Origin of the sequence: Nocardioides sp. (assembly GCF_036267815.1) — a bacterium.
In the GTDB taxonomy this organism is placed as follows: Bacteria; Actinomycetota; Actinomycetes; order Propionibacteriales; family Nocardioidaceae; genus Nocardioides.
In genome coordinates this window covers 1-49,435 of record NZ_DATAVI010000096.1, presented here as the reverse complement: position 1 = coordinate 49,435, position 49,435 = coordinate 1, and the positions used below count along the sequence as shown (strand labels likewise).

The following is a 49,435-nucleotide window of genomic DNA, read 5'->3' as shown; positions in this document are numbered from 1 at the left end:
GCCATCGCGCGGGCTGGGCACACGACCCTCGGAGGCCCTGGACACCCAGGGTCCGTCGGGGACAGGGTGGAGGGATGCGACGAACCCTCGGAACCCTCGCCCTGGCCTCCCTGGTGTCCCTCGTGCTCGCGAGCCCGATGGCCGCGCACGGGTCCTCGGCGCGTTCGAGCCAGGCGCGCAAGGCCCTGGCCTGGCACCAGACCCGCGTCGGCTCCGACCAGGAGCTGCGAGGCCTCGACGCCGTCAACGGACGGGTCGCCTGGGTGAGCGGTGACGAGGGGGGCGTGTGGCGGAGCACCGACGGCGGTCGCCACTGGAAGGACGTCGCGCCCCCGCACTCCTCCAAGCTGCTCTTCCGCGACGTGGAGGCGACCGACCGACGCCACGCGCTGCTGCTGGCCATCGGCACCCGGACCGCCAGCCGGATCTACCGCACGAGCAACGGCGGGCGCACCTGGACCACGACCTTCGTCAACCACAACAAGCTGGCGTTCTACGACTGCATGGCGATGTGGCCCGGCGGGCGCGTCGGGCTCGCCGTCAGTGACCCCGTGCACAACAAGTTCCGGGTGATCCGCACGACCGACGGCGGGCGCACGTGGAAGGTCCTTCCCCGCAGGCGGATGCCTCGGGCGAAGGGCGAGTTCGGCTTCGCGGCCTCGGGCACCTGCCTGGTGACCGCGGGCCACCGCCGGGCCTGGATCGCCTCCGGAGGTGCCGCCAGCCGCGTCTTCCGCACCACTGACCGAGGCCGCTCGTGGAGCGTCGCCGACTCCACGATCCCCCCGGCCAAGGCGGGCGGGACGTTCGGACTCTCGTTCAAGACCACGAGCCACGGTCTCGCGGTGGGTGGCGACTACACCAAGCCGCGCAAGGGAGCCCACGCCTCGGCGTACACGACGAACGGCGGACGCACCTGGCACAACGGTGGCCGCCTGGGTGGCTACCGCTCGGGTGTCGACTGGGTCCCTGGGGCGCCCGGCGTCGCGATCGCGGTCGGGACCAGCGGCAGCGACATCACCAAGGACGGCGGCCGCACCTGGCGGACGTTCGGGCAGGGCTACGACTCCGTGCAGTGCGTGCACGGCGTGTGCTGGTCCTCCGGGTCGCACGGGCGAGTCGGTCGCCTCCTGCGATAGGAGCCTGGACCCGGTCCACTGACTTCGGCAGGATCGGGCGTCTCGACCGGCCTATGTCGAACGCAGTCGATCCAGCTCAGAGACGTCGACGATGTCCAGGTCCCACTGATCGGTGGCCAAGGCCTCTTCCAGCGGCCCCTTGTGCGCATGGCCGACGAGGGCGAGGACTCGACCCCCCGGATAGCCACCCGTGATCGAGCGAAGCCGCCCCGCCATCAGCAGGTTCCGCGCCCTCCACCCCGCGAGCGCCGCGCGGGCGAGCTCGTCCGGCTGGCCGTGCGTCAGGAAGAAGCCCGACTCCAGCTCGTTGCTTGCCGAGACCATCGAAGGCGAGCTCCTGTCGCGCCACAGGGTCCACAGGTCACGCCGTTCCATCGATCTGCGCACCTCTGCGGCCTCGCCAGCCACCAGCGGATGGTCACGCGCTTTCGCGTGCAGCGCCAGGATGAACTCGTCGAAGTCCTCCTCCGCAAAGTCGTTCATGGCTGCCCCGTTGCCATGGTCGTCGAAGGGATGCAGGCGCTCGATGCCCAGCCGGGCGGCGGCCTGTGCGGCGACGCGGGAGATCTCGCCCCCGCCCGCCTCCACCGCGTCCAACGCCTCGCGAACGGTGGCGGGAAGGGCCCGCGCACGGCGCGCCAGGAGAAGTGCGGTGTACGGCTCGAAGGCGGCACACCACGCGACCACGCGCTCGGCCCGCTCTCGGGTGCGATCCTGCCCGATCCGTCGCGCCTCCCACAGATCCCATGAGTGCAGATCGCGCACCGCCTCGGCGCAGGCCGCGGCCTGTGGTACGCCACCGACACGCATGTCCGCGAACGGCCCGCCGAGCCGGAGACAGGAGTCGATCAACTCTCCCGGCAGGGCTTCGATCGCGATGGCGTCGGGACGCCAGCCACAGAAGCGATCCACGATCCCCGCTAGGGCCTTGTCGGGTTCCCGATGCTCGCCACGACCGAGATGAGTCGCGCCGACGATGAGCAGCCGTGTTGCCCGGAACACAGGCTCCAGCGTAGGGCGCGGCGAGCGCCCATCGGCTGACGGGTGCGCTTCAGCCGGCGAGGTCCACCACGACCGGCGCGTGGTCGGAGGCACCCTGCCCGGCTCGCTCGTCGCGGTCGACGAAGGCGCCGGTGACGCGGGCGGCCACGCTCGGGGAGCCGAGCAGGAAGTCGATTCGCATGCCGCGGTTGCGCTCGAACCGCTGGCGGTAGTAGTCCCAGTAGGTGTAGATGTCCGGCTCGGAGGTGTACGGGCGAGCCAGGTCGGCGTAGCCGTCGTCGAGGAACCCCTGGAACGCCGCCCGCTCAGGCGGTGTGACGTGCGTGTCCTTGGCGAACGCGGCGATGTCGAAGACGTCGTCGTCGCGGGGAGCGATGTTCCAGTCGCCGACGAGGGCCGTCTGCTCCGCGAGCCAGGGGGCCGCGGCGTCTCGCAGCCGGGCCAGCCAGTCGAGCTTGTAGACGTAGTGCGGGTCGTCCGGCTTGCGACCGTTGGGCACATACAGCGACCAGATGCGGACGCCGTCACACGTCGCGCCGATCGCCCGGGACTCGGGTGCCAGCGGCTCGCCCCATCCCGGCATCTGGTCGAAGCCGGAGGTCACGTCGTCCAGCCCGACCCGGCTGATCACCGCCACGCCGTTCCACTGGTTCACTCCCGCCGCCGCGATCTCGTAGCCCGCTGCCTGGAGGCCCATCAACGGCAGCTGGTCCTCGCGCGCCTTGGTCTCCTGGACGGCGAGAACGTCGACGTCATGGCGGCGCAGAAAGGCCTCGACCCGGTCGATCCGGGAGCGGAGGGAGTTGACGTTCCAGGTCGCGATCCGCACGGCCCCAGCCTAGAGGGCCACAGGGACCCCGGCCGGTGGTCGGTGGTCGGTGGTCGGTGGTCGCGCCAGTGTCCGATGGCGGCTCCGACCGCGACTCCTCGACCGGTGAGTCCTCCGCAGCACCCAACTCGAGGAGACAACCATGAAGCGCATCGCCATCGCCGCCGCCTGGGCTCTTGTCGTCGCACCGGCGCTCGGCGCCTGGGCGGCGTTCGCCAAAGACGGCGGCCCCTCCCCGGCCGCGGCCGAGGTTCGATCAGCAGACCGCCACCACGGCGAGCCCGAGCCGGGTGATGACCACGGTCATCACGGCCGTCACCACCGCCACGGCGGCGACGACGGTCCCGGTCGCCATTGACCGACGCTCTGCCGCCCCTGCCGCGCCTGCCGCCCCTGTTGCCCCTGCCGCCCCTGCCGCCATCGGCGGCCGGGGTGGTGGCGTCGGAGCCACGACCTGGTTTGATCGGCGCGTGCGAAGGGCCGTGATCGCGATGCTGGTGGTCGCGGTCGCCCTCGACGCGGCGTACTGGACGATCTGGTTCACCCACCGCGACTGGATCGCCAGTGAGCACACCCGGGCCTACTACGACTTCGAGAACGCCTTCCCCCTGGCCGACCTCTGGCTCGGGCTCGCCTGCATCGCGGCCCTGGTCACCCTCGTGCGACGGCAGCCCGGCGCGCTGCTCTGGCTGGTGGCGACCGGGGCCGCCGGCCTCTACCTCGGCAGCATGGACCTGCTGTACGACGTCGAGCACGGCATCTTCGCCAAGGGCGGGGGAGGGACGTTCGAGGCGCTGGTCGTCGCGATCACCTGGGTGTTCTCCGTCACCGTGCTGCGCTTCGCCTGGACCCGCCGGGTCGAGCTGCTCGCCGGCGCTCCGTAGACTGCCCGCCCGTGGCTCTCACCATCGGCATCGTCGGTCTACCCAACGCGGGCAAGTCCACGCTCTTCAACGCCCTGACCAAGAACGACGTGCTCGCGGCGAACTACCCGTTCGCCACGATCGAGCCGAACGTCGGCGTCGTCGGTGTCCCCGACGCCCGGCTGAAGCCGTTGGGCGCGTTGCTGGACTCGGCCCGACTGGTGCCGGCGACCGTCGAGTTCGTCGACATCGCCGGCATCGTGCGCGGCGCCTCCGAGGGTGAGGGGCTGGGCAACAAGTTCCTGTCCCACATCCGCGAGTCCGCCGCGATCTGCCAGGTGACCCGCGTGTTCCGCGACGACGACGTGACGCACGTCGACGGCGAGGTCAACCCCGAGTCCGATCTCACCACGATCCAGACCGAGCTGATCCTGGCCGACCTCCAGACGCTGGAGAAGGCCGTGCCGCGGCTGGAGAAGGAGGCCCGCGGCAAGAAGGAGCTCATCGCCAACGTGGACTCCGCCCGTGAGGCTCAGGCCGCCCTCGAGGGGGGTACGCCGCTCGTCGCGGCGTCGGTCGACATCTCGTTGCTCCGCGAGCTGTCGCTGCTGACCGCCAAGCCGTTCATCTACGTCTTCAACTGTGACGCGGACGAGCTGAGCGACGACGACCTCAAGAAGCGGATGCAGGCCCTCGTGGCGCCGTCCGAGGCGATCTTCCTCGACGCGAAGTTCGAGGCCGAGCTCGTCGAGCTCGACTCCGACGAGGAGGCCCACGAGATGCTCGCCGAGCTCGGCGTCGAGGAGTCGGGTCTCGACCAGCTGGCGCGCGTCGGCTTCGAGACCCTCGGACTACAGACCTACCTCACGGCCGGCCCCAAGGAGACGCGCGCCTGGACCATCCGCAAGGGCGCCACCGCCCCCGAAGCCGCGGGTGTCATCCACACCGACTTCCAGCGCGGGTTCATCAAGGCCGAGATCGTCTCCTACGACGACCTGATGACGGCGGGGTCGCTCCTCAAGGCGCGGGAAGCCGGCCGGGTCCGCATGGAGGGCAAGGACTACGTCATGCACGACGGCGACGTGGTCGAGTTCCGCTTCAATGTTTAGCGCTGTCGGGATTCGCTAGTAGGCGTTGAGGATTGTCGATTCTGGGGGCCGAGTGGTCCGCAGACAGTCCGCACGCCCGGCGACGCTCCGGCCTCTTGGTCATGCGCCGATCCGTTCACTCAGTGGCACGCTGGTGTGATGGCGCTTCCCGAGACTGACCTGCACCGCGTCCGCATCTGGGCGCGGGAGCGGGTGCCCGAGCACCTGTGGGACGAGCTGAAGGTCGAGGCCGACGTTGCCGACCGCTACGTCGACATCGTCGAGGTGCGGCCACCATGGGACGGCGTCGGCGAGCACACCCGGTTCCCGATCGCCCGGCTGCGCTACACGAAGTCGACCGGCCAATGGACGATCTACTGGCGCGACCGGCACCTGATGTTCCACGAGTACAAGCACAAGCGGCCGACCAAGAATGTCCGGGCGCTCCTCGACCACATCGAGACCAGCGGCGATCCGATCTTCTGGGGCTGACGGTCGGGACTCTCGAGCACCCCAACGATGGGAAATGGTGCTACGGCTTGGCCGCTGCACCGAGCGCCCGCTCGATCCGGAGCGCGGCCCGGTCGCCGGCCTCGTCGGAACGGGTGCAGATCCGTTGGACGGTCGTCAGTCCCTGTTCGAGGGCGGCTCCGACGGCGGCGGTGACCTGCTCCTGCGTGGTGTCGCCGCGCGCGAGATCGAGGAGGGTGCGCAGGGGAGTGGTCACTCGCCAGGCGCCGTGGTCGAGGACGTCCTTGGTGAGTAGTTCGGTCGGGTGGGTCACGACTGCCGGGTCGACGGCCCGGAACTCGAAAGGAACCGACAGGTGCACGCGACGCGGATCGAGTTCGCCGAGATCGTGAACGAGCGCCGCCGAATCGTGGGACACAACGCCGCGGCCATGGCTCCACAGGGTCCAGCGCACCCATTGGTCCTCCGGAGCCGGGGGCCAGTCGGGGAGCCGGAACAGGCCGCGGTCGACGCGGAGCCAGTTGCCACTGTCGACGTGGTACTTCTGCGCCTGGTAGCTGTACCCGAGGTCGACTGCCTGGGCTGCCGTGAAGTATCCGGCTTGACCGAACGCGAGACCCTGCAGCGCGAGCCGCAGGTTCCGGCGGGGACCGTTCATGACGTCAAGGTAGCGCGGAAACTACATCGGATCTTTAGTTTTGTGAGGAGCTCAAGCTCAGAACTGCAAGTCGGTGGGTCGTTACGCTCGACATGATCGATCCGGCGCTCCTCGAGCGGACCATCGAGTCGGAGTCCGTTGAGATCTCAGAACTGAGGAAGGCCGTGGTGCGGTCGCGCGCGGCCGAGCTGGAGGCGGACCCGTCGATCGGTCTGACCTGGACGAACTGGAAGCACGGCTGGCTTCGCGCTGGGCCAGCCCGAATGGCCGAGAAAGGCATTCAAGTGTTTCTCATTATTGACTTAATGAACCGAATGACTAAAATGAGAAACATGCCAACCCCTAGCCCGTACACGAGCCCGGAGCAACAGGCGGACCTCGAACGCCTAGGCGCCCGGCTGCGCGAACGCCGAAAGGCCCTCGGTGTCACCGTAGTCGCCTGTGCCGAAGCTGCTGGCGTTTCGCGTGTCACCCTGCACAGGATCGAGGCAGGAAACCCCTCGGTCACGATCGGCGCCTACATCAACGTTGCAGCCGCACTCGGACTCCACCTCGTCGTCCCGATCCTCGACGCTCCAGCAGCAGAACCGGCGACGATCACCGTCGGCGACTACCCCGGCCTCCGCACGCTGGCCTGGCAGACCGACGCCGGCACCACCATCACCGAGACAGAGGCGCTCAACCTCTACGAACGCGGCTGGCGACACCTCAACCAGGAAGCCCTCACCGATCACGAGAAGGCGTTCATCCAGCACCTGGCGGACACCTACAGCAACGGGAGGCTCCTTGTTTAGGCGGCTGCACCACCAACAGGTGGCTGAGGTGCTGTCGATCCTCGACGCATCGCTCCTGGCCGAGCACAACTGCTGGTTCGGAGGCGGCACCGCGATCGTCCTCGCCAACGGTGAGTTCCGCGAATCCGTTGACATTGACTTCCTGGTCTCCGACCCGCAGTCCTACCGCGCGCTGCGCCAGATGGTCAGGGACCACGGGCTCGACGCTCTGGCTACACGCGAACTGGACCTGGGTCGAACACCCTCTGTTGACGGTTACGGGATCAGGACCTCGGTGCTCGTTGCGGGGATTGCGATCAAGTTCGAGATCATCCATGAAGGCCGCATCGACCTCGACACTCCCGCCCCGGGCGATGAGATCTGTGGCTTACGGATCCTGACGCGAACAGACCAGGTCGCAACCAAGCTGCTCGCCAATGACGACCGCTGGGCAGACACGTCGACGTTCAGCCGCGACCTCATCGACCTGGCCATGATGAAACCCGAGACAGCCGCACTGAAGTCCGGCGCGCGCAAGGCGGTCGATGCATACGGCAAGACGGTAGGCGAGAGCCTCAACAAAGCAGTCACCTACCTCCAAGATCGCCCGCAACGTCTCGACGAATACATCCGCGCACTCAAGATCGACGCGCCCCGAGCAGCTGTCTGGCAGAGCATCCGCGACCTGTCCGCAAGATCCGCGAAGATCGAAGGTCTAGGCCGGGGCTCGGACTAGCCTGATGTCATGTCGGTGAGTCCGCGGCGAATGACCTCAGGGCCTCCGGCCGTCCAGCGGTCGGCAAACAGTCCGCAAGAAGTCACGCGGAGCCCGTTTCTGACCAACGGCTGCCAACGGCTCGCGAACCGCGTCTCCGCAGGTCAGACCCGGTTTTCCGGTCGCTACCAACGGTAATCGCAAACTACACAAACCGGGCGTTTTCGTTCCGCTTCGACGTGTGAAAGAACGCCTGGAGCCTCGGCCGGCTCAACGGTGTGCCCGCGGTGATTGACCGGCGTGGGGGCCAGGTCTAGCGTCCGAGGCGACTTTCGCGCACGCCCGGTCGTTCGGGTGACTAGGAGGAGCCATGCGCTCGCTTCGCTCTGCTCGGATCTGCCTGGTAGGCGTCATCAGCGCCATAGTCACGGCGCTTGCGCTGGCCAGCACTCCGACCGCTCACGCCGACATCGTGGGTCACTGCTATAAGCCGGACGACGGCCTGACCTCCAACTACACCACCGACCAGCCGTTCACGATCACCGCGTGTTTCGACGAGCCGACGATCGCCGCCGACGGAACCAGTACCGGCGACACAACCGTCCAGGATGAGCTGGCGCGCGTCATCGGAACCGCGCAGAACGGTGACACCATCTACGCAGCGTTCTATCGATTGAACATGACCGAAATTGAGAGCGCTTTGAAGTCCGCGGCGACGAGCGGAGTCACGGTGAAGGTGCTCTTGGATCAGTCGAGCTTCGTAGATCCGGGTCTCGCCACGGCGGGAGTTCAGGTGACGCGCTGCTTCAACAAGGGCACAGCTAAGAAGGATCTGCCGGCAAACGGGTCCTACTGCTTGATGACTGCGCAGTCGGGGATCATGCACAACAAGTTCCTGGTCGTCCAGCCTTCGGCTGCACACACAACGGAGCATTCCATCGTCGTTCAGGAGTCGTTCAACCCCCAGGACGGCCAGGAGCAAATTGGCCAGAACCTGCTTGAGGTCACCAGTTCTGCAAACCTCACCAAGCAGTACGTCGGCTACTGGACCGACATGCAACAGGACGACCCCACGGCGAGCAGCGACATCGACACCTCTGACTTCAACCAGCCTTGGTCGTGGATCAATTGGAGCACGTGGAGGAACCTCACCAGCTTCACGCCCAAGCCATCAGGCACCGGCGATGACCTCGCGGACGTCGTCAACGGCTTCAACTGCGCTCAGACGCCAGGCGGGATCGTGCCAGCCATCTACGCAAACGCGCCCCAGTTCACCGATCGAGACGGTCTGCTCGACGCCCTCATCAAGGCCCGCGCGCAGGGATGTCAGGTCAACGTCGCGGTCGCCACGTGCAGCGACGAGCGGTATGTGGAGGATGCGCAGTACCTGGGCAACGGCCTCAACAAGGTGAAGGTGATCCGCTCGGTGAAGGGAACCACCGAAAACGTGACACCGAGCTTCCACGACAAGAACATCCTCATCTACGCCGACCACGACTACGGGTCCACACACGAAGTCGAACATGTCATAGCAACGAGCTCGGAAGACTTTGCGGACGGTTTCTGGGGGAAGGGAGACAACGCAACAATCGAGTACAAGGACCCCAATTTCGCCGCCTCTGACAGTCTCTGGTCCGGCTACCTGGGCCATTGGAACTGGATCAGCAGCCACGCGGCTCCGAAGAGTGCATTGAGCGGAGACGACCAGTGCTACAACGCGCAAGTTCTCGGAACAGCCGTGAACAAGGGGGGCCCCTCGGCCTACTTCCGTTTGGATGAGCCGTCAGGTGCGGTGATGAGCGACTCGTCCGGGTACGGAAACAACGGGACCTACACGAGTGTGACCCGAGGGGCGACGTCACTGCTGGGCCATGAGACCGACAAGGCGGTGTCCTTCAACGGAACCACGTCGGTGGCGATGGTGCCGCACAGCGCCTCCATGGACAGCACGAGTCAGTCCGGCGTCATCTGGGCGAAGTCGAGTGCGATCACTCCCTTCGTCATGGACCTCTTGGATCGTGTCGACGGGACAGCAAGCGACTGGAGCCTTCGGCTCGACCTCGGGCGCCCGGAGCTTGTCACCTACAAGGGGACAACCACGACCACGACGAGCCCGACGTTCGGACCCTCGTACCTCGACGGACAACCGCACATGTTCGCGTTCACCTACGACGGCTCCGTGACCCCGAACCGCGTCACCTTGTATGTGGACGGCCAGTCGGTGGCAGCCGCAACAGTCGCCGGTCCGCTGAACACCGTGAACGTCGGCCTGGGGATCGGGACGAGCCCGGGGGGCAATACTCAGCAGTTCAGCGGGAGCCTGGACGAGGCTGCGATCTACAACACCGCTCTGAGTGCGGATGACATCGCGCAACTCTACGAGAGCCGCTGAGCGCTGCGCCGATCACGATGACCGACCCGGCGGCAGGGGGACTCGTTCCTGCCGGCAATCCAGCGACCGACGACGGGCAGCGGCGTCTTGTCCGTTGGCAGCGTGAACGTGGCTGTCAGACGCGAGCGAGGTTCCGGCCGGTGCCACAGGATCGAGGAGTCGCCGAGAGCGACCCGACCGACAGGAGAATCCCTCATGTTCATCGCCGTACTCGACCTGCACACCACCTCGGCTGACCGGGCCGCCGCACTCACCCAGCTCGACGGCGAGCGCGACGAGATCCGCGCCATGGCGGGGAACCTCGACTTCCGGGTCTACGCCTCGCGCCACGACGACGGAGCCGTTGCGGTGGTCCATGAGTGGACAGACGAGCCGTCGTTCGCCGGCTACCTGGCCTCGGATGCCTTCGCCCGTTCGAGTGTCGTGCTGCGTCCGTTGATGACCGAGCCCCCGGTCAGCCGCCGGTTCCGGGCCGACCTTGTGGAGACGGTCTGAGGCGGGGCCGTCTAGGGTGACCGCGTGCGAGGCAGACCGTGAGTCGCGAGGCATACGCGTTCGCACGGGACTTCACCGACGCGCCACCTTCCGAGCTGTGCGTCGACCGGCACTACCTGCTGTGCGCCTCCCGGGGCGCGCTCCGTCTGGAGGCGCACGGCAAGTCGTGGTCGCTGCCTCCTGCGCGGGCAGCGCTCATCGCGGCCGGCGAGCCGATCCAGGTCGCCATTCCGCAGCCGGTGACGACATCGTCCGTGCTCTTCGATCCGCAGTTCGCTCCGGAGCCGCCCGCGCCGCTGACCGTGTTCGACCTCAGTCCCCTGGCGCGTGCTCTGGTCTCGGAGTGCGTCGCCTGGCCAGAGGCCGCGGACCCTCTCCCGCCGTACGCCCGCAGCATCTTCGGTGCGCTCGCGGCCGTGGCGTGGCAGCTCGCGCTGCAACCCAGCCCCGTCACCGTCCCGGCCGGTCAGTCCTCGGAGCTTCGTCGGGCGCTTGCCCTGACCGACGGACGGCTGGGCGAGGATGTCCGGTTCGACGACCTCGCCCACGACGTGGGGTTGGCGCCCCGCTCGCTGGCCCGCCGGTTCGAGGACGAGTGTGGGATGACCTGGCGCGCGGCGCTGCGTCGCCTGCGAGTGCGACGCGCGGTCGAGGAGCTCGCCGGGGGCGAAGACTCGGTCACGACCATCGCGCACCGGGTCGGGTACACCTCCCTCTCGGCGTTCAACGCCGCATTCCGCGAGCTCACCGGTCGTACTCCCACCGAGTACCGCGCGACCTTCCGTCCGTGACCACGTACGCCGGCGCGCCAGAGGCCTGATCGCGGGGCGGCGCCGCAGCCGCCTGCTGTCTGTGACGTCTCTCAGGGGGCGATCGCCACGCTGCGAGGCTCAGCCAGTGGCAGTCTGGCCACGGTTCGCCACGAGTCTGGCTGGTCGGTACCAGCCATGAGCAACGCGTGGTCGATGCGGGCGACGATGGGCAGCTTGCCGCTGATGTCGGACTCGGCGGCCTTGAGGTCCCCGACCGTGCCTCGTCGGGACTCGCCGACCGTCAGGTGCGGAACGACGTCGTCGTGCACCCCGCCGTACGGCAGGTAGCCGGGAAACTTCTCGACCACCTGCTCGGTGAGGCAGCGGAACTCCTGGTCGCGCTCCGGCGCCAGCCACAAGACGTCATCGCCGAACCAGGCGCACCGGTCGAAGGTGCAGTCGAAGGGAGAGGCTGCGGCGAACACGGCCGCGAGCCGTGCGATGACCTGATCGTCCACGTCGACGGGCGAGACGAAGGGGAACAACACCGTGACATGCGCGGGCACACCCTTGGATGCGGCGACGTCGAAGCGCAGTCGATGCTTCGATACCGCCATCTCCGCTGGCGCGACGGGAATGATGACGGCCGTCTCGGTTGCCTCGGGAATCGTCGACGCTCCTTCGCGAGGCGGCCGCTCGTCGTCCTCCCCGCTCACCCAATCAGTGTCGCATCCGACGGCCGGTCCCTCGTCGATCACTCGACGACGTCGATCGGCCGGCGCAGTGCCGCGACGTGCTCGCGCAGGGCCTTCCGGCCAGCGCCGAGATGTGTTTGGACAGCACCGAGTCGCTGACCTCGAGAACGTCGCGCAGGGTGGCGAACTCCGCCTCCGACACCGCCGAGAGCATGGTGACCAGCTGGAGTCGGGCCGGGGCGTGGATCAGTGGGTCGAGCTCGACCATCAGCAGGCGACCAGCGGCGCGACGAACCCTACGCACGCGACCGGCGAGTGCGGTGACCATCCTGGGCGAGGCGCCGCCGTAGGCGGCGGACCCCAGCTGGATCGCCATCGCCGCGGCCAGTGCCGGTCGCAGGCCCGTGCGCAGCCACACGCGGACGGCCAGTCGCTGGCGGGCCTGGTCCGCCGCCTCCAGCACGGAGCTCGGATCCTGGGGGTTCGGCGCCAGCGGGTCACTTTCCGTAGTGGCACGCATGCCGCAACTCTCCAGTTCGGCAAGTTCGTGGTCACTCCGAGATCCCGACCCGTTCCGGGCCGGCCGGCTGAACGATCGTCGCGCTGTCGCGCAGGAGCGCGGCGGCGCAGGCGGACCACGTGGCGAACAGCACGGCGTATCCGCCCACCGCGATCGCGCGGACGCCGCTCTCGATGCCCACGACCGCGAGAGCCGGCCAGAGCATCGTTCCGATCGCAACCCAGGAGGGCACCGGCTTGGATCGCAGGAAAGCGATGCCGAGCATGATCGAGCCGGCGATCTGGAGCAAGACGTAGGGGAAGAGACCGATCGCCCACCATGCGCTGTCCTGCCAGGAGGTCGCGAGATGGGCCATCGCCTCCTTGTTCGGATCCGCCCCCGCGAGGAAGGCGAAGCCATCGAAGCCGAAGACGGGCGGGCAGCTGACCACGAACGGGAAGAACAGGAAGGCGGTCGCGGTCGAGGCGAGTCTCGACGTGCGTGCGCCGGCCAGCGATCCCAGGAAGAGGTAAGCCGGTGCCGCCAGCAGGAGCGGGAGGTCGAGCGCGAGCGCCCAGCCCATCGCGGTGTGGTGTCGGGTCACCGTGGCGACCAGTTCGCTGCCGCTCAGGTCGCCGCCGCTCACAGGCGTGATGAGGAACTGAAGGACGGTGGTGAGCCCTCCGACGACGAGCGAGACGGCGCCGGCCAGCTTGTATCGATAGGGCATGAGGTGCTCCTCGGTTCTAGCCGGCCGGTGCGGCCGGCGAGCCCCACCCTCGTCACGCGTCGAGTCCCGGAGCCAGGGTGGGACATCCCCGGCACGCGGGAGTGAGATCCCGACGAGGGAGAGACGGTCGGGAGGTTCTGCCCGTCACGAAGAGCTGCTCAGGAGGTCGGCATCGGGTGGTCGCCGCCGACCTTCAGTCGAACCCCTTGGCAGCGGCCCGCAAAAGTGATATCTATTTGATATCACTTTTCCAGATCAGGAGCACGCCATGTCCGACGCGCAGCAGTCAGCACCAACTCCCGAGCCCTCGATCACGCCCGTCGGTCACCAGGGTGCCCGCGTGGAGATCGCCCAACGTCCGGCATGGGCCGTCAGCGGCTGGCTGGGCGTGCTTGTCCTGGCCGGCTGCGCAGCCCTCGTCTGGGTGCTAGCGGACCACGGGTCCGGGTGGCTGTGGCTCCCGGTCGTGGCGTTCGTCATCGTGGTCACCTCGCTGGTGGTCGTGCCGCCCGGCCAGACCTCCGTCGTGCAGTTCTTCGGCACGTACGTCGGCACCGTGCGCCGGGCGGGCTTCTGGTGGGTGCTGCCGCTGACCGTGCGACGCCGGGTGAGCATCCGGGTGCGCAACTTCGAGACCAACCGGCTCAAGGTCAACGACAACGACGGGAACCCCGTCGAGATCGCCGCGATCGTGGTCTGGCAGGTCGCCGACACCGCCCGCTCGACGTACGCCGTGGACAGCTACGAGAACTTCGTCTCGGTCCAGGCGGAGGCGGCCCTGCGCCACGTCGCCAACACCCACCCCTACGACAACGCCGACGACAACGAGACGTCGCTGCGGGGTGGCACCGACGTGGTGGCCGGTGAGCTCGCCGCCGAGGTGGCCAACCGCGTCTCCGTGGCCGGTGTCGAGATCGTGGAGGTGCGGATCTCCCACCTCGCCTACGCCCAGGAGATCGCGCAGGCCATGCTGCGGCGCCAGCAGGCCAGCGCCGTGGTCGCCGCCCGCAGCCGGATCGTCGAGGGAGCCGTGGGCATGGTCGAGCTGGCCCTCGCCCGGCTCGCCGAGCACGAGGTCGTCGACCTCGACGAGGAGCGCAAGGCGAGCATGGTCAGCAACCTCCTCGTCGTCCTGTGCGGCGACCAGCCGCCCTCGCCCATCGTGAACGCCGGCTCGCTCTACTGAGGATGACGTTCGAGGGAGGCGGCGAGCCGTGAGCTCCCGACGCCAGGTCCTGCTGCGGGTCGACCCGGCGGTGCACGAGGCCCTGATGCGGTGGGCCGACGACGAGTTCCGCAGCCTGAACGCGCATGTCGAGATGTTGCTGAGGCAGGCGCTGACCCAGGCCGGCCGAATGCCCAAGAAGGCCGGGCCGCTGCCGCGTCGCGGCCGCCCACCCGCCGCCCCCGGCTAGGGGGCAGTGGGCGGGGGGCCCCGGGATTGGAACGATCCAAGTCTGCGCGGCAGACTGGTGGCATGACCCGTTTGATCGACGATCTCACCACCCTGCATGACGGCTACGTCGCGGCAGTGAACGCCGCCGTTGCGGCCGACGACCTCGACCGCGCCGACCGTCTCGCCACGGAGTACGACGAGGAGGCGATCACGATGATCGCCGTCCACGAGGGCCGCACCCACCTGCTCCCGATCCGACGCCCGCGAGACGCCGACTCGGGGCTGCGGTCCCGGATCCGCCGGCTCACCGCCCCGCGCGTCGCCTGACCGCTGGACTGGTGCTCAGATCATGACCGCCACGAGCAGCGCGGCGACGAGCACCAGCGCGAGGGTGAGCACGATCCCGAGGCCGAACGACGGCAGCGGCTCCCGACGTCTCATCGCCCGCTCGATGCGCGCCCAGCGCAGGAGGGCCAAGCCGCAGACCAGGCCACCCACCCCGATCAGCACGACGACGAGCAGCGAGCGCAGCCAGTCGGTGGCCGGGACGGCGAGCGCGTGCAGCGCGACCCCGCCGGCGAACATCGCCAGCGCCGTCCGCACCCAGGCCAGGAAGGTTCGCTCGTTGGCCAGGCTGAACCGCGGGTCGGGGTCGCTGCCCTCGTCGTAGACCCAACGGGGCTGGCGCGTCGTCACAGGGGACATGGTGCCGTACGCGGTGGCCAGAGGCGACAACGTCACCCGGGAGACGAACCGGGCGGACTCAGAGGCCTCGGGGGCGCTGGTCGGGGGCTACCTTGACGCCGTGGACGCGACCTCCGTCCACTGGCGGGCGCCGTTGTAGCAGGAACTAGAGTCCGGCTCGGGCATGCGGTCGTGGGCAGGGGGATGTAGGTGTCTCGACGGGCTTCCGCGGGCGTCCGGGGGCTCGTGGGTGGGCTCGTGGGCCGGGCCCGGGGCACGCTGCCGATCCCGGCGTCGACCTCGTCCGCGGAGCGGCCCGCCCGCCACGACGCCTCTCCCACCGGGACTCCGCCCCTGGTCGTGGCCGCGGCCGTCGTCGACGAGGGTCGGCTGCTGGCCGCACGCCGTACCGCTCCGCCGGAGGCTGCTGGACGCTGGGAGCTGCCGGGCGGCAAGGTCGAGGCCGGGGAGTCACCGGACGCCGCGCTGATCCGCGAGATCCGCGAGGAGCTCGGCTGCAGCATCGCCGTGGTGCACTGGCTGCCGGGCTCCGCTCCGATCGGGACGACCGGGCTCGCCCTGAGGGTCGCCGTCTGCCGGGTCTCGGAGGGCAGCCCCGAGCCGGGCGTCGACCACGACTCGCTGCGCTGGCTGGGCCGCGAGCAGCTGGACGACGTCGACTGGCTCGAGCCGGACCGCCCCTTCCTGTCGAGCGTGCGCGGGCTCCTCCTAGGGTGAACCGCATGAGCGACCTCCCGGCGCGACGCCTGCTCCTGGTCCACGCCCATCCCGACGACGAGACCATCGGCACCGGCGCCACGATGGCGAAGTACGCCGCGGAGCGGGCCGGGGTCACGCTGGTCACCTGCACCGGCGGTGAGCGCGGCGAGGTGCTGGTGCCCGAGCTGGCCCACCTCGCCCACGACCAGGACGACACGCTCGCGGAGCACCGCCGCGGTGAGCTCGCCGAGGCGATGAGGCTGCTGGGCGTGGCCGACCACCGCTTCCTCGGCGGCTTCGGGCGGTACAGCGACTCCGGGATGGCCTGGCACGAGGACGGACACGCGACCGTCGGCGAGGACTTGCCGGCGAACGCGTTCTGGAACGCCGACCTGACCGAGGCCGCGACCTTGCTCGTCGAGGTGATCCGCGAGGTCAGGCCCCAGGTGCTCACGACGTACGACCAGTTCGGCAACTACGGCCATCCCGACCACATCCAAGCCCACCGGGTGGCGATGTACGCCGCGCAGCTCGCGGCCGTGCCGTCGTACCGCCGAGACCTGGGGGAGCCCTGGGAGATCGCCAAGATCTACTGGCAGGCGATGTCGGAGTCGCGCTGGCGGCGCAGCCTGCGGGCGATCCGCGATGCCGGTGACACGACCAGCTTCCAGGGGCTCGACCCCGACGGGCCGCTGCCGATGGCCACCCCGGACGCCGACCTCGTCGCGGAGATCGACGGCTCGGCGTACGCCGATCAGAAGGTCGCGGCGCTGCTGGCGCACCGCACCCAGATCGAGGTCGACGGGCCCTTCTTCGCCCTCTCCAACCACGTGGGGAACGAGGTGCTCGCCATCGAGTCCTACCGGATCGCCAAGGGCACGCCCGCCCCCGGCCCGAACGGCCTCGAGGACGACCTCTTCGCCACCCCCTGACCCTCCCAGACCCCACCCGGACCCCACCCCCATCCACAGGCGCGCTGGTGCCAAATCCCCCGCTGAAGCGGGGTTCTTGACACTTCTTGGCCTCTGCAACCCCCAATAAGTGCGAACTCCCCCGCTGAAGCGGGGGATTTGGCAGCGGGATTTCCACAGGAGGGACGGCGTTTCGGCTACGTTGCGGGGCTTGGGCTCCTAGCCTTCCTACCGTGGCACGCCCGAACCGGCGAGACGACTGGCCCGCCCGCGAGAGCGAGGGCGGCCGGGTGGTGCTCGCGCTGATCCTGGGCCTGGCCATGCTTGCCGGCGGTGCGTACGTCGCGGCCTATCTCGTCGCCGGCGACAGGGTCCCCGTGGGTACGACGGTCGCCGGCGTCGACGTCGGCGGTCACAGCCCGCCCGCGGCCGCGCAGGTCCTCCAGCAGGGTCTCCGGCAACGCGCCTCGATGCCGTTCACGGTGGTGATCAACGGTCGCAGCCAGCAGGTCAGGCCCGAACAGGTGGGCCTGGCCGTCGACTACGCCGCGTCGGTCCGCAAGGCCGGCGCGGAGCGGAGCTGGCATCCGGCTCGACTCTGGAGCTACTTCACCGACGGCGTGGCCTTCCAGCCGGTCGTCACCTTGGACCAGAACCGCCTGGGCCGGCTGCTCCAGCGGCTCGACGTCAGCGACGGTCGCACCGCGACCGACGGCGGCGTCGTCTTCCGCCGCCACAGCTTCAAGGTGCGACCGGCGCGCGCCGGCTACACGGTCGACCCGAAGGCCGCGGGCGCGGCCTTCTGGGGTGCCTACCTCAGCCACGACCCGTCGGTCGTGCTCCGGCTCGCGCCCACGGCACCGGCCATCGGCGCCGCGACCGTGCACCGGTTCGTCCGGCGCTTCGCCAACCCCGCGATGGCCTCCGACGTGGCGCTGAGGTTCGGCTCGGCCTCCGTGCACCTCTCGCCCGCCGAGTACGGCCACCTCCTGGTCGCCCGCCGGGTGGGCGACCGGCTCCGCCCCGCGGTGCAGGCCCGCCCGCTCGTGCACCTGACGAGGTCCGACCTCGCCGGATCCACGCGCGACCGGCCACAGCCGGCGACCGTCGTCCTCGACCATGGCCACCCACGCGTCGTCCCCGCAAGACCGGGGCTCAGCTTCAGCTCGCGTGACGTGGCGAGGGCGCTGTTGGCCGCGATCGCCTCGCCCCGGCGTCACGCCCGGGTGCAGCCCACCCCGGCGCGGGCGAGGTTCACCACCGCCGACGCGCGCGGTCTCGGCATCCACCGCACGCTCTCCTCGTACGGCGTGCCGGTGCGGCGCGACGCCCGAGCGGCCGTGCAGGCGGCTGCGAGCCGGCTGGACGGCGTGCTGCTACGGCCGGGCCAGTCGCTGTCGCTGCGCGGCCACCTGGGCTCGGCCACGCCCACGGGCGCGACCGGTGACAGCCTGGCCACCGCGCTGTTCAACGCTGCCTGGACGGGCGGCCTCCAGGTGACCACCCACACCGCCGGGTCGTCCTACACCGGCTCCGCGCCGGTCGGGCGCGACGCGTCCCTCCGGGCCGGCCGGGACCTCGTCGTGAGAGACGACACGAGGTACGGCGTGCTGGTCTCGGCGACGGTCGAGCACGGTGAGCTGTCGGTGTCCTTGTGGTCGACGCCGCGGTGGACCGTCTCGTCACAGCACGGGCCGCGCACCCACGTCGTGCCTGCTGGCCGGGACGTCGAGCCGGGGCCCGGCTGCGTGCCCGCACCCGGCCGCCCGGGTTTCCGGGTCACGATCACCCGCAGCTTCGAGCGCGCCGGTCACCTCGACCACACCTCGTCGTACACCGTCGGGTACTCGCCGGTCGACGCCGTCGCCTGCCGCGGCAGCCACCACCCCGGCCACCACCATCACCACTGACCGGGGCTCAGGTCAGCGGCGGCCGTGCGGCCCTGCTACGGCGCCAGCCGGTGCAGGTCTCGCGGGAAGAGCGTCACCTCGCGGATGTTCGGTGCCTCGACGAGGCGTGCGACCCAGCGCTCGAGCCCGATCGCGAACCCGCCGTGGGGCGGGATGCCGCGGCGGAACGCCTCGACGTACGTCGCGTAGGGCTCGTAGGGGTAGCCGCGCTGCTCCAGCGTGCGGACGTAGTCGTCGTAGCGGTGCAGACGCTGCGCGCCGCTGACCAGCTCGATGCCGCGGAAGATCAGGTCGAAGGCCCGGCTCCAGTGCGGGTCCTGCGGGTCGGGATGGCTGTAGAACGCGCGGTTCGCGGTGGGATAGCCCTCGACGAGCACGAAGTCCGAGCCGTGCTCGGCCATCGCCCACTCGCCCAGGGCCCGCTCGTGCGCGGGGCTGAGGTCGGGTTCGTCGGCGGGAGCCCCGGCGATCGAGAGGGCGTCGCGGAAGTGCAGCAGCGGGATCGGCTCCGGCACCACGGGCAGCTCGATCCCGAGTCGCTCGACGGCACTCGCGCCGTACCTCCGGATCCCGTCGACCATGCCGGCGACGACGTCGCGCAGGCACGCCATCACCTCGCGGTGGTCCTCGACGAAGCCGAGCTCGACATCCAGTGAGAGGTACTCCGCGAGATGTCGCACCGTGTCGTGAGGCTCGGCGCGGAACACGGGGCCCACCTCGTAGACGCGCTCGAAGACGCCCACCAGCTGCTGCTTGTAGAACTGCGGGCTCTGCGCGAGGTACGCCGGCCGGCCGAAGTAGTCGACCGTGAAGACGTTCGCGCCGCTCTCGGTCGCCTGCTCCACCAGCTTGGGGGAGTGGACCTCGGTGAAGCCGTCGGCGTCCAGCGTCTCCCGGAAGCCTCGGAGACTGGCGGCGGCCAGCTCCCACTTCGCGCGCTGGACCGGGTGTCGCCAGGTGGTGGCGGCATGGTCGAGCAGGGTGGGGAGGCTCGCGTCGAGGCTGGGTCGCCAGAGCTCGACGGCCGGGGTCTCGGCGTCGTCGCTGAGTGCCACCACCGTCGCCTCGGTGACCTCGACGCCGCCCGGCGCCTGGTCGTTGGCCGTGGCGAGCCCGGTCACCTCGACCGGCGTCTCCTCCGGAGGCAGGGCGGTCCCGGCCGGCAGGACGACCTGGGCGAGACCGCTGCGGTCGCGGAGCACCAGGAACGTCACCCGGGCGAGCTCTCGCCGGCGGTGTACCCAGCCCTGGAGCCGGACCTCCTCGCCGGGGGTGGCCGCGGGCAGTGCGGATGCGAGCGTACGTCTCATGCTTCCTCCAGTCACAGGACTGCCCTGGAGGTGTGGGCGGGGGCAAGGTCGCGGTGCCACCACACCTTCGCCGGCCCGGTCTCTCGGCGGCCGGCCTCTCGCTGTCACGTCGCTCGCACGGACCCTGCGCTGCGCTCCTGGCGTGGAGGGGGTTCGTCACACCCCGCGGTGGTCGGCACCATCGTAGGGAGCACCGACACCGCGGCCCAAGTCACCGCACGGGTCCGGCACGATGGGGGGATGGCGGACCCGCACGAGCACGCAGCGTTCACCGGCGACTGGTGGGAGGAGCACTACCAGGCCGCGGAGCAGGGCGGCCACGAGCCAGGTCCCCAGCTCGTGGCCGAGGTGACCGGGCTCGGTCCGGGCACCGCGCTCGACGCCGGGTGCGGCACCGGCGCGGACGCCGTGTGGCTGGCCCGACAGGGCTGGGAGGTGACGGCGCTGGACATCTCGGCGACCGCCGTCGACCGCGCTCGGACCGAGGCGGGCAGGCAGGCCCCCGACGTCGCGGGGCGGGTCACCTGGCTGGTGGCCGACGTGACGACGTGGGAGCCGGCGAGCCCGTTCGACCTGGTCGTGAGCCAGTACGTCCATCCCGACACCACCTTCGAGGCATTCGTGTCGCGGCTGGCCGACTGCGTGGCCCCCGGTGGCACGCTGCTCGTGGCCGGCCACGACCACGACGACAGCCACGCGGCGGCACACGCGCCACAGGACGCCGCCATCGATCCCGTCGCCGTCGCGGCCGTGCTGGACCCGCGCGAGTGGCGCGTCGAGACCGCCGAGACCCGCTCCCGTCAGGTACGCCGCGCCGATGCCGAGGTGACGATGCGCGACGTCGTGGTCAAGGCGCGGCGGGCGTAGTGGCAGCGGCGTACTTCCAGCGCCTCGGCGAAGGTCGCTTCCGAGCCACCGAGCACACCGGCGGTGCGTGGGAGCCGGACACCCAGCACATCGCGCCGGCGCTCGGGCTCCTGGCGCACGTCGTCGAGGTCGACCGCGACCGGCGGCGCGACGACACCCTGGTCGTGACCAGGCTGAGCTACGACATCCTCGGCACCGTGCCGATCGACGAGGTCGACGTCGACGTCGCGGTCCTGCGCGCCGGACGCACCATCGAGCTGGTCGAAGCCGTGCTCGCCGCCCACGGCCGGCCGTCGGTCCGGCTGCGCGCCTGGCTGATGCAGCGGCGCGACACGCGTGACCTCAGCGGCTCGGGCCACCCGGGGCTGCCCGGACCCGAGCAGACCGAGCCCTGGGACGCGACCAGCGTGTGGCGTGGCGGCTTCATCGCCGGAGCCGAGGTACGCCGTGACCAGCAGGCGCCCGGCCGGGCCCGGGTGTGGGTGCGGACCTCGACCGACCTGGTCGAGGGCGAGCCCGTCAGTCCGATGAGCAGGTTCGCGGGGCTGCTCGACATCGCCAACGGGATGGCCGTGCGCGCGGACCCGGCCGAGGTGCTGTTCCCGAACATCGACCTCACCGCCCACTTCTTCGACCAGCCGCGCGGGGAGTGGCTCGGGCTGGACACCACCGTCTCCTTCGGCCGGGGCGGCGTCGGGCTGACCACGAGCGTCGTGCACGACGAGACCGGCCCGGTCGGGACGAGCTCCCAGTCGCTCACACTGCGACCCAGGTAGGGGTGGCGCGCGGAGGTTGAGCCGACGTACAACTGGGTACGCATGGGGTGGGGTTGAGAAGGGGGGTTCGGCATGACCAGGCACCAAGCACTCAAGCTGCTGCTGACGCGGCGGATCCCGGACGACGTCGCCTCGATCGAGGCCACGCTCCGGGCGATCGCCTCGAGGCTGGACGCCGCCGTGGGAGAGGGCGAGTACGCCGAGGCGCACCATCGTCTCGACGAGCTGCTCACCGCCCGCGACGCTGCCGCCCGACGGGACGAGGTGCTCGTCTGACGCGGCCGCTCCGGCCGCTCGCGGTCGCCCTGGCCGGCGGCCCGGCGGTTCCCTACGGCTGCGTGGCGGCGTCGGGGGCGTGAAGGTAGCGGCACCGGTGGTGCTCGCGCAGACCCAGCCCGGCGTAGAGCATCCAGGCGGGCGTGTTGGATCTGTCGACCTCGAGCCAGACGGTTGCCGCGCCCACCTCGGCTCCGGCGGTGAGCAACCCGGCCATCAGCCGTCGGGCCAGCCCACCGCGTCGACGCGACGCGTCGACCCGCAGCCCGTGCACGCCGAGCCAGTCGCCGTTGAGCTCGGCTCGCACCCGCCCCGCCTCGACACCGTCGAGCCAGACGGTCGCCAGGAAGCGCGTGTCGTCGACCGCCACCTCGACCTCGTCGGCAGAGCCGGCCGCACGCAGCGCCATCACCAGCGAGCCGACGAGGTACGGCGCGTCCTCAGCCTCGCCCTCGCGCCACCCGGCCCCGACCAGAGCGCGCTCGACGTCCGAGCCCTCCTCGACCTGGGCGGTCGCGACCCGGCCCCGGGCGGCGTAGAAGTCGACGACCTCACGGGCCGCGTCGGCCAGCGGGAGGCCCGGGTCGCCGATCGCGAGGCAGGAGTTGGCCCGTCTCGAGCCCCGACCGCGCTCGCCCTCGACCAGCCGGAGCACCCACTCGCCGAGGGGCTCGGTCGCGGGCGAGACCCACAGCGGCAGCGCACGGACCTCCGCCTCGCGCGCCGACACGCGCTGACGCACGGACCCGCGCGGCGGGACGGGCTTGCCGGTGACCAGGTCGGCGAGCGGGATGGTCACCGCCGGGCCGGAGTCGGTCGCCACGACACAGGTGGCGGAGTCCCAGGACGTCAAGGTCCCGAGCACGTCGGTCATCGCCGGCCCGCCGGAGGGGCCGGTCTCGCCGGGCAGCACCCGGCGTACCACGACTCGCTGGCCGACGACATGGGGGCCCAGGCCGTGGGCGGTCGCGGGATGAGCCACCGCTTGATACTAGGCTGGGCCTGACAGAGCAACGCGTGCCTCAGGAGGATCTGGTGACCTACGTCATCGCCCAGCCGTGTGTCGACCTCAAGGACCGGGCCTGCGTCGACGAGTGTCCGGTCGACTGCATCTACGAGGGCAAGCGGATGCTCTACATCCATCCCGACGAATGCGTCGACTGTGGTGCCTGCGAGCCCGTCTGCCCGGTGGAGGCGATCTTCTACGAGGACGACACCCCGGAGGAGTGGAAGGGCTACTACGACGCCAACGTCCACTTCTTCGACGAGCTCGGCTCCCCGGGCGGGGCAGCCAAGCTGGGCGAGGTCGACCACGACCACCCGCTGGTCGCGGCGCTGCCGCCCCAAGAGCACGACGAGTGACCCTCGCCGGTGGCTGAGAGGGAGGGCCACGTCTCAGGGCGCCTTCCCGACTTCCCCTGGGACCAGCTGTCGGCGTACGCCGACCGGGCGCGAGCCCATCGCGACGGGATCGTCGACCTGTCCATCGGCACGCCGGTCGACCCCACGCCCGAGGTCGTACGGCGGGCCCTGGAGGGCGCCTCGGACTCACCGGGCTATCCCCAGACCGTGGGGCTGCCCGAGACCAGACAGGCCGCCGTCGACTGGTTGGCGCGTCGTCACGGCGTCAGCGGGCTCGGGCTCGACGGCGTGCTCCCGGTCATCGGCACCAAGGAGCTGGTGGCCGCCCTGCCCGTGCAGCTGGGTGTCGGACCGGGCGACCTGGTCGTGCTCCCCGCGCTGGCCTACCCGACGTACGCCGTGGGGGTGGCTCTGGCGGGTGCCCGCGCCGTCGCCACCGACTCGCTGACCAGTCTCGGACCTGAACGGCCGGCCCTGCTCTGGCTGAACTCGCCCGCGAACCCCACCGGCCGGGTGCTCCCCACCGCGCACCTGCGCAAGGTCCTCGACTGGTGCCGTGAGCGCGGCACCCTCCTGGTCAGCGACGAGTGCTACCTCGAGTTCGGGTGGGAGGCGGGGTCGAGGCCGGTCTCGGTGCTGCATCCCGACGTGTGCGGCGAGACTCACGACGGGATCCTCGCCGTGCACTCGCTGTCGAAGAGGTCCAATCTCGCCGGCTACCGCTGCGGCTTCGTGGCCGGTGACCGCTCGGTCGTCGCCGAGCTGGTGGCGGTGCGCAAGAACCTCGGCCTGATCCAGCCCGGCCCGCAGCAGACGGCGATGGCCGCGGCGCTCGCCGACGACGACCACGTCGAGGAGCAGCGGCAGCGCTATCTCGCCCGTCGCACGACGATGCGAGCGGCGCTCGAGGCCGCCGGGTTCCGGGTCGACCACTCCGAGGGGGCGCTGTACCTGTGGTGCACGCGTGAGGAGGACTGCTGGCAGACCGTCGCGGCGCTCGCCGACGAGGGCATCCTCGTCGCGCCCGGGACCTTCTACGGCGCCTCCGGAGCGCGCCACGTCCGCGTCGCGCTGACGGCGACGGACGAGCGCATCGAGGCGGCTGCTCGCCGCCTCGATGCGCTCAGGGCGTCCTAGACAGCCGCCCCCGGCATGGCGAAGGAGCCATCCTCCTCGCGAGCCGCCATCGCGAGCTGGTGTTGCTCGTCGAAGGTCTCGGCGACCGGTGCGTCGGGCATCGTCTCCGGGATGCGCACCGCACAGATCGAGTCCAGGCGGATCACGGAGTGCTCGGCGTGCGTGCTCAGGATGAGGCCGTGGCCGTCGAGGCCGGCGACGTTCCCGCGAAGCCACTGCCCGTGCACGAGCACCTCCACCGGCAGGTGGTTGTCCTCCGCGCGTCGCAGCGCCGTACCGACTGTGAACAGAGTTGATCCGTGCATGACTGCCCCCCCGAGCCCCCGGCTCTTGCCCCCAAAGCCCCCCCGGGCTCTGCACTGGTTGGGAAAAGCGTAGGGCGATATTCGGTGCGGCGGCGCGTTTCGATGGCAAAGTTTCGGCAAAGAGACCGGGTGCTGGGCCGGGTCAGTCGATGACGACCGAATCCGTCGCCGAGCCGGACGACGCGCGCTCCCAGCCGTGCGAGCTGCCCGCGGTCCACGCGCGCTCGCGGTAGCCCACCCTCCCGATGTGGAGCGTCTGGGCGTGGGCGACCAGGTACGACGCGAGGGCCCACCCGCGCGGAACCGTCCCCGACGCGACGGCGAGCCGGCCGTCCGCGCCGACGCTGACCGACACCGGCCCGAACACCGGCCGCAGCGCCCGGCGCAGGCTCTCGGCGCGCCGTACGCTCGGGGTCGCGCGGCCCGCGGGAGCCGGAAGGTGGCAGGAGAAGGCGGCAGGGGAGTAGCCGGTGAGCGCCGAGGCCAAGGCCCGCGCGTCCTTCTCGTAGGAGGCGTAGGCCTCGGGGAACCCGGAGTGCTGCACGTCTTGGGCCGCCTTGGTGACCGCGAGCGTCTCCCAGCCCGGCACCTTCTCCAGGGCGTCGTAGAAGGCGTTGGTGGCGTAGAGCGGGTCGAGGACCTGCTGACGGGTGCCCCAGCCCTCGGACGGCCGCTGCTGGAAGAGTCCCAGCGAGTCGCGGTCGCCACCGCGCAGGTCGTACAGCTTCGACTCCTGGAGGGCGGTCGCCAGTCCGATCGTGGCGGCGTGGGCCGGCATCCCGCGCCGGACCGAGACCGCCGAGATCAGGCTGGCGTTGCGCGCCTGCGCGTCGGTGAGGACCACGGTCAGGCCGCTGACGTGCGTCGTGCACTCGCCGAGCGTCTTCTCGTCCTTCGACGAGTGCCGGGAGATGCCGTAGGCGACCCCGCCGACGACCAGGCCGACGGGGACGGCGACCGCGGCGACGCGCTTGGCCATTCTCATCAGGTCCGGTCCGATCCAGGGGCGGTCAGTTCTGGTGCAGCGCCTCGTTGAGAGCGACACCGCCGGCTCGCCAGGGCACGACCTCGACGGTTCCCGACACCGAGTTGCGGCGGAAGAGCAGGTTGTCGCCACCGGAGAGCTCGACGGCCTTCACGACCCGCCCGTCGGGCATCGTCACCTTGGTCCCGGCCGTGACGTAGCAGCCGGCCTCCACGACGCAGTCGTCGCCCAGGGAGACGCCGATGCCGGCGTTGGCGCCGATCAGGCACCGCTCGCCGATGGCGACGACCTGCTTGCCGCCGCCGGACAGGGTGCCCATGATCGAGGCCCCACCTCCGACGTCCGAGCCGTCGCCGACCACCACGCCGGCCGTGATCCGACCCTCGACCATCGAGGTGCCCAGGGTGCCGGCGTTGAAGTTGACGAAGCCCTCGTGCATGACCGTCGTCCCCTCGGCCAGGTGGGCGCCCAGGCGCACCCGGTCGGCGTCGCCGATGCGGACGCCGCTCGGCACGACGTAGTCGGTCATCCGAGGGAACTTGTCGACCCCGAGGACCTGGAGCGGTCCGGCCGCGCGCAGGCGCATCCGGGTCGTCTCGAAGTCGTCGGCCGGACACGGGCCGGCGCTGGTCCACACCACGGTGCCGAGCACCCCGAAGATGCCCTCGAGGCTGAGTCCGTGCGGCCGGACGAGGCGGTGCGAGAGCAGGTGCAGCCGCAGATAGGCGTCGGGCACGTCTCGAGGTGGCTCGGCCAGCTCGATCTCGACCCGACGCACCTCGGTGCGCACCCGGCGTGCGACGTGGTCCCCCGCGAGTCGCAGCAGGGCCTCCGGGGCGACCGAGCCGTCGCCGGGGCCGTCGCCCAGCACCGGCGCCGGGAACCAGCAGTCCAGCACCGTCGCGGCGCCGGGGCCCTCGGAGACGACCGTGGCCAGTCCCCAGCCGTGTGCCGTCGTCCCGCTCGCGTCGTCCACCCCGTCGCCCACCCGGGGAGTCTACGGATCGGTCGCGCCTACTGGCCGGTGCGGCCGTCGACGCGCTCGCGCAGCAGGTCGGCGTGACCGCAGTGGCGCGCGTACTCCTCGATCAGGTGTACGACGGTCTCCCGCACCTCGGACCGGTCGCCCTCGGGGCCGACGAGCGTGCCGAGGTCGTCGATGCCGGCGTAGACCTCGCGGGCGTGCGCGACCTCGGCGTGCCACGCGTCCCAGGCCTCGGCGACCACGGCGTCGTCGGCGACGGCCCCGTTGAAGTCGAGGTCGCGGTCCTCGGCGGACTTGAACGGGCGCGGCAGCTCCATCCGGCCCTCGATGAAGCGACGGGTCCAGTGGAACTCCACCGACGCCAGGTGCCGCACGAGCCCGAGCAGCGACATGCTCGACGGAGGCACGCTGCGCTCGGCGAGCTGCTCGGCGTCGAGGCCGTCGCACTTCAGCTCCAGGGTCATCCGGAAGTGGTCCAGGTACTCCTCGAGGACAGCCTTCTCGCCGTGCGGGGTGCTGCCGGTGTCGCGCGGGTCGTCGCCGGGGTCGACCCACATGCCGGGGACCTGGCGCTCGGTCATGGGTCCCGAACCTACCCCGGAACCAGGTGGCCCCGGGGTTCGTCGGCCGCGTAGGCTCGCCCCACAGGCGTTCGAGCCGTCATCAGCGGCGAGCCTCCGGAAGAACGGCGGGGCCGTCGGTCGAGCTGGCCGAGACCACGGGCCCTCCCAGTAGACCCGGACGGGTGGGCCCGTCACAGCCCGCGAACGAGCGGTTGCCCCGATGGTCGAGATCCAGACCGCAGGGGTGGCAAGCGAGGTGGTACCGCGGCAGTCGTCGTCCTCGTGGTTTCGGCAGGCTCAACCCACGAGGACCCAGATGACGTACCCGAAGGTCTCCACCAGACCGCACACGCAGTCGCCGGACTTCCCGCGGATCGAGGAGGCGGTGCTGGCCTACTGGCACGCCGACGACACCTTCCGGGCGAGCGTCGAGCAGCGCGAGGCCGGTGACAACGGCGCCAACGAGTTCGTCTTCTACGACGGCCCGCCGTTCGCCAACGGGCTCCCGCACTACGGCCACCTGCTCACCGGCTACGTCAAGGACCTCGTCCCGCGCTACCAGACGATGCGGGGCCGCCGCGTCGAGCGCCGCTTCGGCTGGGACACCCACGGCCTGCCCGCCGAGCTCGAGGCCATGCGCCAGCTCGGCATCAAGACCACCGACGAGATCCAGGAGATGGGCATCGAGGCGTTCAACGCCGAGTGCCGCAAGTCGGTCTTCGAGTACACCCAGGAGTGGCGCGACTACGTCACCCGGCAGGCCCGCTGGGTCGACTTCGACAACGACTACAAGACCCTCGACCTCGACTACATGGAGTCGGTGATGTGGGCCTTCAAGCAGCTGTGGGACAAGGGCCTGGCCTACGAGGGCTTCCGGGTGCTGCCCTACTGCTGGAACGACGAGACCCCGCTGTCCAACCACGAGCTGCGGATGGACGAGGACGTCTACCAGCAGCGGCAGGACCCCGCGGTCACGGTCGGGTGCCGGCTGGAGACCGGTGAGCTGGCCCTCGTCTGGACCACCACGCCGTGGACCCTGCCCTCCAACCTGCTGATCATGGTCGGTCCCGACATCGACTACGTCGTGGTCGAGTCGGACGTCACCGGGACGACCGAGCGCTACGTCGTCGGCGAGGCGAGGCTGGCGGCGTACGCCCGCGAGCTGAAGGACGAGTCGAGCGGGTCCGTCGCGGACCAGGTCGTCGCCCGGCTGAAAGGGCGCGACCTGCTCGGGCGGCGCTACACGCCGCCGTTCGCCTACTTCGAGGGTCACCCCCACAGCCACCGCGTGGTCGAGGCCGACTTCGTGACCACCGAGGACGGCACCGGGCTGGTGCACAGCGCGGGCGCCTTCGGTGAGGAGGACAAGGCGATCACCGACCGCGAGGGCATCGAGCTCGTCGTCGCCGTGGCCAAGGACGGCACGTTCACGCCTCCGATCACCGAGTACGAGGGCATGCACGTCTTCGACGCCAACGTCGCGATCATCGAGCACCTCCAGAACGCGACGCGCGGCACCGGGGAGACCGGCGCGGTCACGCCGGGCACGGTGCTGCTGCGCCGGGAGTCCTACGAGCACTCCTACCCGCACTGCTGGCGGTGCCGCGAGCCCCTGATCTACATGGCGGTGTCCTCGTGGTTCGTCTCGACCACGAAGATCCGGGAGCGGATGCTGGACCTCAACCAGCAGATCCGCTGGGTGCCCGAGCACGTCAAGGACGGCCAGTTCGGGAGGTGGCTGGAGAACACCCGCGACTGGTCGATCTCCCGCAACCGCTTCTGGGGGAGTCCGATCCCGGTCTGGCGCAGCGACGACCCGGCGTACCCGCGCATCGACGTCTACGGCTCCCTCGACGAGCTCGAGCGCGACTTCGGCGTTCGCCCGGACAACCTGCACCGGCCGTTCGTCGACGACCTGACCCGGCCCAACCCGGACGACCCCACCGGCCGCTCGACGATGCGCCGGGTCACCGATGTCCTCGACTGCTGGTTCGAGTCGGGATCGATGTCCTTCGCCCAGGTGCACTACCCGTTCGAGAACGCCGACTGGTTCGAGCACCACTTCCCGGGCGACTTCATCGTCGAGTACATCGGGCAGACCCGCGGCTGGTTCTACACGATGCACGTGCTCGCGTCGTCGCTCTTCGAGCGGCCCGCCTTCGAGACCTGCCTCTCCCACGGCATCGTGCTCGGCAGCGACGGGCAGAAGATGTCGAAGTCGCTGCGCAACTACCCCGACGTGCGCGAGGTCTTCGACCGCGACGGCGCCGATGCCATGCGGTGGTTCCTCATGCAGTCGCCGATCCTGCGCGGCGGCAACCTGATCGTCACCGAGCAGGCCATCCGCGAAGGCGTCCGGCAGGTGCTGATCCCGCTGTGGAGCTGCTGGTACTTCTTCACCCTCTACGCGAACGCCGCGTGCCCGGGTGGCTACGACGCCCAGCGGTCCACCGCGTCCGACCATCCGATGGACCGCTACCTGCTGGCCAAGACGCGCCAGTACGTCGAGGAGTCGACGCGCCAGCTCGACGACTACGAGGTGGCCAACGCCTGCGACACCACCCAGCGGTTCCTCGAGGTGCTCTCGAACTGGTACATCCGACGGTCCCGGCACCGCTTCTGGTCCGCTGACGGCAACGTCGACGAGGCCGCGTTCGACACGTTGTTCACCGTGCTGGAGACCGTGTGCCGGGTGACCGCGCCGATGCTGCCGCTGACGGCGGAGGAGGTCTGGCGGGGCCTGACCGGCGAGCGCTCGGTGCACCTGACCGACTGGCCGACCGCGGTCGATCTGCCCGAGGACGCCGCGCTGGTCGCGGCGATGGACCAGGTCCGTGACGTGTGCTCCGCGGGCTCGGCGCTGCGCAAGGGCGCGTTGCTGCGCAACCGGCTGCCGCTCTCCCAGCTGACGGTCGTCGTGGCCGGCGCGGAGCGGCTGAAGGGGTTCGAGGAGATCGTCGCCGACGAGCTGAACGTGCGGTCGGTGCGGCTGCTCGGCGTCGACCACCCCGATGCCGAGACCTTCGGCGTCTCGCAGCGGCTCTCGGTCAACGCCCGCGCCGCCGGACCGCGACTGGGCGGCGACGTGCAGGTGGCGATCCGGGCAGCCAGGTCCGGTGACTGGGCGGTGTCGGAGTCCGGTGTCGTGACCGCGGGAGGCCTGGAGCTCCACGAGGGCGAGTACACCCTGGAGACGGTCGCCTCGGGCGGGGAGGACTCCGCGACCGGGCTGCTGCCCGGCGGCGGTTTCGTGGTGCTCGACACCGCCGTCACTCCCGAGCTGGAGGCGGAGGGGGTTGCGCGCGACCTGGTGCGCGCCGTGCAGCAGGCGCGGCGCGAGGCGGGGCTGGAGGTCTCCGACCGGATCGGCCTGACCATCTCCGCCGACGCGTCGGCGGCCGACGCTGCCCGGACCCACGCCGACCTGATCCGCCGCGAGACGCTGGCCACGTCCCTGGAGGTGCGCGAGGCCGAGGTCGCCCAGCCGGTCATCGAGCTCACCCGGTCGTGAGGCGACTGGAAGGATGACGACCATGAGCCTCGACCTGGACGCCGACGTCGTGACCCTGTGCGGCCAGCTCGTCGACATCGAGTCGGTGAGCCGCAACGAGCGCGAGATCGCCGACGTGGTCGAGGCCGCGCTGGGCCCGCTCGCGCACCTCGACGTCGTGCGCCGTGGCCACACGGTCGTCGCGCGCACCGAGCTCGGCCGGTCCGAAAGGGTCGTCATCGCCGGGCACCTGGACACGGTGCCGCTCAACGACAACCTCCCCAGCCGCAACGACGGTGTCGACCTGCACGGGCTGGGCGCCTGCGACATGAAGGGCGGCGACGCCGTCATCCTGAGGCTCGCCGCCGGCGTCCCCGATCCGGCGCGCGACGTCACGTTCGTGCTCTACGAGGGCGAGGAGATCGAGAGCGAGTTCAACGGCCTGGGACGGCTCGTCGCCGACGACCCCGGTCTGCTGGGTGCCGATCTCGCGATCCTGATGGAGCCATCGGACGGCGTGGTGGAGGCCGGCTGCCAGGGCACGATGCGCGTCGACGTCACGACGGCTGGCGAGCGCGCCCACAGCGCTCGCGCGTGGCGGGGCGTGAACGCGATCCACCTCGCCGCGCCCGTCCTGGACCGGCTCGCGGCGTACGAGCCGCGGATGCCGGTGATCGACGGCCTCACCTACCACGAGGGCCTCAACGCGGTCGGCATCAGCGGCGGCGTCGCCGGCAACGTCCTGCCCGACCGGTGCACCGTCAGCGTGAACTACCGGTTCGCCCCCGACCGGAGCGAGGCGGAGGCCGTGGCCTACGTCCGGGCGTTCTTCGCCGGGTACGACGTCTCGGTCGCCGACAGCGCGCCGGGTGCGCTGCCGGGTCTGGACCGGCCGGCGGCGCGGGCCTTCGTCGACGCCGTGGGCGGGACGGTGAACCCGAAGTTCGGCTGGACCGACGTGTCGCGGTTCAGCGCGCTCGGCGTGCCGGCGGTCAACTTCGGTCCCGGTGACCCGATGCTGGCCCACAAGCAGGAGGAGTTCGTGCCGGTCGAGCAGCTCCGGCACTGCGAGCGGGTGCTCGCCGCGTGGCTGCGAGGGAAGAGGTGAGCTCGATGTCCGAAGGTGGCTCCGGCGCCCGGCAGGAGAAGCACAAGGGTCCGGTCGTGATGCGCGGCAACCAGGTCGACGGCACCACCACCGACCAGCGGCTGCTCGACTCCCGGGGGCCCAGCGACTGGGTGCACACCGACCCCTGGCGGGTTCTGCGGATCCAGGCGGAGTTCGTGGAGGGCTTCGGCGCGCTGGCCGAGCTGGGTCCGGCGATCGCGTGCTTCGGCTCGGCCCGCACCAAGCCCGAGGATCCTGTCTACGCCATCGGCGAGGAGGTCGGGCGCAAGCTCACCGCGGCGGGGTTCGCGGTGATCACCGGCGGCGGCCCCGGCGCCATGGAGGCCGTCAACAAGGGCGCCAGCGAGGCCGGGGGCACCAGCGTGGGCCTCGGCATCGAGCTGGCCTTCGAGAACGGCCTGAACGACTGGGTCGACATCGGCATCAACTTCCGCTACTTCTTCGCCCGCAAGACGATGTTCGTCAAGTACTCCCAGGGGTTCGTCGTCCTTCCCGGCGGGCTCGGCACCCTCGACGAGCTGTTCGAGGCCCTCACGCTGGTGCAGACCCAGAAGGTCACCAGCTTCCCGCTCGTGCTGATCGGCACCGACTACTGGCAGGGGATGATCGACTGGCTGCGCGACCGGGCGCTGGTGCACGGCACGATCAGCCGGTCCGACATCGACATGCTCCAGCTCACCGACGACGTCGACCACGCCGTGTCCCTGATGGTGGAGGCGCGCGAGCGCGGCCGCAGCCAGGTGGCCGGACCGTGATGTGGCTGTTCGCGATCCTGGTCGTGCTGGCGCTCGGCGGGGTCGCGGTGATCGCAGCGGGCAGGGGCACCCCGATGTCTCGGGCCCACGACGACGCCCTGGACGCCCTGGTGCCGCATGAGGGGCCGGTCACGGCCGACGACCTGCGGCGGATCCGGTTCCCCCTGGCGTTCCGGGGATACCGGATGGGCGAGGTCGACGCGCTGCTGGACCGCCTCGCCGAGGAGCGGGAGCGACCCGAGCAGGCGCGGCCGGCCGCCGAGTCGCCGGACCGGCCCGACCTGCCCCATCGACCGGGACGCGCATCCGTGCCCGGGGCGGGCGAGGATGCTGCCGGATAGCCACCTACGGCACACTGTGGGGGCGTGAAGCCCGTCTACGTCGTCGACGTCCTCACCCTGCTCTCCGCGGTGGTCGTCGTCCTGACCCGGCTCCGCCTCTCCCAGCGCCGCGCAGGCGGTCAGCACCAGGTGGGAATGGGCACGGTGAACCTCCACACCGGCTTCGGGGTCGTGGCGCTCGCGCTGTGGGTGCTCTTCCTGGTCACCGGGCAGACCAGGTCCCTGGTCGGCGTCGTCGCCCTCTTCTTCTACTGGCTGACCGCGCTGATCGGGCTCCTGATCCTGCTGCGCTGGACGCCGACCCGCGGCCGGCATGCCTCGGAGTCGGCCGACGACGGCTGGTCGGGCGGACCGGGGTTGTCGATCCTGGCGCATGTAGGGATGCTGGTGGGTGTGCTGGTGTTCACCTGGTTCTACGCGACGCAGAGCTGAGCGGGCGTGCCGTCGTCTCGGGCCGCGCGCTCGCGCCGTACTCCGCTCCTGGGCGCGCTCCTGGCCCTGGGCCTGCTACCGGGGGTCCTCGTGCTCCAGGCGCCGCCCACCTCCGCGGCCGGCCGCCCCCGCGCCGTGCTCGAGAAGGTCGTGATCGGCCACAGCGTCAAGGGACGCCGGATCACGGCGTACCACCTCGGTGAACCCGGTGCGAAGAAGGTCGTGCTGATCTCGCTGATGCACGGCAACGAGCCGGCGCCGCGCCGGATCTTGACGAACCTCGTTCACGGCCCGCGCGTGCACGGCATCGACCTGTGGGTGGTGCCGGTCTACAACCCCGACGGGTTCGCGCGAGGCACCCGGCGCAACGCCCGCGGGGTCGACCTCAACCGCAACTACCCCTACAAGTGGATCCGGCAGACGGGCAACTACGACTCCGGGCCGCGGCCGCGCTCCGAGCCGGAGACCCGCGCGATGATGGCGTTCCTGAAGAAGGTCAAGCCGGCCTACGTCCTGTCGTTCCACCAGCCGCTGCACGCCGTCGATGTGACCGAGCGGCCGGCGTTCTCCCGGAAGGTCGCCAAGGCGCTCGGGCTGCCGACGTCGCACCTGCGGTGCGGGAGCAGCTGTCACGGGACCATGACGATGTGGTTCAACCACCGGTTCAAGGGCTTCGCGCTCACCGTCGAGTACGGCGCCCACCCCTCCCGCGCGCGGCTCCGGTCCGCGCCGCGGAGGATCCTGGGCCTGTTCGACGCCTGGCGCGGCCACCACGCGTCCTGAGCCCTACCGCCCCTGGAAGGTCGGCTTCTGCTTGGCGAGGAACGCCGCCACGGCGGCGGCGTGGTCGGCGGTCCGGCCGGTGCGCGTCATCTGGGCCGACTCCATCTCGAGCGCCTCGGTGAAGGTGTGGTCGGCCGCGAAGGTCAGCGACCGGCGCATCGCGCCCAGCGCCACGGTCGGCCCGGCCGCGAGTCGCGTGGCGAGGGCGGTCACGACCTCGGCGAGCTCGCCGGCGGGCACCACCTGGGTGGCCAGGCCGAGGGTGAGCGCCTCGTCGGCAGCGACCGTGCGCGGGAAGTAGAGCAGCTCCAGGGCCTTCGCGCGACCGACCAGGCGCTGGAGGGTGAAGCTGGAGCCGGTGTCGCAGGAGAGCGCGATGTTGGCGAAGGCGAGGTTGAAGCCGGCGGTGTCGGCGACGATCCGAAGGTCGCAGGCGAGCGCCAGGCTGGCCCCGGCCCCGGCGGCAACGCCGTTCACGGCCGCGACCACGGGCTTCTCCATGCCGACGAGCGCCGAGACGATCGGGTTGTAGTGCTCCTCGACGGTGCGGAACAGCCGGTCGGTCGCCCCGCTGTGCAGCAGCTCGACGTGCTCCTTGAGGTCCTGACCGACGCAGAAGGCGCGCCCGGTGCCGGTCAGCACGACGCAGCGCACGGCCAGGTCGTCGGCGACCTGCCGCACCGCCTCGAGCAGCGCCTCCTTGGTGACGACGTCGAGGCTGTTCATGGCCTCGGGACGGTTCAGGGTCACGGTCGCGACGCCGGCGGCGACCTCGATCAGCACCGGGGAGACCGCGCGGGAGGGTTCGGCCATGACGGCAGGCTTTCACACCCGCTCAGCCGTGCTCCACGTCGGGCAGCTCGCTACGAACGCCCCAGACAGCGACTGACGTAGCGCTCGGAGGCCGGCTTCAGGCGCGACGCCTCGTGCGTGAACAACGCGGCGGCCCCGGCGCCGGGCCAGTCGGCGGGCAGCAGCTCGGCGGGCAGTCCGGGGTCGTCGAAGAGGAACTTGCGCCATTCGTGCACGAGTCGGAACCGGGCCGCGAAGGCGCGTTCGTCCGGGTCGCCCTCGCCTTCTGTGAGCGCGCCGTCCTCCTGCGCCAGCAGCCGGCCCGCCACCCCCGGCCAGGCGGCGTAGGACGTGGCGAGCCTCGCGAGGTCCCAGGCCGAGAGCGGGTCGGGGTCCAGACCGACCGCGACGCCGTATCTGGCCGAGCCTCCGGCGCGCGCGATGACCTCTGCCACGTCGGGATGCTCGAACGGGCACAGCCAGACGCCCGGGGCGTGCTCGGCGTAACCGAGGTAGGTCAGCTCCTCGCGCAGCCGCTCGCGGTCACCGCGGTGGCGCGGAGCGTCCAGGAAGACCATCCGCCAGCGGCCGTCCCACGGCGCGGGCGCGCTGCGATAGATCCGCGCCGCCGCCTCGGTCAGCCGGCCGATGGCACGCGGACTCGCGCGGTAGCCCGGCGCGTCGTCCACGCGCGCCGGCTCCAGCCACCCCTGCGCCGCCATCCGGGAGATCGCCGTCCGGACCGCCGGCTCGGCGATGCCGACGGGCTCCAGCAGCCGGATCAGCGCGGAGACGGGCGCCTGGTCGCCGCGCGAGCGCAGGTGGTCGCCGTACACGTCGAACAGGGCCGAGCGGGCGCGCATGCGCGTCACTGTGCCAGGTCGGCGACCGTAGACGGGGCAGGGTCCGGGCGTCGTCGGTGGCGATAGGGGATAATGGTCACGCATCAGGCGTGTCGGGGGGTCTCGTGCCCTCCCGCGCCTCCAGGTCCTTTAGCGAGTAGAACTCGAGAAGAAGAGGTGCGCGGATGGCGGCAATGAAGCCGCGGACAGGTGACGGTCCGCTCGAGGTCACCAAGGAAGGCCGCGGCATCGTGATGCGCGTGCCACTCGAAGGTGGTGGGCGTCTCGTCGTCGAGCTGAACGCCGAGGAGGCCGGCGCCCTGGGCGACGCACTCAAGGAGGTCGTGGGCTGACGTGCCCGCGCCGACACCGGTTCTTCCCGTCCAGGTATCCCCGCCCGCCTTCGCGCTGAGCAGCCGTGCCGCCGCCGAGCTGACGGGAGTCGAGGCGCTCGCGCTGCCGTTCCGTGTCGGCGCCGAAGGCCCGGTCCTGGGTCCGGGCACCGCGGAGGCCGGAGCGGAGCTGGGCGTCGACCTCGCCGGGCTCCTGACCGCGCGGCGCGCCAAGGGCAAGGCGGGCGAGGTCGTCGCGATCCCGATGGCGCGCGAGGCCCTGCGGCTCGTGGTCCTCGTAGGTCTCGGTGACCGCGCACCCGCTGACTACCGCCGGGCCGGAGCGGCCGTCGCCCGGGCGGTCCTCGACCACGAGTCGGTCGCGACGACGGTTCCGGCGGAGTCCGACGCCGAGTCGCTGACGGCGTACGTCGTGGGCTCGATGCTCGGCTCGTTCGGGTTCCACTGGCGCTCCCAGGGGCCCGAGCACGAGCCCGTGCGCCGCATGGTCCTGGCGGGGCTCTCCGGCGACGACCACGCGGCGGCCCTCGAGCGCGGGCTGGTCCTGGGCGGAGCCGGCTGGCGGTCGCGGACGCTGGCCACGGTGCCGTCCAACCTCAAGTCGCCCCAGTGGCTCGCCGAGCAGGCCGAGGGGCTGGCCGCGGAGAGCCACCTGGCCTGCGAGATCTGGGACGAGACGCGCCTGGCCAAGCAGGGCTTCGGCGGCATCGTCGCCGTCGGCCGGGGCTCGGCGACGCCGCCCCGGCTGATCCGGCTCGACTACACGCCCCCCGGCGGGCGGCGTGCCCCGCGCGTGGTCCTGGTCGGCAAGGGGATCACCTTCGACTCCGGCGGGCTGTCGATCAAGCCGGCCGAGGGCATGGCCACCATGAAGCGCGACATGACCGGCGGTGCCGTCGTGATGGCCGTGCTCGGCGCGCTGGGCGCGCTCGGCTGCCCCCTGCGCGTGACGGGTCTGATCCCGGCCGCCGAGAACGCCGTGGGCGGCTCGTCGCTGCGCCCGGGCGACGTGGTCACCCACTACGGCGGGCGCACCAGCGAGGTCCTCAACACCGACGCCGAGGGTCGGTTGGTGCTGGCCGACGCGATGGCCTACGCGGTCGACAAGCTCGACCCGGCCGTGCTCGTCGATGTCGCCACGCTGACCGGGGCGATGAAGGTCGCGCTGGGTCAGTGGACCGGCGGCTGCTTCGCCAACGACGACGCCCTGGCGAAGGCCCTCCTCGAGGCCGGCGCGGCCGCGGGGGAGCCGCTGTGGAGGCTCCCCCTCGAGCCGGACTACGAGGACACCTTGACCTCGACCGTCGCCGACGCCACCAACGCCCCGGGTGGCCCCGGGGCGATCACGGCCGCGCTGTTCCTCCAGCACTTCGCCGGCGACATCCCGTGGGCCCACCTCGACATCGCCTCGGCCGGCGACGCTCCGAGCGACTCCTACGAGTGGACCAAGGGTCCTTCCGGCTTCGGCCCTCGGGCGCTGCTGACCTGGCTCACCGGGCCAGAGCCGCTGGCCGGCATCGGCTGACTCAGGGCACCCATTCCTTCTTCGCGACCAGCAGCCCGTCGCCGACCGGCAGCATCACCGGCACCAGGGTGTCGTCGGCGGCGACCTGGCGGCCCAGCTCGCGGATCACCGAGGTGTCCTCGTCGCGCTGCGCCGGGTCGGCCACGCGGTCATGCCACAGGGCGTTGTCGAACGCGACGATCCCACCGGGTCGCAGCAGCCGCAGCGCCTCCTTGAGGTAGGCGGCGTACTCCGCCTTGTCGCCATCGCAGAACACCAGGTCGTAGTGGCCGTCGGTGAGCCGGGGCAGCACCTCGAGAGCGGCTCCGGCGATGGTGCGCGCCCGCTGAGCGGGGACGCCGGCATCGTTGAACGACTCCCGCGCGAGACGTTGGTGCTCCGCCTCGATGTCGATCGTCGTGAGGACTCCGTCGGGCCGCATCCCGCGCAGCAGCCACAGGCCGGACACGCCGGCCCCGGTGCCGACCTCGACGACGGCCCGGGCCTCGATCACCGAGGCCAGGAAGCGCAGCGCCGCGCCGCCGCCGTTCCCGATCGGCACGGCTCCCACCTCCTCGGCCCGAGCGCGGGCCGAGGCGAGCACGTCGTCCTCCTCGACGAAGGTCTCGGCATAGGTCCAGGTGGCCGGCTTGGGGGCCGGCAGGGGCGTCGGGGTCATCGGGCGTCCTTCCGGACGGGGACGGCGGTCAGCCGACCCTACCGCGCAACCGAGTGCTCGATCCGGGAACACCGGGCCCACGCTCGTTCGTTGAACGGATCGGTTTCACACGGTGCGGACGGCCTTTTGTCAGGTTCCTCTCAGCCGTGCCCACGAGAGTTCCAGGACGGAGCACGGGGTGTTGTTCGGGTCGCGACGAGCCGATCGGGAGTTGCGGCGCCCGGCTGGTCAGCCAGCCGGGCGTGCGCGCGAGGAGGTCGATGAGGTGGAGGAGCAGGCGACGTCCCTGGTGCCCACCTGGGAGGAGATCGTCGAGGGGCAGTCCGACCGCGTCTACCGTCTCGCCTTCCGCCTGACCGGGAACCGTCACGACGCCGAGGACCTCACCCAGGAGGTCTTCGTGCGGGTGTTCCGCAGCCTGTCGACCTACCAGCCCGGCACCCTCGAGGGCTGGATCCATCGCATCACCACCAACTTGTTCCTCGACCAGGCGCGCCGCAAGCAGCGGATCCGCTTCGATGCGCTGTCCGACGAGCGCGCCGCCCGGCTGCACAGCCCGCAGCCCGCCCCCGAGGTGGCGTACGCCGACCAGACCTTCGACGACGACATCGAGCAGGCGCTGGCCACGCTCCCGCCGGAGTTCCGGGCCGCGGTCGTCCTGTGCGACGTCGAGGGACTGTCCTACGACGAGATCGCGCAGATCCTCGACGCCAAGCTGGGCACCGTCCGCAGCCGCATCCACCGTGGGCGGGCGATGCTGCGCGCCGCTCTCGCCCACCGTGCCCCCGCCGAGGGCCGCACCCGCTACCAGGGTCCCGCGGCCTCGACGTCCGACCTCGCTCCGGGGGCGGCGTCGTGATCGGCCACCTGGGCACCCGAGTCAGCGCGCTCCTCGACGGCCAGCTGTCCCCGGCCGACGAGGAGCGCGCGTGGGAGCACGTCCACTCCTGCCACCAGTGCCGCGACGCCGTCGAGCGCGAGGGGTGGGTGAAGACCCGCCTGGCGACGATGCAGCTGGCGGGCTCGCCGGCGCCGTCCCACCTCAAGGGCTCGCTCCTGTTCGGCGGTCTCGTCGGGTGGCCCGAGCTGGCCGACCTCGCGACCTTGTCCGACCTCTCCGAGCATCCGGCACTCGCCGGAGCTGCCCGCCGTCGTCACCTCGGGCTGGCAGGCATCGGCAGCGGGGCTGTGGGCGCGGCGGTGATGGGCGTGCTGGCGTTGGGGGCCTCGCCGGCCAACGCACCGGGTGCCGTCGTCGGTCCGACCGGCGCGTCGGTCGGGTCCGCGCTGAGCTACGCCATCTCCACCGTCGTCGACCGCGAGCCGCCGACGCCCGCGCACGACCACGAGCGCCGGGGCACCCCGCCGGTCGCGGCCGGCGCGCGTCGTACACTCACGCCCTAGGGCCCGCTCGGCCCGCAGGCCGCCCGGTGCCCGGGCGGTGACCCTTGTGGAGAGTCAGGACCCGTGAGCGACGAGCACCCCAGCGTCCAGCCGGGCGAGCCGGCTCCGTCCCACCCGTGGACGCCGCCGGGCCCCACCTTGGGCTACGGCGACCCTCGACCTCAGGCCCAGCCCTACCCGAGCCAGCCCTACCCGAGCCAGCCCTACCCGACCTCCCAGCCGTATCCCGTACAGCACCGTGCCGCGGACCGCCCGCGCGGCCGGGTGCCCGGCTGGCTGTGGCCGGTGGTCACCGTCGTGGCGCTGGTGGTCGGGGCCCTCGGTGGCCTCGCCGGCGGGGCGATCTACCAGAACGTGCACGGTGACGCGACCGCGGGCCGGCTCAGCGGTGGCCTGGCCGGCGCCGGCACTCGGACCAAGGCACCGCTACCGGCGGGCAACCACTCGGTCGCCTCGGTCGCCCAGCGCCTGCTGCCCAGCACCATCCAGGTGCTCGCCGAGTACCAGGGCAAGAAGGACGGCGCCACCGGCAGCGGCTTCGTGCTCGACCGCTCGGGCCACTACATCACCAACAACCACGTCGTGGCCGACGCCGTGTCGGACCACGGGCCGATCGAGATCGTGGACCAGCACGGCAACGAGTACAAGGCGATCGTGGTGGGTCGCAGCCCGACCTACGACCTCGCGGTGCTCTACGTGAGGAACGGGCCCCGGCTGCCGCCGGCCAGCCTGGGGTCTGCCTCGGTGCTGCGGGTCGGAGACCCGGTGGTGGCCTTCGGCTCGCCGCTGGGACTCAGCTCGACGGTCACCTCGGGGATCGTCAGCGCGCTGAACCGGCCGGTGACCACCAGCGAGACCGGCTCCGACTCCTCCTTCATCAACGCGGTGCAGACCGATGCGGCGATCAACCCCGGCAACTCCGGGGGACCGCTGGTCGACCTCAGCGGCCAGGTGGTGGGGGTCAACTCCGCGATCGCGACCACCGGAGGGACCCAGTCGGGTCAGGCCGGCAACATCGGCGTCGGCTTCGCGATCCCGATCGACCAGGTCAAGATCACCGCTGACCAGATCCTGCGCACCGGGCAGGCGAGGTACCCCGTGATCGGTGCGACGGTCAACACCGGCGCCACCGGCGACAGCGGTGCCACGATCCTCAAGGTGGGCTCCGACAGCCCGGCCTCCCAGGGCGGCCTCCACCAAGGTGACGTGGTGACCCGGGTCGCGGGGGAACGCGTCCTGGACGGCATCGCGCTGATCGTGGCGATCCGCGCCCACGAGCCCGGTGACACGCTGAGCTTCACCGTCCAGCGCGGTGGCTCCCAGCTGTCGCTGCGGATCACGCTCGGCTCCCAGGTCGGCTGAGCAGCGCGACGTCACCGGACGGGCGGCTCGTCCTTGGCCTCGGCCTCGGTGAAGGGGTGGGCGTCGACGAAGGCCCGGGCCTCGTCGTACATCCGGTCGATATAGGCCTCGAGCTGCGAGGACTCGACCCGCCACTGTCCGCGGCCACCGATCTTGATGGCGGGCAGCTCGCCTCGTCGGACCAGCGCGTAGACCTGCGCGCTGGAGGTGTTGAGGATCTCGGCGACGTCCGCGAGGGTGAGGAACCGCGGGCCGGGTGCCATGGTGCCATCGTTGCACGTGGGATCGAACGGCGTGCCGCAGCGACAGCCAGCCTGTGGACGACGGAGCCGGCCGGGCCGGCGTTGGCTGGATGATGTCCGCGTGGATCTCGGGAACATGGAGGTGCCCCCTGCGCGGCGCGCCTCGACGCCGGGGTGGCGTGACCCCCGGCTCTGGGTGGGGCTCGCCATCGTGGCCGCGTCGGTGTTCGCAGGCGCCCTCGTGCTCGGCTCGTCGGACGACACCGTGCCGGTCTGGGTCGCGTCCACCTCGCTCGGCGCCGGCCAGTCGCTGACCTCGGGTGAGCTCGCCGTACGCCGGGTCCGGTTCGCCGATGCCGACGACGCGGCGCTCTACCTCCGCGCCGACCAGCAGCTCCCCGCGGACCTGCACCTGAGCCGCGACGTGGGCGCCGGTGAGCTGGTGCCACGGGCCGCCGTCACGACGGCCTCCGGTCCTGACCTGCGCGAGGTGCCGGTCTCGGTGTCCGCCGACCAGGTCCCCGGCGACCTCTCGACGGGCGACCGCGTCGACGTCTACGTGCGACCCACGGCCCAGACGGCCTGTCAGGCGGCTCCGGTCTGCCAGGGGCGGCCAGCCCTGTCCGGGGTCGGCGTGCTCGACGCCCCTGCGGCCGACGACCAGTTCGGCTCCGACGGCGCCAGGCTGGTCGTGCTCGCGATGACCCCGCCCCAGGCTCGGCACTTCTTCGGCCTGCTCGCGACGACGCAGGCGGCGACGCTGACCCTCGTGGGTCGCGAGGCCGTCCGGTGATCGTGGTGCTCGTGGTGGCTGCGGGAGCCGCCTGGGAGTCGCCGGCGCTCGAGCTGGTCGCCTCACGCCAGGGAATGGTCGTGCTGAAGCGCTGCGTCGACGTAGAGGAGCTGCTCGCCACGAGCAGTGCAGGTCAGGCCGACGCCGCGGTGGTCGCCCTGGACGCCCCCGGTCTGGACCCGACCGCCATGGACGTCCTGCGGCGACACCAGCTGCGTGTCGTCGCGGTCGGTCCCGACTCCGATGCGGCCCGCGCGCGGGCGGCGCGGCTCGGCGTCGACGCTCTGCTGTCCTTCGACCGGCTCGACTCCCTGCCCGACGCCCTGGAGGCACACGTCGGGGACGCGTCCGACGACCGGCGGCGGCCCGCCCGCCCGGCCGACGGCGATCTGGCGAGCGACGGACGCGTCGTCGTGGTCTGGGGACCGGCCGGTGCGCCGGGCCGGACCACCGTCGCGGTGTCGCTGGCGTCCGTGCTGGCACGACGCGGCCTGCCGACGACGCTGGTCGACGCCGACCCCTACGGCGGCACGGTCGCTGCTCACCTCGGGATCCTCGACGAGGTCTCGGGGCTGCTCAGCGTGGCGCGACTCTCCGCCGACGGCCTGCTCGAGGAGCGCCTGGCGTCGGCGCAGCGGTCCGTCGGCGACCGGTTGAGCGTGCTCACCGGACTGCCTCGGGGCGAGCGCTGGGTGGAGGTGCGTCCCGGCGTCGTCGAGCGCCTCCTGGAGGTCGCGAGCGCCCGTGGTCACGTCGTGGTCGACACCGGCTTCGGCCTCGAGGACGATCCCGCGGGTGACCTGGGTGGGCGTCCCGCACGCAACCAGCTCACCGTCGGCGCGCTCGACCTGGCCGACGAGATCCTGGTCGTCGGCACCGCCGACCCGGTCGGCCTCGCGCGCCTGGCGCGCGGCCTGGTCGACCTGCGTGAGCGGCTGCCGGGTGTCGACCCGCGGGTGGTGGTCAACCGGATGCGGGCCGGGCTGGGGTGGCCCGAGCGCGAGATCGTGGGGATGGTCGAGGGCTTCGCGCAGGTGAGCGACGTGCACTTCCTGCCTGAGGACCGAGCGGCGACGGACCGGGCGCTGTCGGCCGGGGTCAGCCTCGTGGAGGCCGGGGAGTCCGAGCTGGCGCGCGCCCTCGTCGTCCTCGGCGAGGCGGTCGTGCCTCCGGCGGTCCCGCGGCGCCGGGTCGCTCGCCGCCGCCAGCGACCGCGTCTGGTGTCGGTCAGGAGGAGAACAGCAGATACAGCCCGCCGACGGTGAAGCACACCATCGCGGCCAGCAGCGGCAGCTGGCCGGTGAGCTGGTGCCTCTTGGGCAGCAGCTTGATGGCGCGCTCGTGGGCCACGACCACACCCACGACGTGACCGACGACCACGGCGAGCACCTTGATGTCGGCCAGGAAGGTCGGGTGGTAGGACAGCCAGTACGGGACCACGAGGTTCCCGGTGCCGAAGATGTTGCTGCCGTTGCTCAGGGGGTCGCTGGCCAGGACCAGGGTCTGGGTGCCGATCTCGACGACATAGCTGAGGTAGTGGGCCACGACGTACCCCACGATGATCGGGACCACCGAGACCGCGAGCTGTCCGGGCAGGGCCCGGCGGTCGTGCTCGGGACCGACCGCCGTGGCGACGCAGGCCAGCCAGAAGATCAGGCCGACGGCCACGCAGAAGCCGAGCAGCCCGAGGTTGTTCTGGAGGTACGGCGAGTAGCCGGTGCCCTGGATGAACGTCAGCCACCGCGTCGAGTCGCGGAACGCGTCGAACGCCGTGCTGCCGAAGAGCACCGCCACCACGCCCACGAGGCCCGGCGTGGCCGGGGTGGCGTCCAGGTTGGCCAGGGGGCTGCGGATCACCAACGCCCCGTCGCGGCGGCCCCAGACCGAGGCGCTCGCGACGAGCGTGGAGTAGACCTCGAAGGGGTCGGCGCGGGCGTAGAACGTGCTTCCGAAGACGGCGCCGCCCGCGATCATCAGGCCGAGGTAGATCGCGCACCACAGCCGCACCGGCGACAGGTCGACGTTGTGGGGGTAGACCAGCTCCATCCAGACGAAGGCCAGCAGGCCGAGGGACGCGGGCCACATCCCCAGCCGCTCGGGATAGGCGAGCATGCCGTCGCCGGGCTCGCTGCCCGAGAGCCGCGCGATCCCGGCATTGATCAGCCGGAAGGGGCTGATCGCCCGCCAGACACGGCCCAGCAGCAGCGACGCCGGGACCATGCCGACCCAGATCCAGACGTAGAAGATCCCGAAGATCGGGTTCGTCAGCAGGTCCTTGCCGAAGACCGCGGTCACCACGAGGTAGAGCAGGGCCAGCAGGCCGAGCACGCGGAGGGCCCCACGCCATCCGGCCGAGTCGACCAGCGACGCCAGCCAGGGCGGAGCCGGCCGGCCGCTGGTGGCCGCGTCGTACCTCGGCGTACGCCAGGCCAGCGCCAGGACGAGGAACGACACCGCCACGGCGGCTCCCGCGCCGAGGATGACCAGACCCCGCGAGATCGGGAGGTCCTGGGCGCCGCCCAGGCCGTGCTCGGGAAGGATGCCGCCGGCGATCAGGATGCTCACGGGACCTGCCACGACAGGCTCACTCGGCCTTGAGCTTGAACAGCACCTTGTCGAGGGTGTGCGACTCGACGGTGACCAGACCCGGTGCCCCGATCGCCTTGACCCGGAACGTCGAGGAGCCCTGGGGGTACTCGAACTCCTGCTCCTGGGGCGAGGAGTGCACGTGGATCTCGCCGGCCTTGTCGGCCGTCACGTCGAACTCGATGGGCTGGCCGACCTTGACGTCGATCTCGGTGCCGTTGGGGTCGGTGTCGCTGCCGTTGATCGTGATCGCGATCTTCTTGGTCGGCAGGTTCGACGCCGCGCTGCTCGAGCCGCCGCAGGCGGTGAGGGTGAGGACGCCCACCAGGACAAGGGCGACGAGGCTCGGGACACGGCTCACGGAAGGGCCTTTCTCGCAACGGACTCGGCAGGACCCGCCGGCAGGGCCTCTGCCAGAATCCCATGGCAGACAAGCCGAGCACGCACGGGGCCAGATCCGACGTCAGCGGAGGCAGCGCATGGGTGAACGCCTGCGGGCCAAGGACCTGGCGTTCCTCACCGCGGAGACGCCGACCGCGCCGCGCCACAACGCCACGGTGGAGATCTTCGAGGCTGCCTCGACCGGGTTCGGCCACGACGCGTTGACCGAGCTGGTCGGTGACCGGATCGCGTTCGTGCCGCGCTACCGCCAGCGCGTGCGCCACGTGCCCGGGCGCCTCGCCAACCCCGTCTGGCTCGACGACCCGCACTTCGACCTCGCCTACCACGTACGCCGTTCGGCGCTGCCCCAGCCGGGCGGCATGGAGCAGCTCTGCGAGCTGGTCGCGCGGATCGTGTCCCGCCCGCTGGACCGCAACCGGCCGCTCTGGGAGGTCTACGTCGTCGAGGGGCTCCAGGGCGGTCGCGTGGCGGTGCTCACCAAGGCGCACCAGGCGCTGGTCGACGGAGCCCAGGTGGTCGACCTGGCGCAGGTGCTCCTCGACCGGACGCCCGAGCAGCGCCAGCTGGGATCCGACGAGTGGCGAGCCGAGCGGGTGCAGAGCCCGGCCGGGCTGCTCGCCGACGCCGTCCGCGAGACGATGGGGTCGCCCCGCACGGCGGTCGAGACGATGCGCGGGGCCGCCGGGGCGGCGCGCCGTGATGCCGAGCTCCTCACCCGCCGGGTCGGCGCCGTCGCGGCCCTGCTGACCGGACGCGGCTCCGACCGCGACAGTCCGATCACCGGCTCCCTGTCTCACCAGCGCCGGTTCGTCACGGTCCGGCGCGGGCTCGCCGAGCACCGCGCGGTCCGCGACGCCCAGGGCGGGACGGTCAACGACGTCGTCCTCGCCACGGTCGCCGGCGGGCTTCGGGGCTGGCTGATGACGCGCTCGGAGTCGTTGGCCGGCGTCCGGCGGGTGCGCGCAGTGGTGCCGATGTCCGTGCTCGACCAGGAGCTCGAGGCGACGTCGGTCGGCTCCCAGATCGCCCCCCACCTGGTCGACCTGCCCGTCGGCGAGCCGAGCCCGGTCGTGCGGCTGCACCAGGTCTCCCACTCCTTCCTGGCCCACCAGGAGATCCGACGGGCGGTCGCGGCCAACCGCATCGCCGGCGTCCCCGGCTTCGCCCCCTCGACCTTCCATGCCATCGGCTCGCGCGTCGCTGCCGAGCAGCTGCGGCGCGGGATCCAGCTCTCGGTCACCAACGTGCCCGGTCCACAGTTCCCGCTGTACGCCGCGGGCGCGGTGATGGAGGAGACCTACCCCGTGCCACCGCTGCTGCCCGGGCTCGCGCTGGCGATCGGCGTCACGTCGTACGACGGGCAGGTGTGCTACGGCGTCACCGCCGACCGTGACCTCGTCCCCGACGCGGACACGCTGGCGTCGTGCCTGTCCGAGGCGCTCGACGAGCTGTTGGATGCCAGTGGTGAGGGACGGCCGCGAGCCCCCCGAGGTCGACGCACCAGGAGCACCCCATGACCCGCGGGCACGTTCCCGCCACCCCTCACCAGTGGCCGACGTCGTCGCCGTCCACACCGACCTCGAGGCCTCCCGGCACACCGTTTGTGGGCGCCCGCCTTGTCTGACAACATCGCGGACATGGACGCCGTCACCCACCCGCCGTACCCGGTCAACGAGCCCAACCTCACCTACGCCCCGGGCTCGGCCGAGCGCGCGGCGCTGGTGCTCGAGCTGGATCGCCAGGAGCGGCGGCAGGTCTCGTTGCGCGCCCACATCGGCGGCCGCCGGCGCAACGGTGGCGGCGCCGAGATCCCCGTCGTGCAGCCCCACGACCACCACCACGTGCTGGGCGTGATGAAGAGCTCCACGACCCGTGACGCAGAGGCCGCCATCAAGGCGGCCAAGGACGCGGCGCCCGGTTGGCAGGCACTCTCCTTCGACGACCGGGCCGCGATCATCCTCAAGGCCGCAGACCTGCTGGCCGGCCCCTGGCGGCAGCGGATCAACGCCGCCACCATGCTCGGCCAGTCGAAGACGGCGTTCCAGGCCGAGATCGACGCCGCCTGCGAGCTCATCGACTTCTGGCGCTTCAACGTCCACTACGCGCGTCAGATCCTGGCCGACCAGCCCATCGCCAACAGCCCGGGCGTGTGGAACCGTACCGACCACCGCCCGCTCGAGGGCTTCGTCTACGCGATCACGCCGTTCAACTTCACCGCGATCGCCGGCAACCTCCCCACCGCGCCGGCCCTGATGGGCAACACCGTGGTCTGGAAGCCCAGCCCGACCCAGCAGCTCGCCGCGAGCCTCACCATGGAGCTGCTCGAGGCGGCCGGGCTGCCCCCGGGCGTGATCAACATGCTGCCGGGAGACGGCCTCGACGTCTCGAAGGTCGCCCTGACCCACCCCGACCTGGCGGGCATCCACTTCACCGGCTCGACGGCCACCTTCCAGCACCTGTGGCGCACCGTCGGCGAGAACATCGCGTCGTACCGCTCCTACCCGCGGATCGTGGGGGAGACCGGCGGCAAGGACTTCGTGGTCGCCCACCCCAGCGCCGACGTCGACGTGCTGCGCACGGCGCTGGTCCGGGGGGCCTTCGAGTTCCAGGGCCAGAAGTGCAGCGCCGCCTCGCGTGCGTACGTCGCCCGGTCGGTGTGGAGGCGGATGAAGGACGACTTCCTGGCCGAGGTCGACGGCCTGACCATGGGCGACGTCACCGACCTGTCCAACTTCATGGGCGCGGTCATCGACGACCGGGCCTTCGCCAAGCACAAGGCGGCGATGACCCGCGCCAAGCGGCAGAGCCACCTGAAGGTCCTGGCCGGTGGCCAGCTCGACGACTCGGTGGGCTACTTCGTGCGGCCCACGGTCGTGGAGTCGAGCGACCCGAAGGACCAGATGTTCACCACCGAGTACTTCGGGCCGATCCTCGCCGTGCACGTCTACGACGACGATGACTTCGACGCCGTGCTGGCCGGGATCGACGCGGCCAGCACCTATGCGCTGACCGGCGCGGTCATCGCCCGCGACCGCTGCGCGGTGGCGCGGGCGCAGCACGCGCTCCGCTTCGCCGCGGGCAACTTCTACGTCAACGACAAGCCGACCGGCGCCGTCGTCGGCCAGCAGCCCTTCGGCGGGGCCCGCGCCAGCGGCACCAACGACAAGGCCGGCTCGGCCGAGAACCTGCGCCGCTGGCTTTCGACCCGGACGGTCAAGGAGACCTTCTCCCCGGCGACGGACTACCGCTACCCACACATGGACTGACGGGACCCGCATGAACATCACCAGCATCCGCACCGTCGACTACCACGCCGGCGGCGAGCCGTTCCGTATCGTCACCGACGTGCCGCCGATCGCCGGCGCCACCGTCGCCGAGAAACGGGTCACCGCGCTGTCTGACCCGGACATTGACGGCCTGCGGGCCCTGCTGTGCTGCGAGCCGCGCGGCCACGCCGACATGTACGGCGGGTTCATCGTGCCGCCGGACGACGCGGGAGCGCACTTCGGCGTGCTGTTCTGGCACAAGGACGGTTTCTCGACCGCCTGCGGCCACGGAACCATCGCCCTCGGTGCCTGGGCCGTGCGCAGCGGCCGGGTCCCGGCCAGCCCGTCCGGGGTCACCGACGTGGTGATCGACGTCCCGTCCGGCCGGGTCCGCGCCCGGGTGAGCACCGACGGCGGCCGGGTGGTCAGCGTGGACTTCGTGAACGTGCCCAGCTACGGGCTGCACGACGCGGTGCTGGTCCCGACCTCGCGCGGCGAGGTCAGCTGCGGGATCAGCTTCGGGGGAGCGATCTACGCGCATCTGCCCGCCGCCGCCGTCGGCCTGGACGTCAGCGTGGCGTCGCTGCCGGCTCTGATCGAGCTGAGCCGGGAGATCAAGGCCTTCCTCAGTCCGGCCGACTACGCCTCGCACCCGCTGGACGACCGGCTCAGCGGAATCTACGGCGTGATCTACTTCGCCGACGAGGGGACCGGCCCGGACGGGGCGCTGCGGCAGCGCAACGTCACCGTGTTCGCCGACGGCGAAGTCGACCGATCGCCCTGCGGCTCGGGCACCTGCGCCCGGGTGGCCGCGCTGCACGCCGCCGGCGAGCTCACGCCCGGGCAGGTCCTCGCGCACACCTCGATCAGCGACGCCACCTGGCTCGCCCGGGTGGAGACGGTTACCCGGGCCGCAGGCCGTGCGGCGGTGCTCCCGGTGGTCTCCGGCCGGGCCTACCTGACCGGCGAGCATCGCTTCGTCGTCGACCCCG

General features: G+C 71.3%; 55 protein-coding genes. 36 read left to right on the top strand and 19 right to left on the bottom strand.

Annotation, left to right across the window (positions count from 1 at the left end; genetic code table 11):
• Positions 1-74 precede the first annotated feature (74 nt).
• A complete protein-coding gene (locus VHW64_RS19790) occupies positions 75-1,139 on the top strand; it encodes an oxidoreductase (RefSeq protein WP_329652296.1) in 1,065 nt (354 codons plus the stop codon).
• 51 nt (positions 1,140-1,190) lie between these two features.
• On the opposite strand, the gene VHW64_RS19785 is transcribed toward VHW64_RS19790, so the two are convergent.
• Both VHW64_RS19785 and VHW64_RS19780 read right to left on the bottom strand, forming a co-directional pair.
• Positions 1,191-2,141 carry a DUF5694 domain-containing protein gene (locus VHW64_RS19785; RefSeq protein ID WP_329652295.1) on the bottom strand — a complete coding sequence of 317 codons (951 nt, stop codon included), beginning with the start codon at positions 2,139-2,141 and terminating at the stop codon, positions 1,191-1,193.
• Between the two features lie 49 nt (positions 2,142-2,190).
• On the bottom strand, positions 2,191-2,970 hold the full coding sequence (locus VHW64_RS19780) for an exodeoxyribonuclease III (protein WP_329652294.1): 780 nt from the start codon (positions 2,968-2,970) through the stop codon (positions 2,191-2,193).
• A 470-nt stretch (positions 2,971-3,440) separates the two neighbouring features.
• On the opposite strand from VHW64_RS19780, the gene VHW64_RS19775 reads away from it, so the two are divergent.
• From VHW64_RS19775 to VHW64_RS19765, 3 genes are all read left to right on the top strand, one after another.
• Complete coding sequence (locus VHW64_RS19775) at positions 3,441-3,854, top strand: hypothetical protein (RefSeq protein WP_329652293.1); 414 nt, start codon at positions 3,441-3,443, stop codon at positions 3,852-3,854.
• 11 nt (positions 3,855-3,865) lie between these two features.
• Positions 3,866-4,942 carry a redox-regulated ATPase YchF gene (gene ychF / locus VHW64_RS19770; RefSeq protein WP_329652292.1) on the top strand — a complete coding sequence of 359 codons (1,077 nt, stop codon included), beginning with the start codon at positions 3,866-3,868 and terminating at the stop codon, positions 4,940-4,942.
• A 138-nt stretch (positions 4,943-5,080) separates the two neighbouring features.
• On the top strand, positions 5,081-5,413 hold the full coding sequence (locus VHW64_RS19765) for a DUF3024 domain-containing protein (RefSeq protein ID WP_329652291.1): 333 nt from the start codon (positions 5,081-5,083) through the stop codon (positions 5,411-5,413).
• Positions 5,414-5,453: 40 nt separating this feature from the next.
• Here the strand turns inward: VHW64_RS19765 and VHW64_RS19760 are convergent, their stop codons facing one another.
• Positions 5,454-6,050, bottom strand: a complete 597-nt coding sequence (locus VHW64_RS19760; RefSeq protein ID WP_329652290.1) for a type IV toxin-antitoxin system AbiEi family antitoxin domain-containing protein — start codon at positions 6,048-6,050, stop codon at positions 5,454-5,456.
• 92 nt (positions 6,051-6,142) lie between these two features.
• On the opposite strand from VHW64_RS19760, the gene VHW64_RS19755 reads away from it, so the two are divergent.
• The 5 genes from VHW64_RS19755 (at position 6,143) to VHW64_RS19735 (ending at position 11,216) form a co-directional block, all read left to right on the top strand.
• Positions 6,143-6,844, top strand: coding sequence for a helix-turn-helix domain-containing protein (locus VHW64_RS19755; RefSeq protein WP_329652289.1), 702 nt, complete (start codon positions 6,143-6,145; stop codon positions 6,842-6,844).
• A 19-nt stretch (positions 6,845-6,863) separates the two neighbouring features.
• Positions 6,864-7,559 (top strand): nucleotidyl transferase AbiEii/AbiGii toxin family protein, encoded by a 696-nt coding sequence (locus VHW64_RS19750; RefSeq protein ID WP_329652288.1) that lies wholly within the window; start codon positions 6,864-6,866, stop codon positions 7,557-7,559.
• Between the two features lie 349 nt (positions 7,560-7,908).
• Positions 7,909-9,930, top strand: coding sequence for a LamG-like jellyroll fold domain-containing protein (locus VHW64_RS19745; protein ID WP_329652287.1), 2,022 nt, complete (start codon positions 7,909-7,911; stop codon positions 9,928-9,930).
• Positions 9,931-10,125: 195 nt separating this feature from the next.
• Positions 10,126-10,425, top strand: a complete 300-nt coding sequence (locus VHW64_RS19740) for a putative quinol monooxygenase (RefSeq protein WP_329652286.1) — start codon at positions 10,126-10,128, stop codon at positions 10,423-10,425.
• A gap of 38 nt (positions 10,426-10,463) precedes the next feature.
• Positions 10,464-11,216 (top strand): AraC family transcriptional regulator, encoded by a 753-nt coding sequence (locus VHW64_RS19735; RefSeq protein ID WP_329652285.1) that lies wholly within the window; start codon positions 10,464-10,466, stop codon positions 11,214-11,216.
• A 71-nt stretch (positions 11,217-11,287) separates the two neighbouring features.
• On the opposite strand, the gene VHW64_RS19730 is transcribed toward VHW64_RS19735, so the two are convergent.
• Genes VHW64_RS19730 through VHW64_RS19720 form a run of 3 tightly spaced genes read right to left on the bottom strand, consistent with a single transcriptional unit; the run spans position 11,288 to position 13,101 of the window.
• A complete protein-coding gene (locus VHW64_RS19730) occupies positions 11,288-11,893 on the bottom strand; it encodes a 2'-5' RNA ligase family protein (protein WP_329652284.1) in 606 nt (201 codons plus the stop codon).
• A gap of 4 nt (positions 11,894-11,897) precedes the next feature.
• A complete protein-coding gene (locus VHW64_RS19725; protein WP_329652283.1) occupies positions 11,898-12,392 on the bottom strand; it encodes a transcriptional regulator in 495 nt (164 codons plus the stop codon).
• Positions 12,393-12,423: 31 nt separating this feature from the next.
• Positions 12,424-13,101, bottom strand: a complete 678-nt coding sequence (locus tag VHW64_RS19720; protein WP_329652282.1) for a hypothetical protein — start codon at positions 13,099-13,101, stop codon at positions 12,424-12,426.
• A gap of 268 nt (positions 13,102-13,369) precedes the next feature.
• On the opposite strand from VHW64_RS19720, the gene VHW64_RS19715 reads away from it, so the two are divergent.
• The 3 genes from VHW64_RS19715 (at position 13,370) to VHW64_RS19705 (ending at position 14,824) form a co-directional block, all read left to right on the top strand.
• The gene (locus VHW64_RS19715) at positions 13,370-14,287 is read left to right on the top strand and encodes an SPFH domain-containing protein (RefSeq protein ID WP_329652281.1); all 918 of its coding nucleotides are present in this window, start codon (positions 13,370-13,372) and stop codon (positions 14,285-14,287) included.
• Positions 14,288-14,315: 28 nt separating this feature from the next.
• Positions 14,316-14,516 (top strand): hypothetical protein, encoded by a 201-nt coding sequence (locus tag VHW64_RS19710; protein ID WP_329652280.1) that lies wholly within the window; start codon positions 14,316-14,318, stop codon positions 14,514-14,516.
• A gap of 62 nt (positions 14,517-14,578) precedes the next feature.
• Positions 14,579-14,824, top strand: coding sequence for a hypothetical protein (locus tag VHW64_RS19705; protein ID WP_329652279.1), 246 nt, complete (start codon positions 14,579-14,581; stop codon positions 14,822-14,824).
• Between the two features lie 15 nt (positions 14,825-14,839).
• On the opposite strand, the gene VHW64_RS19700 is transcribed toward VHW64_RS19705, so the two are convergent.
• A complete protein-coding gene (locus VHW64_RS19700; protein ID WP_329652278.1) occupies positions 14,840-15,193 on the bottom strand; it encodes a YidH family protein in 354 nt (117 codons plus the stop codon).
• 198 nt (positions 15,194-15,391) lie between these two features.
• On the opposite strand from VHW64_RS19700, the gene VHW64_RS19695 reads away from it, so the two are divergent.
• From VHW64_RS19695 to VHW64_RS19685, 3 genes are all read left to right on the top strand, one after another.
• Entirely contained in the window at positions 15,392-15,919 is a 528-nt protein-coding gene (locus VHW64_RS19695; protein WP_329652277.1) for a (deoxy)nucleoside triphosphate pyrophosphohydrolase, read from the top strand.
• A 5-nt stretch (positions 15,920-15,924) separates the two neighbouring features.
• Positions 15,925-16,833 (top strand): N-acetyl-1-D-myo-inositol-2-amino-2-deoxy-alpha-D-glucopyranoside deacetylase, encoded by a 909-nt coding sequence (gene mshB, locus VHW64_RS19690; RefSeq protein ID WP_329652276.1) that lies wholly within the window; start codon positions 15,925-15,927, stop codon positions 16,831-16,833.
• 212 nt (positions 16,834-17,045) lie between these two features.
• Positions 17,046-18,722: a VanW family protein gene (locus tag VHW64_RS19685; protein ID WP_329652275.1), complete on the top strand. Its 1,677-nt coding sequence runs from the start codon at positions 17,046-17,048 to the stop codon at positions 18,720-18,722.
• Between the two features lie 35 nt (positions 18,723-18,757).
• Here VHW64_RS19685 and aspS read toward each other — a convergent pair whose 3' ends face one another.
• On the bottom strand, positions 18,758-20,032 hold the full coding sequence (gene aspS, locus VHW64_RS19680) for an aspartate--tRNA(Asn) ligase (protein ID WP_329652274.1): 1,275 nt from the start codon (positions 20,030-20,032) through the stop codon (positions 18,758-18,760).
• Positions 20,033-20,272: 240 nt separating this feature from the next.
• On the opposite strand from aspS, the gene VHW64_RS19675 reads away from it, so the two are divergent.
• The 3 genes from VHW64_RS19675 to VHW64_RS19665 all read left to right on the top strand — a co-directional run bounded on the left by VHW64_RS19675 (position 20,273) and on the right by VHW64_RS19665 (position 21,951).
• A complete protein-coding gene (locus VHW64_RS19675; protein WP_329652273.1) occupies positions 20,273-20,899 on the top strand; it encodes a class I SAM-dependent methyltransferase in 627 nt (208 codons plus the stop codon).
• On the top strand, positions 20,899-21,675 hold the full coding sequence (locus tag VHW64_RS19670; RefSeq protein ID WP_329652272.1) for a thioesterase family protein: 777 nt from the start codon (positions 20,899-20,901) through the stop codon (positions 21,673-21,675). The genes VHW64_RS19675 and VHW64_RS19670 overlap by 1 nt, the downstream gene beginning before the upstream one ends.
• 72 nt (positions 21,676-21,747) lie before the next feature.
• Positions 21,748-21,951 (top strand): hypothetical protein, encoded by a 204-nt coding sequence (locus VHW64_RS19665; protein ID WP_329652271.1) that lies wholly within the window; start codon positions 21,748-21,750, stop codon positions 21,949-21,951.
• 52 nt (positions 21,952-22,003) lie between these two features.
• Here the strand turns inward: VHW64_RS19665 and VHW64_RS19660 are convergent, their stop codons facing one another.
• Positions 22,004-22,933, bottom strand: coding sequence for a GNAT family N-acetyltransferase (locus tag VHW64_RS19660; protein ID WP_329652270.1), 930 nt, complete (start codon positions 22,931-22,933; stop codon positions 22,004-22,006).
• Between the two features lie 53 nt (positions 22,934-22,986).
• On the opposite strand from VHW64_RS19660, the gene fdxA reads away from it, so the two are divergent.
• Together fdxA and dapC are read left to right on the top strand one after the other, a co-directional pair.
• Positions 22,987-23,313 carry a ferredoxin gene (fdxA, locus tag VHW64_RS19655; protein ID WP_329652269.1) on the top strand — a complete coding sequence of 109 codons (327 nt, stop codon included), beginning with the start codon at positions 22,987-22,989 and terminating at the stop codon, positions 23,311-23,313.
• Between the two features lie 9 nt (positions 23,314-23,322).
• A complete protein-coding gene (gene dapC / locus VHW64_RS19650; protein ID WP_329652268.1) occupies positions 23,323-24,450 on the top strand; it encodes a succinyldiaminopimelate transaminase in 1,128 nt (375 codons plus the stop codon).
• Here the strand turns inward: dapC and VHW64_RS19645 are convergent.
• From VHW64_RS19645 to VHW64_RS19630, 4 genes are all read right to left on the bottom strand, one after another.
• Positions 24,447-24,755 carry a hypothetical protein gene (locus tag VHW64_RS19645; RefSeq protein ID WP_329652267.1) on the bottom strand — a complete coding sequence of 103 codons (309 nt, stop codon included), beginning with the start codon at positions 24,753-24,755 and terminating at the stop codon, positions 24,447-24,449. The two genes, dapC and VHW64_RS19645, sit on opposite strands and share 4 nt — an antisense overlap.
• 142 nt (positions 24,756-24,897) lie before the next feature.
• Positions 24,898-25,734: a hypothetical protein gene (locus VHW64_RS19640; RefSeq protein ID WP_329652266.1), complete on the bottom strand. Its 837-nt coding sequence runs from the start codon at positions 25,732-25,734 to the stop codon at positions 24,898-24,900.
• 31 nt (positions 25,735-25,765) lie between these two features.
• Positions 25,766-26,728: a 2,3,4,5-tetrahydropyridine-2,6-dicarboxylate N-succinyltransferase gene (dapD, locus tag VHW64_RS19635; RefSeq protein ID WP_329652265.1), complete on the bottom strand. Its 963-nt coding sequence runs from the start codon at positions 26,726-26,728 to the stop codon at positions 25,766-25,768.
• 26 nt (positions 26,729-26,754) lie between these two features.
• Positions 26,755-27,306, bottom strand: a complete 552-nt coding sequence (locus tag VHW64_RS19630) for a DinB family protein (protein WP_329652264.1) — start codon at positions 27,304-27,306, stop codon at positions 26,755-26,757.
• 298 nt (positions 27,307-27,604) lie between these two features.
• Between VHW64_RS19630 and ileS the strand changes: the two genes are divergently transcribed.
• Genes ileS through VHW64_RS19600 form a run of 6 tightly spaced genes read left to right on the top strand, consistent with a single transcriptional unit; the run spans position 27,605 to position 34,218 of the window.
• The gene (gene ileS / locus VHW64_RS19625; RefSeq protein ID WP_329652263.1) at positions 27,605-30,799 is read left to right on the top strand and encodes an isoleucine--tRNA ligase; all 3,195 of its coding nucleotides are present in this window, start codon (positions 27,605-27,607) and stop codon (positions 30,797-30,799) included.
• Positions 30,800-30,821: 22 nt separating this feature from the next.
• Positions 30,822-31,886 (top strand): succinyl-diaminopimelate desuccinylase, encoded by a 1,065-nt coding sequence (gene dapE, locus VHW64_RS19620; protein WP_329652262.1) that lies wholly within the window; start codon positions 30,822-30,824, stop codon positions 31,884-31,886.
• 5 nt (positions 31,887-31,891) lie between these two features.
• Positions 31,892-32,662, top strand: a complete 771-nt coding sequence (locus tag VHW64_RS19615; protein ID WP_329652261.1) for a TIGR00730 family Rossman fold protein — start codon at positions 31,892-31,894, stop codon at positions 32,660-32,662.
• Positions 32,662-33,003 carry a DivIVA domain-containing protein gene (locus VHW64_RS19610; protein WP_329652297.1) on the top strand — a complete coding sequence of 114 codons (342 nt, stop codon included), beginning with the start codon at positions 32,662-32,664 and terminating at the stop codon, positions 33,001-33,003. The genes VHW64_RS19615 and VHW64_RS19610 overlap by 1 nt, the downstream gene beginning before the upstream one ends.
• 24 nt (positions 33,004-33,027) lie before the next feature.
• Positions 33,028-33,435 carry a hypothetical protein gene (locus tag VHW64_RS19605; protein ID WP_329652260.1) on the top strand — a complete coding sequence of 136 codons (408 nt, stop codon included), beginning with the start codon at positions 33,028-33,030 and terminating at the stop codon, positions 33,433-33,435.
• A gap of 6 nt (positions 33,436-33,441) precedes the next feature.
• Complete coding sequence (locus VHW64_RS19600; RefSeq protein WP_329652259.1) at positions 33,442-34,218, top strand: M14 family zinc carboxypeptidase; 777 nt, start codon at positions 33,442-33,444, stop codon at positions 34,216-34,218.
• Between the two features lie 3 nt (positions 34,219-34,221).
• Here VHW64_RS19600 and VHW64_RS19595 read toward each other — a convergent pair whose 3' ends face one another.
• Both VHW64_RS19595 and VHW64_RS19590 read right to left on the bottom strand, forming a co-directional pair.
• A complete protein-coding gene (locus tag VHW64_RS19595) occupies positions 34,222-35,031 on the bottom strand; it encodes an enoyl-CoA hydratase-related protein (protein WP_329652258.1) in 810 nt (269 codons plus the stop codon).
• 50 nt (positions 35,032-35,081) lie between these two features.
• Positions 35,082-35,873 carry a PaaX family transcriptional regulator C-terminal domain-containing protein gene (locus VHW64_RS19590; RefSeq protein ID WP_329652257.1) on the bottom strand — a complete coding sequence of 264 codons (792 nt, stop codon included), beginning with the start codon at positions 35,871-35,873 and terminating at the stop codon, positions 35,082-35,084.
• Positions 35,874-36,037: 164 nt separating this feature from the next.
• Here VHW64_RS19590 and VHW64_RS19585 point away from each other — a divergent pair, with 164 nt between their 5' ends.
• Together VHW64_RS19585 and VHW64_RS19580 are read left to right on the top strand one after the other, a co-directional pair.
• Positions 36,038-36,205 (top strand): DUF3117 domain-containing protein, encoded by a 168-nt coding sequence (locus VHW64_RS19585; RefSeq protein ID WP_329652256.1) that lies wholly within the window; start codon positions 36,038-36,040, stop codon positions 36,203-36,205.
• Between the two features lies 1 nt (position 36,206).
• Entirely contained in the window at positions 36,207-37,730 is a 1,524-nt protein-coding gene (locus VHW64_RS19580) for a leucyl aminopeptidase family protein (protein WP_329652255.1), read from the top strand.
• Between the two features lies 1 nt (position 37,731).
• On the opposite strand, the gene VHW64_RS19575 is transcribed toward VHW64_RS19580, so the two are convergent.
• Entirely contained in the window at positions 37,732-38,388 is a 657-nt protein-coding gene (locus VHW64_RS19575) for an O-methyltransferase (RefSeq protein WP_329652254.1), read from the bottom strand.
• 265 nt (positions 38,389-38,653) lie between these two features.
• Between VHW64_RS19575 and sigE the strand changes: the two genes are divergently transcribed.
• The 3 genes from sigE (at position 38,654) to VHW64_RS19560 (ending at position 41,154) form a co-directional block, all read left to right on the top strand.
• Positions 38,654-39,247, top strand: a complete 594-nt coding sequence (sigE, locus tag VHW64_RS19570) for an RNA polymerase sigma factor SigE (RefSeq protein WP_329652253.1) — start codon at positions 38,654-38,656, stop codon at positions 39,245-39,247.
• Positions 39,244-39,792 carry a zf-HC2 domain-containing protein gene (locus VHW64_RS19565; protein ID WP_329652252.1) on the top strand — a complete coding sequence of 183 codons (549 nt, stop codon included), beginning with the start codon at positions 39,244-39,246 and terminating at the stop codon, positions 39,790-39,792. The genes sigE and VHW64_RS19565 overlap by 4 nt, the downstream gene beginning before the upstream one ends.
• 63 nt (positions 39,793-39,855) lie before the next feature.
• Complete coding sequence (locus VHW64_RS19560) at positions 39,856-41,154, top strand: trypsin-like peptidase domain-containing protein (protein WP_329652251.1); 1,299 nt, start codon at positions 39,856-39,858, stop codon at positions 41,152-41,154.
• Positions 41,155-41,165: 11 nt separating this feature from the next.
• Here the strand turns inward: VHW64_RS19560 and VHW64_RS19555 are convergent, their stop codons facing one another.
• Positions 41,166-41,417 carry a helix-turn-helix domain-containing protein gene (locus VHW64_RS19555; protein ID WP_329652250.1) on the bottom strand — a complete coding sequence of 84 codons (252 nt, stop codon included), beginning with the start codon at positions 41,415-41,417 and terminating at the stop codon, positions 41,166-41,168.
• A gap of 100 nt (positions 41,418-41,517) precedes the next feature.
• Here VHW64_RS19555 and VHW64_RS19550 point away from each other — a divergent pair, with 100 nt between their 5' ends.
• Entirely contained in the window at positions 41,518-42,189 is a 672-nt protein-coding gene (locus tag VHW64_RS19550) for a hypothetical protein (RefSeq protein WP_329652249.1), read from the top strand.
• Entirely contained in the window at positions 42,186-43,454 is a 1,269-nt protein-coding gene (locus VHW64_RS19545; RefSeq protein ID WP_329652248.1) for a hypothetical protein, read from the top strand. Before VHW64_RS19550 ends, VHW64_RS19545 begins: the two co-directional genes overlap by 4 nt.
• Here VHW64_RS19545 and VHW64_RS19540 read toward each other — a convergent pair.
• On the bottom strand, positions 43,417-44,754 hold the full coding sequence (locus VHW64_RS19540) for a hypothetical protein (protein ID WP_329652247.1): 1,338 nt from the start codon (positions 44,752-44,754) through the stop codon (positions 43,417-43,419). The genes VHW64_RS19545 and VHW64_RS19540 overlap by 38 nt on opposite strands.
• A 19-nt stretch (positions 44,755-44,773) precedes the next feature.
• Entirely contained in the window at positions 44,774-45,136 is a 363-nt protein-coding gene (locus tag VHW64_RS19535; protein ID WP_329652246.1) for a hypothetical protein, read from the bottom strand.
• A gap of 118 nt (positions 45,137-45,254) precedes the next feature.
• On the opposite strand from VHW64_RS19535, the gene VHW64_RS19530 reads away from it, so the two are divergent.
• The 3 genes from VHW64_RS19530 to VHW64_RS19520 all read left to right on the top strand — a co-directional run.
• Positions 45,255-46,694, top strand: coding sequence for a wax ester/triacylglycerol synthase family O-acyltransferase (locus VHW64_RS19530; RefSeq protein ID WP_329652245.1), 1,440 nt, complete (start codon positions 45,255-45,257; stop codon positions 46,692-46,694).
• Positions 46,695-46,814: 120 nt separating this feature from the next.
• A complete protein-coding gene (gene pruA, locus VHW64_RS19525) occupies positions 46,815-48,443 on the top strand; it encodes an L-glutamate gamma-semialdehyde dehydrogenase (RefSeq protein ID WP_329652244.1) in 1,629 nt (542 codons plus the stop codon).
• Positions 48,444-48,453: 10 nt separating this feature from the next.
• On the top strand, positions 48,454-49,435 hold a 982-nt coding region (locus VHW64_RS19520; protein WP_329652243.1), incomplete at its 3' end, for a proline racemase family protein.

Excerpts from the sequence above, each read along its gene's own strand:
- VHW64_RS19790 (WP_329652296.1), top strand. The coding sequence starts at position 75 with ATGCGACGAACCCTCGGAACCCTCGCCCTGGCCTCCCTGGTGTCCCTC.
- VHW64_RS19765 (WP_329652291.1), top strand. The coding sequence starts at position 5,081 with ATGGCGCTTCCCGAGACTGACCTGCACCGCGTCCGCATCTGGGCGCGG.
- VHW64_RS19760 (WP_329652290.1), bottom strand. The coding sequence starts at position 6,050 with ATGAACGGTCCCCGCCGGAACCTGCGGCTCGCGCTGCAGGGTCTCGCG.
- VHW64_RS19755 (WP_329652289.1), top strand. The coding sequence starts at position 6,143 with ATGATCGATCCGGCGCTCCTCGAGCGGACCATCGAGTCGGAGTCCGTT.
- VHW64_RS19745 (WP_329652287.1), top strand. The coding sequence starts at position 7,909 with ATGCGCTCGCTTCGCTCTGCTCGGATCTGCCTGGTAGGCGTCATCAGC.
- VHW64_RS19740 (WP_329652286.1), top strand. The coding sequence starts at position 10,126 with ATGTTCATCGCCGTACTCGACCTGCACACCACCTCGGCTGACCGGGCC.
- VHW64_RS19725 (WP_329652283.1), bottom strand. The coding sequence starts at position 12,392 with ATGCGTGCCACTACGGAAAGTGACCCGCTGGCGCCGAACCCCCAGGAT.
- VHW64_RS19720 (WP_329652282.1), bottom strand. The coding sequence starts at position 13,101 with ATGCCCTATCGATACAAGCTGGCCGGCGCCGTCTCGCTCGTCGTCGGA.
- VHW64_RS19715 (WP_329652281.1), top strand. The coding sequence starts at position 13,370 with ATGTCCGACGCGCAGCAGTCAGCACCAACTCCCGAGCCCTCGATCACG.
- VHW64_RS19705 (WP_329652279.1), top strand. The coding sequence starts at position 14,579 with ATGACCCGTTTGATCGACGATCTCACCACCCTGCATGACGGCTACGTC.
- mshB (WP_329652276.1), top strand. The coding sequence starts at position 15,925 with ATGAGCGACCTCCCGGCGCGACGCCTGCTCCTGGTCCACGCCCATCCC.
- aspS (WP_329652274.1), bottom strand. The coding sequence starts at position 20,032 with ATGAGACGTACGCTCGCATCCGCACTGCCCGCGGCCACCCCCGGCGAG.
- VHW64_RS19675 (WP_329652273.1), top strand. The coding sequence starts at position 20,273 with ATGGCGGACCCGCACGAGCACGCAGCGTTCACCGGCGACTGGTGGGAG.
- VHW64_RS19665 (WP_329652271.1), top strand. The coding sequence starts at position 21,748 with ATGACCAGGCACCAAGCACTCAAGCTGCTGCTGACGCGGCGGATCCCG.
- VHW64_RS19645 (WP_329652267.1), bottom strand. The coding sequence starts at position 24,755 with ATGCACGGATCAACTCTGTTCACAGTCGGTACGGCGCTGCGACGCGCG.
- VHW64_RS19640 (WP_329652266.1), bottom strand. The coding sequence starts at position 25,734 with ATGGCCAAGCGCGTCGCCGCGGTCGCCGTCCCCGTCGGCCTGGTCGTC.
- VHW64_RS19630 (WP_329652264.1), bottom strand. The coding sequence starts at position 27,306 with ATGACCGAGCGCCAGGTCCCCGGCATGTGGGTCGACCCCGGCGACGAC.
- ileS (WP_329652263.1), top strand. The coding sequence starts at position 27,605 with ATGACGTACCCGAAGGTCTCCACCAGACCGCACACGCAGTCGCCGGAC.
- dapE (WP_329652262.1), top strand. The coding sequence starts at position 30,822 with ATGAGCCTCGACCTGGACGCCGACGTCGTGACCCTGTGCGGCCAGCTC.
- VHW64_RS19615 (WP_329652261.1), top strand. The coding sequence starts at position 31,892 with ATGTCCGAAGGTGGCTCCGGCGCCCGGCAGGAGAAGCACAAGGGTCCG.
- VHW64_RS19610 (WP_329652297.1), top strand. The coding sequence starts at position 32,662 with ATGTGGCTGTTCGCGATCCTGGTCGTGCTGGCGCTCGGCGGGGTCGCG.
- VHW64_RS19595 (WP_329652258.1), bottom strand. The coding sequence starts at position 35,031 with ATGGCCGAACCCTCCCGCGCGGTCTCCCCGGTGCTGATCGAGGTCGCC.
- VHW64_RS19590 (WP_329652257.1), bottom strand. The coding sequence starts at position 35,873 with ATGCGCGCCCGCTCGGCCCTGTTCGACGTGTACGGCGACCACCTGCGC.
- VHW64_RS19585 (WP_329652256.1), top strand. The coding sequence starts at position 36,038 with ATGGCGGCAATGAAGCCGCGGACAGGTGACGGTCCGCTCGAGGTCACC.
- VHW64_RS19575 (WP_329652254.1), bottom strand. The coding sequence starts at position 38,388 with ATGACCCCGACGCCCCTGCCGGCCCCCAAGCCGGCCACCTGGACCTAT.
- VHW64_RS19555 (WP_329652250.1), bottom strand. The coding sequence starts at position 41,417 with ATGGCACCCGGCCCGCGGTTCCTCACCCTCGCGGACGTCGCCGAGATC.
- VHW64_RS19530 (WP_329652245.1), top strand. The coding sequence starts at position 45,255 with ATGGGTGAACGCCTGCGGGCCAAGGACCTGGCGTTCCTCACCGCGGAG.
- pruA (WP_329652244.1), top strand. The coding sequence starts at position 46,815 with ATGGACGCCGTCACCCACCCGCCGTACCCGGTCAACGAGCCCAACCTC.